Genomic DNA, 57,671 nt, shown 5'->3' on the forward strand with positions numbered 1-57,671 from the left:
TGGGCCGCACGCGCAGCGAGAAGGGGACTTACTTCCTCACGCCAGATGACCTGGCCGATCCGGCGCCCGCCTACGCGCACCTGAAGCACCTGCCCGACTGCCTGGCGATCCTGCTGCCCCAGTATCCGGGACACGAAGCCGAGGACGTCGACCGCCTGCACGCGCAGGCCGCATGGATGGCGACCACCTTCCCGGGGCGTGCCTGGCTGGGCCTCCCGCTGCTGCACCGCGCTTTCGACGAGGCGCACCGCATGACGGTGGAAGAGGTGGGCTGGCAGCATGGCCTGCCGATCACGGCGCTCGGCCACGTGGTGATGCACGTGCGCTCGCGCAAGCCCCTGCAGGACACGCTCACCGCCACCCGCCTGAAAAAGCCGGTGGCCGAATGCGGCTACGGCCTGGCGCAGAACGCCGAGCAGCACCTGCGCTCGCGCCTGCGCCTGTCGAACATCTATTCGCGCGAGGCGCTGGACGAGACGGTGCGCATCGCGCGCCTGTGCACCTTCTCGCTAGAGGAGCTGCGCTACGAATATCCCGACGAAGTGGTCCCGCCCGGCCACGACGCCAGCAGCTTCCTGCGCGAAGAAACCTACATCGGCGCACACCGGCGCTTCCGCGACGGCATCCCGGCCAAGGTGCAGGCCCAGATCGAGCACGAGCTCACCTTGATTGCCGAGATGCGCTACGAGCACTACTTCCTGACCGTCTACGACATCGTGCGCTTCGCGCGCTCGCAGCACATCCTCTGCCAGGGGCGCGGCTCGGCCGCCAACTCGGCGGTGTGCTACTGCCTCGGCATCACCGAGGTCGACCCGGCCCGCGCCAGCCTGCTGTTCGAGCGCTTCATCTCGAAGGAGCGCAACGAGCCGCCCGACATCGACGTCGACTTCGAGCACCAGCGCCGCGAAGAAGTCATCCAGTACATCTACAAGAAATACGGGCGCGACCGGGCCGCGCTGGCGGCGGTGGTGATCAGCTACCGCCCAAAAAGCGCGCTGCGCGACAGCGGACGCGCGCTCGGCATCGACCTGGCCATCGTCGAGAAGGTGGCCAAGACCCACCACTGGTTCGACGGCCGCGCCGATTTGCTGGCGCGCCTGGCCGAAGCCGGCCTGGACCCCGAGTCGCGCCTGGCGCAGCAATGGGCCCTGCTTGCCGACAAGCTGCTGAACTTCCCGCGCCACCTGTCGCAGCACCCGGGCGGCTTCATCATCGCGCGTGGCAAGCTCTCGCGCCTGGTGCCGATCGAGAACGCGACCATGCTCGATCGCAGCGTGATCCAATGGGACAAGAACGACCTGGAGGAGCTCGGCCTGATGAAGGTCGACGTGCTGGCCCTGGGCATGCTGTCGATGCTGCGGCGCGGGCTGGAACTGGTCGGCCAGCGCCACGGCAATTTGTTCGAGATGCAGGACATTCCGGCCGACGACGTCGCCACCTACGACATGATCTGCGCGGCCGACACCGTGGGCGTATTCCAGATCGAATCGCGCGCGCAAATGAGCATGCTGCCGCGCATGCGCCCGCGCCGCTTCTACGACCTGGTGATCGAAGTGGCGGTGGTGCGTCCCGGCCCGATCCAGGGCGGCATGGTCCATCCCTACCTGCGGCGGCGCCAGGGTTTCGAGAAGGTGGTCTACCCGAGCCCCGAGATGAAGGTGGCGCTCGAGCGCACGCTGGGTGTGCCGATCTTCCAGGAGCAGGTGATGCAGGTGGCGATCCTGGGTGCCGGCTTCACGCCGGGCGAAGCCGACCAGCTGCGCCGTGCAATGGCGGCCTGGAAGCGCAAGGGCGGGCTCGAACAGTATTACGAGCGCATCGTGCACGGCATGCTGGAACGCGGCTACACGATCGAATTCGCCGAGGCGATCTTCAGCCAGATCCAGGGCTTTGGCGAATACGGCTTCCCCGAATCGCACGCGGCCAGTTTCGCGCTGCTGGCCTATGCCAGCTCCTGGCTCAAATGCCACGAGCCGGCGGCTTTTCTGTGCGCGCTGCTCAACAGCCAGCCGATGGGTTTCTACAGCCCTTCGCAACTGGTGCAGGACGCACGCCGCCACGGCATCGAAGTGCGCCCTGGCGACGTCGCCATCAGCGGCTGGGATTCAGTACTGGAAGAGTTCGATCCCGTGGACCGTTCGCGCCAGCCGGCGGTACGCCTCGGGCTCGGCTTGCTGCGCGGCTTGAAACAGGAAGTGGCCGCTCGCATCGAGGACGCACGCGCGATCCGGCCGTTCGAGAGCGTAGCCGACCTGGCGCGCCGCGCGAACCTCGACCGGGGCGACCTGCAGGTGCTGGCCGGCGCCAACGCGCTGCAATCGCTGGCCGGGCACCGGCGCGAAGCCTTGTGGCAGGCCGTGGGCGCGGTGCCCGACAAGGATTTGCTGCGCCCGACCACACCGCTCGAAGAAGCGCCGGTGCTGGCCGCGCCATCCGAAGCCGACGACATCGTCGGCGACTACCGCGCCCAGGGCCTGACCCTGGGCCGCCACCCGCTGGCGCTGCTGCGCGAACAGCTGCTGGCCAAGCGCTTCCTGCCGGCCTGCGTCTTGCATGACTTCCAGGACGGCCAGCTGGCGCGCGCCTGCGGCCTGGTCACGGTGCGCCAGCGCCCCGGCACGGCCAAGGGCGTGCTGTTCATGACGCTGGAAGACGAAACCGGGAACATCAACGTCATCATCTGGCCGACCCTGGTGGAACAGCAGCGGCGCGAGGTGCTGGGTGCGCCGCTGCTGGGGGTGTACGGGATCTGGCAAAAGCAGGGCGAGGTGCGCCACCTGGTGGCCAAGCGGCTGGTGGACATGTCGCATCTGCTGGGGAAGCTGAGGTCGCAGAGCCGGGATTTTTGCTGACGTGCACCAGGCCTGCCCGGCATGGGCGAGAATATGACGATGAAAGCGAGCGCAAATTCTAGAGCACCCGGCGTCTGGGTCGTCATGGGCGTAAGCGCCTGCGGCAAGAGCGAAGTCGGCATGCGGCTGGCGCAGGCCTTGGGCGCGCGCTTCATCGAAGGCGACCGCTTCCACCCGCCGGAGAACGTGGCGAAGATGTCGACCGGCGTGCCGCTGACCGATGCGGACCGGCAGGGATGGCTCCAGGCGCTGCGTGCGGAGATCGAACGCGCATGGGACGCGGGCGAGCGGGTGGTGCTGGCATGCTCCGCGCTGAAGCGCGCCTACCGCGACGTCCTGCGCGGCGACCGTGGTGTTGTCCGTTTCGTCCACCTGCACGGCGGGCGCGGCCTGATCGAGCAGCGGATGGCCGCACGAGCCGGCCACTTCATGCCGCTGTCGCTGCTCGACAGCCAGTTGCGCGACCTGGAACCGTTGCAGCGAGACGAGGGCGGCATGACGCTCGACGTGCGGGATCCGCCCTTAAGGCTGGTAGAGCAGGCAATCGCCGGCATGAAGAGTCAATACTTGTAGGAACCAACCTGTCGCCGCATGCGCTGCGTTCGTCGTCGCAAACGCCCGATTCGCGGCCTATACTGGACATACGTAGTCCATTTTCCGGGAGACGGCCATGAAAGCGATTTACCCCCTGCTTGCGGCGCTGGGCGCTGCGCTCCTGCTGGCCGCCGGGGACGCCATCGCGCAACCGGTCAACGTGGCCGACGGCATCCTGGTCAACGGCGCGGGGATGACGATCTATACCTACGACAAGGATGTTGCCGGCTCCGGCAAGAGCAGCTGCAATGACCGGTGCGCGAAGATGTGGCCGCCAGTGCCCTTGAGCGTCGAGCGGATCGAATCGCCGTACTCGATCGTCACGCGGGAAGACGGCAACAAGCAGCTGGCCTACAAGGGCAAACCGCTGTACCTGTTCGCAAAGGATGCCAAGCCGGGCGAGCGCAAGGGCGACAAGATGAAGGGTGTCTGGCACGTCGTGGCCAACTGAAGACATGGGCAAGAAAGCGCCCGCGCTGGAAGCGGGCGTCCTTTCACGCCAGGCCCAGCCCATACCCCCAATGCGAGAGGTCGGCGGGGCGCAGGTAGGCTATCGTTCCCTTTGTCGGTGGCTGGTCCCCAGGGGGCCGGGCTACCGTACAGCGGTATTGTGCACCGGCCACAACCGTATTCAGGGACGGAACCAGCCATGTTCAATTCACTTCACAAGACGTACGCCGCGAAGGCCGCCCAGCTAGCCCTACTGTCGGCCATTGGTTTGCCGCACACGGTGAGCGCGGCGCAGGATGCCGGCCTTCCCAGGGCGGCCCTGGCGGCAGGGACAGCGGCACAAGGCAAGCACATCGAACGCGGCCGCTATCTCGTGCGTATCGGTGGCTGCAACGATTGCCACACAGCAGGCTATGCCATGAGCGCCGGACAGGTCCCTGAAAAAGCCTGGCTCACTGGCGACCAGCTGGGCTGGCGCGGCCCCTGGGGCACGACCTACCCATCCAACCTGCGCCTGTATATGCAGGCAATGAGCGAGAGCGACTGGATCAGGATGGCGCGGACGATGAAGACGCGGCCTCCAATGCCGTGGTTTACCCTGCGCGACATGCACACGGATGACCTGCGCGCGATCTACCGCTACATCCGCCACCTGGGGCCGGCCGGGAAACCGGCGCCGGCCTTCGTTCCCCCGGGCCGCATGCCCGAAGGGCCGGCCATCCAGTTCCCGGCGCCGCCAGGGTAATCACGTCGATGGCTCGGCCACCGGCGCCGGGCCGGCCTCCTGTGCCGGCTGCGGCTCCTGCCCGGCAAACTCCGCATAGATCCAGTCATCCCCCGAACGCACCACGCCTTCGGGCGCCACCGGCGCGCGCTCCGGGACCTTCGCCAAAGCGACGCGCATGTAATCGATCCAGACCGGCAGCGCCAGTGTCGAGCCGAACTCGCGGCTGCCCAGCGAGCGCGGCTCGTCGTAGCCCATCCAGGCGACGGCGACCACGTTGCCGCCATAGCCGGCAAACCAGCCGTCGATGGCATTGCTGGTGGTGCCGGTCTTGCCCGCGAGGTCGCTCCGTTGTAGCTGGCGCGAGGCTTGCGCGCCGGTGCCGACACGCGCCACGTCGCGCAGCATGCTGTCGGCCAGGAAGGCGTTGCGGGCGTCCAGCACGCGCGCGCTCTCCTGGCGTGGCCGCAGCCGCGGGGCCTCGAACAGGAGCTTGCCGTCGCGGTCCTGGATCGAGGTGATGAGCAGTGGCTCGACCCGATAGCCGCCGTTCGCGATCACCGCATAGGCGCCGGCCAGCTGCAGCGGCGTTACCGCCCCCGTGCCGAGGGCCAGGGTCAGGTTGCTTGGATGGCGCGCCATGTCGAAGCCGAAGCGGGCCAGGTGGCTGCGCGTATCAATCATGTCGAGCGAGCGCAGCATGCGCACAGTGGCCACGTTGCGCGAATGCGTGAGCGCATGGCGTACCGTGATCATCCCCTGGTACAGGCCATCGTCGTTGCGCGGCGACCAGTTGGCATAGGCCTTGTCGCTTGACAGGTCGAGCGGTTCGTCGAGGATGGCCGTGCCCGGGAAGAAGCCCTGTTCCAGCCCGGCCGAATAGACGAAGGGCTTGATGCTGGACCCCGGCTGGCGCCAGGCCTGCGTGACGTGGTTGAGCTTTTGCAGCTGGTAGTCGAAGCCGCCGACCAGCGCGCGGTAGGCGCCCGTCTGCGCGTCGAGGGCGACGAAGGCCGAGGCGACCTGCGGCACCTGGCTGATCGACCACGCTCCCTTGCCGGCGCTGCTGATGCGCACGATGGCGCCCGGCGCCAGGCGCAGGGGCGTTTTCGCGCTGGCGGACAGGGCAGGGGCGGCGAACGCCAGGCCCGCGCCCGTGATCTCGATGGTATTGCCGTCGCGGGTGGCCACGCGCACGCGCTTGGGCGAGGCTGCCAGCACCACGGCCGGCACGAAGCCCGCGATCGCGGGACGGCCTTGCAGGGCCGTGGCGATGGCTTCCTCGCGGCCTTCGGTTCCCGCGGGGAGCGCAACCCGCGCTTCAGGGCCGCGATACCCGTGCCGCCTGTCGTAAGCGATGGCATTGCGCCGCACGGCGTCATAGGCCGCGCTTTGTTCCGCCGCGATGATGGTCGTCGTGACGCTGTAGCCGTGCTCATAGGCCGCCTGGCCGAAGCGGCCGAACGCGGCCTGGCGCGCCAGTTCCGCGACGTACTCCGCCCCCGCACCCGGGCCGCCGCCGTCCTGCCGCACGCGCAGCGGTTCGGCCAGGGCATGCCGGTACTGCGCCTCGGTGATCTTCTTCAGCTCGAACATGCGCCGCAGCACCGTATGCTGGCGCTGCTGCGCGCGCTCCGGGTTGGCGACCGGGTTGTGGCGCGAAGGGTTCTGCGGCAGCCCGGCCAGCATCGCGGTCTCGGCCAGCGTCAAGGCGTCGAGAGGCTTGCCGAAGTAAGTGCGCGCCGCGCTGGAAAAGCCGTAGGAACGCTGGCCCAGGTAGATCTGGTTCATGTAGACCTCGAGGATCTGGTCCTTGCTGAGCGCCTGCTCGATCTTGTAGGCGAGGGCGGCTTCGGTCAGCTTGCGCGGCAGGGTCTTGTCGCGCGACAGGAAGAAGTTGCGCGCCACCTGCATGGTGATGGTCGAGCCGCCCTGGCGGTAGCCCCCGCCCAGGCTGGCCAGGTTCGCCTTGGCGGCGCCGAGCGCGCGGATCCAGTCGATGCCGCCGTGCTCGTAGAAGCGCGCGTCCTCGATCGCCAGCACGGCCGCCTTCATCAGCGGCGGGATGTTCGCGATCGGGACGAAGTCGCGCCGCTCGGCGCCGAATTCCCCGATCAGCACCCTGTCGGCCGAGTACACCCGGAGCGGGATCTTGGGCCGGTAGTCCGTTACCGCGCCGATGTCCGGTACTTCGTCCAGGATGCCGGCAGAGGCAGGCGCGCCGGCAGCGGGCAGCAGCAGGGCAAGCAGGGCGAGGCGATGGAGGAAGCGGGGAGGGCTGAATGTGGTCATGTTGGCACGGTCGAGTCAATCGGGAGTGCGCGGCAGTTGCAACGCGCTGCGAATAGTACTGCCGTATCAAGGCGCGCGCATCCGCAACAGGAAAGGTAGCGCGAGCTGGCTTGCCGGGGCCCGGGTGGCGGTACCCGGCACCTGCCGCAGGATAGGCGCGAAGCGATTGTCGTAGGGCGGCCGGCTTTGCCGGCCGCGCGGTCAAATCGCATGAACGAAGACACACCGTGGTTCCGTGGCGTCCGTTGAACGCGCGGGCGGGAGGGCCCGCCCACGTTTTGACAGCAAAACGCCCGGATGACACCGGGCGTTATGTGGGTGAAAGTCCCGCCGCGAGCTGACCACAGTGAGCGAAGCAAAGCGCAACTGCATGAGGGCGACCGAGTGTGGAGAGGAAGCGTGGAGCGAAACTGCGAGCCGATGAACAAGAATCGGATACAAGGCGCTGCCGAGCAGGACGTGTCAGGCATATTCTTTGAGAAAACGTTGAATGGCCGAGACCCGAAGGGTGGGCAAGTTCCTTGCGCACCCTTCGATGTTGCTCTGTACGAACTATACAAGCCCGAACTCGGCATGGTGACCAGGAGTATTTGCGCCGTTTAAGGTATAATTTCTATTTCCCGCGTGTGCCGTTCGGCACCTTCAGCACAATGACCAAATTTGTATTCGTCACTGGCGGCGTCGTGTCTTCCCTGGGCAAAGGGATTGCGGCCGCTTCCCTTGCCGCGATCCTCGAATCGCGCGGCCTCAAAGTCACCATGCTCAAGCTCGATCCGTATATCAACGTGGATCCTGGCACCATGAGTCCAACCCAGCACGGCGAAGTCTTCGTCACCGACGACGGCGCCGAGACCGACCTGGACCTGGGCCACTACGAGCGCTTCATCAGCACCCGCATGAAGAAGGTGAACAACTTCACCACCGGCCAGATCTATGAATCCGTGATCCGCAAGGAACGCCGTGGCGAATACCTCGGCAAGACCGTGCAGGTGATCCCGCACATCACCAACGAGATCCAGGACTACATCCGCCGCGGCGCCGAAGGCGTGGACGTGGCGCTGGTCGAAATCGGCGGCACCGTCGGCGACATCGAGTCGCTGCCTTTCCTCGAAGCCGCGCGCCAGCTGTCGCTGCGCTCGGGCCGCAAGGGCGCCGCCTTCGTCCACCTGACCCTGGTTCCGTGGATCGCCTCGGCCGGCGAGCTCAAGACCAAGCCTACGCAGCACTCGGTGCAGAAACTGCGCGAGATCGGCATTTCGCCGAATGCGCTGCTGTGCCGCGCCGACCGCCGCATTCCGGACGACGAGCGCGCCAAGATCTCGCTGTTCGCCAACGTCGAAGAGCAGGCCGTGATCTCGGTCTGGGACGTGGACACCATCTACAAGGTGCCCCAGGTGCTGCACGACCAGGGCCTGGATGACATCATCCTCGAAGCCCTCGGCCTGGAAGCGCCGAAAGCCGACCTGTCGGTGTGGACCAAATTGATCCATACGCTCGAGAATCCGAAGCACGAAGTCACCATCGGCATGGTGGGCAAGTACGTCGACCTGATCGAATCGTACAAGTCGCTGACCGAGGCGCTGCGCCACGCCGGCATCCATACCGAAAGCCGCGTCAACATCGAATACCTCGATTCGGAAGAAATCGAGTCGAAGGGCTGCGACCACCTGGTCAAGTACGACGCCATCCTGGTCCCGGGCGGCTTCGGCAAGCGCGGTGTGGAAGGCAAGATCATGGCCGCGCGCTATGCCCGCGAAAACAAGATTCCTTACCTGGGCATCTGCCTGGGGATGCAGGTCGCGCTGATCGAATACGCGCGCCACATGGCCGGCTTCCCGAATGCGAACTCCACTGAATTCGACCAGGACACCGACCAGCCGGTCGTCGCCCTGATCAACGAGTGGCAGAACCACGACGGCAAGGTCGAGCGCCGCGACGAGAACTCCGACCTGGGCGGCACCATGCGCCTGGGCGCGCAGACCTGCGCGGTGAACCCGGGCACGCTGGCCGCCGAAATCTACGGCAATGTCGTGACCGAGCGCCACCGCCACCGCTACGAAGGCAACAACTACTACCTGCCGAAGGTGGAAGCTGCGGGCCTGATCGTGTCGGCGCGCACCCCGAACGAAGACCTGCTCGAGATCATGGAACTGCCGCGCAGCGGCGACAACGCGCACCCGTGGTACATGGGCGTGCAATTCCACCCCGAGTTCAAGTCGACCCCCCGTAACGGCCATCCGCTGTTCACGTCCTTCATCCGCGCCGCGCTGGCGCACCAGGCGGCAAACACCAACGTCGCCGCGAATGTTCAAACCAGTGCGCCTGCACTGCAAGGAGACGCAGCATGAAACTCGCCGGATTCGACGTCGGCCTCGACAAGCCAATCTTCCTGATCGCCGGTACCTGCGTGATCGAATCGCGCCAGATGGCGATGGACACCGCCGGCACGCTCAAGGAAATCACGAGCGCACTGGGCATCCCCTTCATTTACAAATCGTCCTTCGACAAGGCCAACCGCTCGTCCGGTAAATCCTTCCGCGGCCCGGGCATGGAAAAAGGCCTGGAGATCCTGGCCGACGTGCGCCGCGAGATCGGCGTGCCCGTGCTGACCGACGTGCACACCATCGAGGAAATCCCGGTGGTGGCCAGCGTCGTCGACGTGCTGCAGACCCCGGCCTTCCTGTGCCGCCAGACTGATTTCATCAACGCCTGCGCGCGTTCGGGCAAACCAGTGAACATCAAGAAGGGCCAGTTCCTGGCCCCGGGCGACATGAAGAACGTCATCGACAAGGCACGCGCCGCCGCGCGCGAAGCGGGCCTGCCGGAAGATAATTTCATGGCCTGCGAGCGCGGCGTCTCGTTCGGTTACAACAACCTGGTCTCGGACATGCGGAGCCTGGCCATCATGCGCGAATCGAACTGTCCGATCGTGTTCGATGCGACCCACTCGGTGCAGCTGCCGGGCGGCCAGGGCACCTCGTCGGGCGGCCAGCGCGAGCACATCCCGGTGCTGTCGCGCGCGGCGGTTGCCTCGGGCATCGCCGGCCTGTTCATGGAAACCCATCCGGATCCGGCCAACGCCATGTCGGACGGCCCGAATGCGGTGCCGCTGGCACGCATGAAGGAACTGCTGACGACGCTGGTCGAGATCGACCGCATCGTCAAGAAGGCCGGCTTCCTCGAAGCGGACTTCAAGTAACCGATTCAATCACGCGTCCAGTGGCAAGGCGCGCGCCGCAGTGTGACCTGCCTACCGAATTCTTACCCTTCCGGAGACTGTAAAACATGAGTGCTATCGTTGATATTATCGGCCGCGAAATCATTGACTCGCGCGGCAATCCGACCGTGGAATGCGACGTCCTGCTGGAATCGGGCGTGATGGGCCGTGCCGCCGTGCCTTCGGGCGCCTCGACCGGTTCGCGCGAAGCCATCGAGCTGCGCGACGGCGACCCGAAGCGCTACTTCGGCAAGGGCGTGCTGCAGGCCTGCGAGAATATCAACACCGAGATCTCCGAAGCGATCATGGGCCTGGACGCCAATGAACAGGCCTTCCTGGACCGCACCCTGATCGATCTCGACGGCACCGAAAACAAGAGCCGCCTGGGCGCCAACGCCATGCTGGCCGTCTCGATGGCGGTGGCCAAGGCTGCTGCCGAAGAAGCCGGCCTGCCGCTGTACCGCTATTTCGGCGGTTCAGGCGCGATGCAGATGCCGGTGCCGATGATGAACGTCATCAACGGCGGCGCGCACGCGGACAACAACCTGGATATCCAGGAATTCATGATCATCCCGGTCGGCGCGCCAAGCTTCAAGGAAGCGATCCGCTGGGGCGCCGAGGTGTTCCACACCCTGAAAAAAATCCTGCACTCCAAGGGCTTGAGCACCGCAGTCGGCGACGAAGGCGGTTTCGCGCCGTCGGTGGCCAACCATGAAGAAGCGATCAAGCTGATCATGCAGGCGATCGAGCAGGCAGGCTACGAAGCCGGTTCGCAGATCGCGCTGGGCCTGGATTGCGCGGCCAGCGAATTCTACAAGGACGGCAAGTACGTGCTGGAGGGCGAAGGCCTGTCGCTCACCGCGACCGACTTCACCAACATGCTGGCCACCTGGTGCGACAAGTATCCTATTATCTCGATCGAAGACGCGATGCATGAGGGCGACTGGGAAGGCTGGGCGATCCTGACTGCGGCACTGGGCAAGCGCGTGCAGCTGGTGGGCGACGACCTGTTCGTCACCAACACCAAGATCCTGAAAGAGGGCATCCAGAAGGGCATCGCCAACTCGATCCTCATCAAGATCAACCAGATCGGCACCCTGACCGAGACCTTCGCCGCCATCGAGATGGCCAAGCGCGCCGGCTACACCGCCGTGATCTCTCACCGCTCGGGCGAAACCGAAGACTCGACCATCGCCGACATCGCGGTGGGCCTGAACGCCCTGCAGATCAAGACCGGCTCGATGTCGCGTTCGGACCGCATGGCCAAGTACAACCAGCTGCTGCGCATCGAGGAAGACCTGGGCGACGTCGCCAGCTACCCGGGCCGCGACGCGTTCTACAACCTGAAGTAAGCAAACGGCCGGGCCGCTTGCACGCGGCCCGGCCTTTTTTACGTCCATGCGACTCATCACCATTGCGCTTGCCGCCCTGCTGCTGCTGATCCAGTACCCCTTGTGGCTGGGGAAGGGCGGCTGGCTGTCGGTTGCCGACATGCGCGGCCAGGTCGAGGCGACCAGGCTCAAGACCGACCAGCTCAAGGCGCGCAACGCCAAGCTCGATTCGGAAGTACGCGACCTGCGCGAAGGCCTGGGCGCGGTCGAGGAGCGTGCCCGTTACGACCTGGGCATGATCAAGCAGAATGAAATCTTCGTGCAGGTGCTGCGCAAGGACGGGCAGCCGGCGGTCTCGATGACCGTGCCGCCGCCGCCACCTACGCCAAAAGACAAGACGAAGCGCTGAGCGCGCCTCGAGAGGAATTGCGCATGACCGAACCAATCAACCCGTCCGAACTCGACTCGCTCGACGCCATCGCCGACTGCCTGGCAGAGGCTTTCGAGGATGGCGAGGGCAGCGTGATCGCTGCCGCCATGCAGGCCGTGGCACTCGCGCCCGGCCTGGGCGAACTGGCTGCCGCCGTGGGCATGTCGCGCGAGGCGCTGCAGGCTGCGCTCGCGGCCGAAGAGTTCAACCTCGACCTGACCCTCGAGATCATGAAGGTGGTCGATTTACATATGTCCGGCGGGCGCGCCTGAGGCGGCCCGGCCTGATTCAACACCAGCGCCCCCGGACTCCCGGGGGCTTCCAGCTGAGTCTTCAGCTGCTCTCCTCTTCTTCCCGTTCAATCCGACGACGCGTCGCCCTGCATCGCGCCCGCACCCTGCTCGAGGAAGGAGCGCAGCATCCATGCATTCTTCTCGTGCACTTCCATGCGGGTGGTGAGCATGTCGGCGGTCGGGAAGTCGTCGATCTCGTCGGCGACCTTCACGCCGGCGCGCAGCGTGCGGGTGATGATCTCATTGCCGTCGACCAGCTGGCGGATCATTTCCTTGGCCGACAGCACTTCCGGCTCTTCGGTGATGTTCGACAGATCGGCATAGCGCTTGTAGGTCGCCGGTGCGAAATGGCCCAGGGCGCGGATGCGCTCGGCGATGTCGTCCAGCGCATTCCACTGCTCGGTGTACTGTTCCTCGAACATCACGTGCAGGGACGAGAACATCGGGCCGGTCACGTTCCAGTGAAAATTGTGCGTCTTCAGGTAGAGCATGTAGGCGTCCGCGAGGACGGTCGACAGCGAATCGACGATCTTGGCGCGGTCTTCGGTATTGATGCCTGTATCCATATGCATGACTAAATCTCCCAGTGGTAAAAGGCGACAGTGCCGTAACGATTACGCAACGCTGTCAAAGATGCATCAGCTTAGCACCCGCCGGAATTTCGTGCGGCACGCTGCTACGGTTCAACTCCGGGGCGTGGAAATATGCGCATCTCTACGGCTGGCTTGTCTCTACAATCACGTGATCATTTACATAAAGGATCTGGATGACACGTCTCATCGTGATGGCTGCGCTACTGGCCAGCTTGCCCGCGTCCGGACAGGAGGCGCAGCCGGCCGGTGTGCTGGTGACGGTGCGCCAGGCCGCGCCGGATGCGCTGGAAGTGAGCTACGCACTGCCCGCCGCCTGCAGCAGCCTGCCTTTCGAGAAGAACGGCCGGGATGCCGGGAAGATCCGCGCGCGCTGGCAGGCGCAGGGCGATTGCGGCGTGGCCGGGGGCAACACCTTGCAGCGCAGCGGCAGCTGCCGCGCGCTGCGCTTCCGGGTGCCGGCGACCACCGACAAGGTCAGCGGCTATCCCGGTTCCTTCCCGGTTGGCCGGGCGATCTATGCCCACATGTCCAACTATGCGGTGGGCACGCAGTGTGGTCCTGTGCGCTACCGCTACGCCTCGACCGGCAGCATCCGCACGGCCCGGACCCAGTTCGAGGGCGAGGCGCCCGGCGATGCCGATGCGCCGGCCCTGCTATTCCCGACTCGCCAGGCTTTCGACGGCGAGGATGCCGATTATTTCGATCCGGCCTTGAGTGCGGCGGCGGTGGCCCAGATCCGCGGCGTGGCCGCCGGCACCGCGGCTTACCTGCAGGCGGCGATGCCGAAAACCGCGTTCCGGCGCCCGATTCTGGCTGCGAGCCTGGCGCGCGAGCCGGGCGGGCCGAACATCGGCGGCAGCGCCGGCGAGGTCTTGCAGCTCACGCTGTTCAACTGGCCGGACGCGCCCGCACCGCAATACCAGCGCCAGATGAACAAGCTGGTGGCGCACGAGATGAGCCACCGTTTCCAGCTGCGCGACGCGGTCGACGTGTATCCCGACGCGCGCCTGATCCACGAAGGCGGCGCCGAATTCCTGCGCTGGTCGGTGTCGCTGCGCCAGGGCTGGCTCACGCCGCGGCAGGCCGCGGACGAGCTCGACGACGCGCTGGCCTCCTGCATGCTTGGTACGGGAGGGCGCCGCTGGCGCGCGGTGCCGCAGCAGGAGATCGCCACCGAGCGCTTGGAATACAGTTGCGGCTTGCCGGCTTACGCGTACGCGCTGGCGGCGCGCCAGGGCAAGGGATCGCCCTATGCGCGGATCGAGGCGTTCTACGGCCGCCTTGGCAGCGGCGGCAGGCCGGACTTCGCGCAGGCGCTGGAATGCGGCGCGCTTGCCTGTACCCCGCGCGTGCTGCCGGCCATCCTCGATGGGCAGGGCCCGATGCGCGAAGCCTGGGTCGCGGCGCTGATTGCTACCGGCCTGGCCACGCCGCGCGCGCCCAGCCAGTCGCAGACCGATGCCATGGTGCTGCAGGCACTGACCGAGTTGATCAAGGAGGATTGCGGCGGCCAGCGCAGCATGACGCCTACCCCGAACAGCGTGCTGGTCGACAGCCTGGCGAGCTGCCTGCGCCTGCGCGCCGACGTCGAGGTGCTGCGGGTGGAGGGGCTGCCGGTGTTTGGCGGTGCGCAGGCGCTGCCGGCCATGGTGCATGCCTGCCGCAGCCGGCAGGCGGTGACGCTGGGGCTGGGCAATGGGGCGACGCTGGACCTGGCTTGCCGTACGCCTTACCAGGTTACGGAGCGCATGGTTGCGGCCGATATCGGCAAGATCATGGAAGCGCTGGCGCGCGGGGAATAGGGAAACTGGCGCCGGGGCGGCTGGCCGCGCCCGGCGTGATCGGCAGGCTTATGCCGACGGCTGTTGCTTGCGGCGCGATGCGGCGAGGCCCGCCAGTCCGGCGCCCAGCAGCAACAGCGAAGCCGGCTCAGGCACGTCGGCGGCAGGCACGCCCACTTGCGATACCTGCGACAGGGTGCCGTCGGTCGCGCTCATGGTCAGGCGCCATGCGCCGAAGTTCTCGGTGCCGACGTAGGTATCGAAAGGACGGTTGCGCTCGAAGCCCTGCAAGGCTTCGTTTTCGAAATAGGTGCCCTGGCCAATGGTGACCATGTAGGTGCCGGCCTGGCTGAAGGTCCAGCGCTGCGCCGCGTCGAGGCGGTTGGTCGAGCCATCGCCGAAGGTGCTGCTGGAATCGTCCGCGTAGAACAGGTTCTTGCCGGCGGCATCGAATACCATCAAATAGCTGTCGAAGGCGGTGATCAAGCCATCGCCGTTCAGGTCCTTGTCCGATTCCCACGCCAGCGAATCGAAGAATACCTGGGTGCCCGCGGTGACGCTGAACATGATGCGCGAAATCTTGAGGTCGTCGGCCATGCCGTCGCCATCGCCATCGAAATTGGAAATCTGCCCGTTGATGACGGCCGCACCAGCGACCGACGAGGCGGCCATGCCAGCCGCTAAAAACAGTCCTGCAAGAATCTTGCGCATTTCAGCCTTAGAATGGTTCAAATAATCGATTTGAAGCAAGAACCATGCCCAAACTTAAATGTTGAAAGCAATCAATGACTTATGGAAAATTTTTACCGGTAGAATTTCTCTGTGTAAAGAAGCTCGACAGATCACCTCACCGTCCCGCAGCGGAAATTGTCCACGAAGCGTGTTCAAAGCACTTCGAATGGGGCCAATTCGCTACGGAACGTGTTTGATCTTCGCAGCCGCAGCTAGTTGATGCTGCCGCTCGGCGGCAACATGGTTTCAACAGGAATGTTGCTGGCGAACAGTTGGGCGCAGTCCACTTTGTCGAAGGAGTAGTGCTTGCCGCAGAAATCGCAGTTGATGCCCAGTTCGCCCAGGTCGGCGATCGCGGCGTCCACTTCCGGCTGGCCCAGCATCTTGAGCATGTTGCCGACCTTCTCGCGGGTGCAGCTGCAGTGGAACTGCGGGTGCTGCGGCTCGAAGACGCGGATGGTCTCTTCCCAGAACAGGCGCTTGAGCAGGATTTCGATGCCGGTGCTGAGCAGCTCTTCGCGTTTCAGGGTCTGGCCCAGCATGACGGCACGGTTCCAGGTTTCCAGGTCTTCGGCTTCGGAGGCCTGCTTTTGCTGGTCGTCCTTGCCGCTGTGGCGCGGCAGCTTTTGCAGCAGCAGGCCGCGCGAGACCTTGTCGTCGGCCGCCAGCCACAGGCGCGTGTCCAGCTGTTCGGAACGCAGCATGTAGTTTTCGATGACGGTCGCCATGTCCTCCCCGTCGAGCGGCACCACGCCCTGGTAGGGCTGCTGGCCCGGCATCTTGTCGACCGGGTCGAGCGTCATCACGAAGCGGCCCTTGCCATTGACATTGAACATCGAGGCCAGGGTGGCGTCGTCCGCAATCTCGGCGTCCGGCGCCAGTTTGGCGGTGGCGCGGATGCGCAGCTCGGCGTCGCATTCGACCACGAGCAGGCGCACCGGCCCATCGCCGTGGATCTGCATCACGATCGCGCCATTGAACTTGAGGTTGGCCGAGAGCAGGGCGCTGGCCGCCACCATCTCGCCCAGCACCGTGCGCACGGCCTTCGGGTAGGCGTGGCGGGCCTGCACCTCGCGCCAGGTGTCGGAAATCTCGATCAGCTCGCCGCGGACGGCAGCGTTATCGAAGATGAATTTTTGCAGGGTGTCGCGAGGGTCAGTCATAGCGTCAGTCGTCATTCTCTTATCCGATTTTCTTGAGCTGCGCCTTGAACAGCTGGCCGCGCGCCACATAGCTCGCGGCGCTGGCCTGCAGGCGCAGCAGGTCTTCTTCCGTCAGGGTGCGTACCACCTTGGCTGGGGAGCCGAGGATCAGCGAGTGGTCGGGAAATTCCTTCCCCTCGGTGACCAGGGCGCCGGCGCCGACCAGGCAGCCCTTGCCGATCCGGGCGCCATTGAGGATCACGGCCTGGATGCCGATCAGCGAACCGTCGCCGACCGTGCAGCCATGCAGCATGGCCTGGTGGCCAACCGTCACGTTCTTGCCCAGGGTAAGCGGGAAGCCCATGTCGGTATGCATCACCGTGCCTTCCTGCACGTTGCTGTTTTCGCCGATGGTGATGCGTTCGTTGTCGCCGCGCAGCGTTGCGCCGTACCACACCGAGGCATTGGCCTCGAGCGTGACCTTGCCGATCAGGGTAGCCGAATCCGCCACGAAGGCCGATGCGTCGATCTCGGGCGCAATCTCGCCCAGCTGGTAAATCGCCATGGATGTGCTCGCGGAGGGTTGAAATGCCGCTATTGTAAACCTTGCGCCCGCCATCGTCCGGTCGAGGGCAAATGGGGCCGGGCAACACGAAATCAAGCGTGGCGGTATAATGCGAACGGTCGTACTTTTTTGCCGCACTTACCGTTTCGAGGTCCCATGCAACCCTCCCGTTCCGAATTCCTCACCGTGCGCGGCCTGCGCACCCATGTCCGCCACTGGGGCCGCGAAGGTGCACCCAAGATCTTCATGCAGCACGGCTGGATGGACGTCGCCGCCTCGTTCCAGTTCGTGGTCGATTGCCTGAAAGGGGACTGGCAAGTGATCGCTTTCGACTGGCGCGGTTTCGGGCTGAGCGAGCGCTCGCACGCCGATACCTACTGGTTCCCCGACTACCTGGCCGATCTGGAGGCGGTGCTCGACCACTATGCGCCGGATCAAGCGATCAACCTGGTCGGCCACAGCATGGGCGGGAACGTCGCCAGCCTGTACGCGGGCGTGCGTCCGCAGCGCATCGCCCGGCTGGTCAACCTGGAGGGCTTCGGCCTGCCCGAGACGCGCCCTTCCCAGGCGCCGGGACGCTTCGCCAAATGGCTCGACGAACTGCGCGAGAAACCGGACATGCGCGGCTATCCCAGCCTGGAAGCGGTCGCGGCCCGGCTGCGGAAGACCAATCCGCGCCTGGCCGTTGAGCGCGCGGCTTTCCTGGCCGGGCACTGGTCGGCGCTCGACCTTGATGGCCAATGGCGCATCCTGGGTGACCCGGCGCACAAGATGACCGGCCCGCTGCTCTACCACGCCGACGAAGTGCTGGCTTGCTGGACCCAGATCACCGCGCCCGTGCTGTGGGTCGAGGCGGAAGACACCGACATGTGGCGGTGGATGGGGCCGAAGGACCAGGCGCGTGCGGAGGTCGACCGCCGCCGCCGCCACCTCAAGCAGGTCACGGCGCGGATGGTGCCGGGGGCGGGGCATATGCTGCACCATGACCAGCCGGAGCTGCTGGCGGGGATGATCGAGGCGTTTTTGACTGGGGATGAGGTTCCGGGCTGATCGTGCAAATGAGGTTCCGCCTTCGCGGGAACGACGGTTTAAGACCAACACAATAAACACGTCATTCTTGCGCAGGCGGGAATCCAATTCCGTTGCCTACCACGAACGTTGTAAGCACCCCTCAGCACCATATCGATAATTGCTCTGCGGAAACCACTGTGCTACAGTCGCTTTCCAAACGGCCACCCGTCGCCGTCGAGACCGACCCACAGGACACACATGCAAGTTCGAGCCGCCCTCGCGCTCACCGGCGCCCTGCTACTGGCGGGCTGCGCCATGCCTTACAGCCCGGCCCCGGTAGCCACCAATTTCAAGAGCACCCAGCAGGCCAAGCTGCAGGCAGCCGGGCACTGGGGCGTGATCGCGCGCCACATGGCCGGCCAGCTTGCGCCTTCGCTCAAGGCCAACGTGCGCCGTCCGCTCTACGTGTCGTCCCAGCAGTCGTCCGCATTCGCGCAGGGCGTCAGCGCGCATCTGGTCACGGCCCTGGTCAATGACGGCTATATGGTGGTGAAGGTGCCGGATGCGAACACGCTGCGGATCGAGCTCGATACCCAGGTGGTGGCTTTCTCGCCCGACCGCCCGCAGTACAAGTTTGCCGGCGAGCGCACCGCGCTGGTGGCGAGCATGTGGGTGCTGACAGGGATCGACCACACCATCGAATGGCTGGCCACGGCCGCCATCGCCGGCCAGGACGCGTATTCGTGGTTTCGCTCCCAGTTCGCCACGGGCGCCACGCCCAGGACCGAAATCATCGTCAACCTGTCGCTGGCCGACGACCACCGCTACTATGCGCGCTCTACCAACGTGTACTACACCACGGACACCGACCGCGCCCTGTACGACGCCGCCCACCAGCCATCGAAGACCTTCACGGTCCGCAACCAGTAAAGGTCCAGCATGCGAATCACGCTACTCCGCGCGGCCGCCCTGGCCACCGCACTGCTGCTGGGCGGCTGCGCCAGCCAGCCGCAGGAAAACACCAATTACACTTCGGTCTCGGCCAATGCGTTCGTCGCCGCCAACTACCGCGCGGCCGACGCGCTGGCGCTGCAACTGCGCGGCAAGCTGTTGGAAGACAGGCCGCTGATCATGGCGACCGTGGTCAACATCGATTCGCTGGAGCAGACCTCGATGCTGGGACGCCTGGTGTCGGAACAGCTGTCCACGCGCCTGGCGCAGGGCGGCATGAAGATGCTGGAGATGAAGCTGCGCAACAGCGTCTATCTCAAGCGCGGACAGGGCGAACTGATGCTCACGCGCGAGATCGGCGATGTGGCCCATACCCACAACGCCCAGGCCGTCGTGGTCGGGTCGTATGCGGAGACGCGCGACGCCATCTTCATCAACGTCAAGGTGATCCAGCCGACCACCAACCTGGTGCTGGCCGGCCATGACTACGTGCTGGCGAAAGAAGCGACCGTCAGGTCGATGTTGCAGTCTTACTAAAGCACGGCCGGCCGTTGGCGCGTACAATCATCGCCTCCACCGCCATTGCGTCCGCCGTGCCATGAAAGTCGACCTTCACTGCCATTCCAATGTCTCCGACGGCGTGCTCGCACCGGCCGCGGTGGCTGCGTACGCCCGCAAGAGTGGCGTCGACATGTGGGCCCTGACCGACCATGACGAAGTGGGCGGCATCAAGGCCGCGCGCGCTGCCGCCGGCGAACTCGGGATGCGTTTCGTGGCCGGCGTCGAGATCTCGGTCACCTGGGCCAACGAAACGGTGCACATCGTCGGCCTGCAGATCGACGAGGACAACCCTGCGCTGCTCGCAGGATTGGCGGCCACCCGCAACGGCCGCGAAGCACGCGCTCGCGAAATCGCCGCCCAGTTAGAAGCGGCCGGCATCCCCGGCGCTTATGAGGGCGCACGCAATTACGTCGGCAACCCGGACCTGATCTCGCGCACCCACTTCGCGCGCTACCTGGTCGAAATCGGCATCTGCGGCTCCACCCCGGAAGTCTTCCGTAAATATCTCACAGAGGACAAGCCGGGCTATGTGCCGCACCGCTGGGCCACGCTGGGGCAGGCGGTCGGCTGGATCCGCGGCGCCGGTGGCGTGCCCGTGATCGCCCATCCGGGCCGGTATAAATTCAGCGCGACCGCCGAAGGCGCGCTGTTCGACGAATTCCGCCAGCTCGGCGGCGCCGCCATCGAGGTGGTCACCGGCAGCCACACGCCCGACCAGTACGGGACCTATGCCGAGATGGCGCGGCGCTACGGCTTCCTGGCTTCGCGCGGGACCGATTTCCATGCGCCGGGCGAGGCGCGCGTGGAGTTTGCGGAATTGCCGCCGCTGCCGGCGGGGCTGACGCCGGTGTGGCGCGATTGGGTGTAACCGGTTTTTCGTAGGGTGGGCGGCTCCGCCGTCCGCGCGTTCAACAAACGTCAGATCAATCACCGCATCTGTTCACACGTGATTGAACGCGTCGGCAAGGTCATCAATACCGCGGCGGAGCCACCGATACAACTGCCGAGCCCTTGAATTTCCCACCCCACAGCCCAATCTTGGCAGCCTGATATCGTCAAGCTGTCCGGAGACCGTCCATGAAACGCATTGTGTTGTTCCTCGCTACCAACCTGGCCGTCGTGCTGGTGATGTCGCTCGTGCTGAACCTGCTTGGGGTGGGGCGCGCAGTCACGGGGCAGGGGATCGACGTCGGCTCGCTGGCCGTGTTCTCGCTGGTGGTCGGCTTCACTGGTTCGTTCATTTCACTCCTGCTGAGCAAGCCGATGGCCAAGTGGTCCACCGGCGCGCGCGTCATCGAGCAGCCCGCCAACAGCACCGAGCAGTGGCTGGTCGCTACCGTGCGCAGGCTGTCCGAACGCGCCGGCATCGGCATGCCGGAAGTGGCCGTGTACGATGGCGAGCCGAACGCCTTCGCAACCGGCGCCTTCAAGAATTCCGCGCTGGTGGCGGTGTCCACCGGCCTGCTGGCCAACATGAACCAGGACGAGGTCGAGGCCGTGCTGGGCCACGAGGTCGCCCACATCGCCAATGGCGACATGGTCACGCTGACCCTGATCCAGGGCGTGGTCAATACCTTCGTGGTGTTCCTGGCGCGCGTGGTCGGCTTCTTTGTGGACAAGGTCTTGCTCCGCAACGAAGGCCGCGGCCCGGGCATCGGCTACATGGTCACCGTGTTCGTGTGCGAGATCGTGTTCGGCATCGTCGCCTCGATCATCGTGGCCTGGTTCTCGCGCAAGCGCGAATTCCGCGCCGATGCCGGCTCGGCAAAGCTGATCGGCACCCCGGTGCCGATGCAGCACGCGCTGGCCCGCCTTGGCGGCCTGGAGCCCGGCGCGCTGCCCTCGTCGATGGCCGCTTCGGGCATCTCCGGCAGCGGCGGCGGCTGGGGCGCGCTGTTCTCGACCCACCCGCCGATGGAAGAGCGCATCGCCGCGCTCCAGGCCCTGCGCCAGGCACCCACCCGATAAGAAGGCTCGACGATGGCCCAATACTTCCAGATCCACCCCGAGAACCCGCAGATGCGCCTGATCAAGCAGGCCGCGCAGATCATCAGCGGCGGCGGCATCGTCGCCGTGCCCACCGACTCGGCCTATGCGCTGGTCTGCCGCCTCGACGACAAGGGCGCGGTCGAGAAGCTGCGCCGCATCCGCGGGGTCGACGACAAGCACCACCTGACCCTGCTGGTGCACGACCTGTCGGCGCTGGCCCACTTCGCGCGCGTCGACAACACGCAGTACCGCCTGCTCAAGGCCATCATGCCGGGCCCGTACACGGTGATCCTCGAGGCGACGCGCGAAGTGCCGCGCCGCCTGTCGCACCCCTCGCGCAAGACCATCGGCCTGCGCGTGCCGGAGAACCCGATCATGCTGGCGCTGCTCGAAGAAATCGGCGAGCCGCTGATCGGCACCACCCTGCAGCTGCCGGGCGACGACCACATGCTGTCCGACCCCGACGAGGTGCGCGAGCGCCTCGACAAGCTGATCGAGCTGGTGATCGACGGCGGCGCCGGCACGCTGCAGGCAACCACCGTCATCGACCTGACCGGCGACGCGCCGGTCCTGCTGCGCGAGGGCAGGGGCGATCCGGCTGCCTTTGGTTTGTAATTCCACGCGCGGGACGCAGTTCGTCGGCCTGCGCCTTCAGCCTGCCCTAACTGCCGGCCCTCCCGCCTCTGATAGAATCCCCCCATGGATGAACTGATTCGTAACATTGCTGTCTACGCGCTGCCCGTTCTTTTTGCGATTACCCTGCACGAAGCCGCCCACGCCTATGTCGCCCGCTATTTCGGCGACAACACCGCCTATGCCGCCGGGCGCATGACCTTGAATCCCCTGGTGCACGTCGATCTCTTCGGCACCATCATCATTCCCATCGCGCTCTACCTGACCACCGGTTTCGTGTTCGGCTACGCCAAGCCGGTGCCGGTCGAATTCGGCAATCTGCGCAATCCGAAGCGCGACATGGCCTGGGTCGCGCTGGCCGGACCGGGCGCCAACTTCATCATGGCGCTGCTGTGGCTGATCTTCGCGGTGCTGCTGGTCGCCCTGGGCGTGGGCGAGGAATTCCCGCACAAGGTGGCGCAGGCCGGTCTGATCGCCAACCTGCTGATGTTCGCCTTTAATTTGCTGCCGATCCCGCCCCTCGACGGCGGCCGCGTGCTGACCAGCATGCTGCCCAATAATCTGGCCTACAAGTTCGCGCGCATCGAGCCCTATGGCTTCTTCATCGTGCTGGGGCTGCTGTTCTTCAACCTGCTGTCCTTCTGGGTGGGTCCGGTGATGATGCTGGGCCGCGTGCTGCTGCAACTGATCGCCTCGCCGCTGACCCTGCTGCTGACGTGAACCCGATGCCGAAGTTGCCCGATTCGCTGCCGGTGTCGCCCTGGGTCGCGCGCTTCGCCCCCCTGGTGCAAGACGGCGAAGTGCTCGACCTGGCCTGCGGCGCCGGGCGCCATACCCGCCTGTTCGCCGCACGCGGCCTGCAGGTGGTAGCGCTGGACCGCAATGCCGAGCACCTGGCCGCGCTCGCGGGTGACAAGATCACCACGCTCCAGCACGACCTCGAAATCGACGGCGCCACCTGGCCCTTCGGAGCAGGCCGCTTCGCCGCGATCGTCGTCACCAACTACCTGCACCGGCCGCTGTTCCCGCAGCTGGTGCGCAGCCTGCGCCCGGACGGCATCCTGATGTACGAGACCTTCGCGCAGGGGAACGAAGTATTCGGCAAGCCCTCGAACCCGGATTTCCTGCTCGCGCCCGGCGAACTGCTGGCGCTGGCAGCCAACGGCGGCCTGCAGGTGCTGGCTTTTGAGGACGGCCACGTCGAGCGTCCGCATCCGGCCCAGGTACAGCGCCTGTGCGCGGCGGGTCCGGCCTTCGCCAAAACCGAAGCAGGGCTCGACCATAATCTGGCCGTGAAATGAACCATACCGGCGGGCGATCCGCTACAATCAGACTTTTATTTACTTAGTGGCACGGTCAACGCATATGATTAAGGGAAGCATCGTAGCAATCGTCACCCCGATGTTCGAGGACGGCAGTCTTGACCGCGATTCGCTGCGCAAGCTGCTCGACTGGCATATCGCGGAAGGCACCGATGGCATCGTCATCGTGGGCACCACGGGCGAGTCGGCCACCGTGTCCCCGGAAGAGCACGGCGAACTGATCAAGCTGGCGGTGGAACACGTCGCCGGCCGCATCCCCGTCATCGCCGGCGCGGGCGCCAATTCCACGGTCGAAGCCATCGCACTGACGCGCCACGCGAAAGAAGTCGGCGCCGACGCGACCCTGCAGGTTGTCCCTTACTACAACCGTCCGACCCAGGAAGGCATGTACCGCCACTTCAAGGCCATCGCCGAAGCGGTGGATCTGCCGGTCATCCTGTACAACGTGCCGGGCCGCACCGTGGCCGACATGAGCAACGAGACCGTCGCGCGCCTCGCGGCGATCGACAACATCATCGGCATCAAGGACGCGACCGGCAACGTCGGCCGCGGCATCGAGCTGCTGCGCATGGTCGACAAATCCTTCGCCGTGTACTCGGGCGATGACCCGACCGCGATGGCCCTGATGTTCTGCGGCGCCGCCGGCAATATCTCCGTCACCGCCAACGTCGCCCCGCGCGCGATGCACGAACTGTGCGCCGCCGCCATGGCCGGCGACATCGCGCGCGCCGTCGAGATCAACAACCGCATGCTCGACCTGCACGCCAAGCTGTTCGCCGAGCCGAACCCGGTGCCGGTCAAGTGGGCGCTCGCCGAGATGGGCAAGATCCCGTCCGGCCTGCGCCTGCCTCTGGCGCCGCTGTCCGGCCCGTTCCACGATACCGTGCGCACCGCACTGGCCCAGGCGGGCCTTCTCCAGTCCTGATCCCGCAAGGGTTCCGGTTCCCAGCAACTGACATCGAACGACATGACTATTCGCACCAATAAGAACTTGAACCCGGCGCAACTGGTTTCCGCGCCTGCCGCCGTCCGCGTGCTGACGCTTTCCGCGTTGGCCCTGAGCCTGGCAGCCTGCACCACCGTCTTCGAATCGGACAAGGTCGACTACCGCGGCGCCAAGAAGGCAGCCGCGCTGGAAGTGCCGCCTGATCTCACCGCCCTGCAGCGCGACAACCGCTACGCCGTCCCCGACGGCAAGGGCGTCGCCACCGCATCCGGCTTCCAGCAACAGCAGCGCGGCGCCGTCGCCACGCAAGGCGTGACCCCGGTCGCGGGCTCGATGGACGCGATCGGCCCGGTCTCGACCGACGCCGTCAGCATCCAGCGCAACGGCGGCCAGCGCTGGCTGGTGGTGAAGCAGACCCCGGAACAACTCTGGCCGCAACTGCGCCAGTTCTGGGAAAACCAGGGCTTCGCCATCGAGACCGAGTCGGCAACGACCGGCACCATGGAGACCAACTGGGTCGAGAACCGCTCGAAGATCCCGCAGGACTTCATCCGCAACACGCTGGGCAAGGTGTTTGATCGCGCCTATTCGACCGGCGAGCGCGACAAGTTCCGCACCCGCCTCGAGCGCCTTCCGGACGGCTCGACCGAGATCTATGTCAGCCACCGCGGCGCCGAAGAAGTGCTGGGCGGCCCCCAGAAGGAGACCACCGTCTGGACCACCCGTCCGAACGACCCGGGTCTGGAATCCCAATTCCTGGGCCGCCTGGTGGCCCAGTTGACCGGCGTGAAGGAAACCAAGGCCGCCGAAAGCATGGTCGCCAACGCACCGGTGGCCGCCCAGCACGCCAAACTGGTCGCCAACGCCGTCCAGCTCGACGAAGGCTTCGACCGCGCCTGGCGCCGTGTCGGCCTGGCGCTCGACCGCGTCGGCTTCACCGTGGAAGACCGCGACCGCGTGCAGGGCGTGTACTTCGTGCGCTACGTCGATCCGGACGCCGCCAACAAGGAAGGCTTCTTCAAGAAGCTGTTCACCTTCGGCAGCGCGGAAGAAAAAGCCAAAGAAGCCCAGCGCTACCGCGTGCTGGTCAAGGGCGAGCAGGGCGCGTCGACCAGCGAAGTGACCGTGCAGACCAATGACGGCAAGGCTGATACCGGTGCGACCGGCGCCAAGATCCTGAAGCTGCTGACGGATGAGCTGAAGTAATCAGCTTGCCGTTGGAACGGGAAACCGGCCTGAGGGCCGGTTTTTTTACGTCTGCGGCTTGTCCGCACATTGGGTCCCGACCTGCGCCGGGACGACGGTCTTGAGGGTAATGGATGAGGAAAGCATGTTCTCTGCGCTACCCTTGAAACCGTCGTACGCGCCACGGGCGCCTACGGCTTTCCGCGAAGGCGGGAACCCAAGTTCGCTCCGCAGCCGCAAAAATCGTGTTGAACACCCGGCCGTAAAAACCACCAGACGTAAAAAAACCGGCCCGAAGGCCGGTTCTTCTTAACCAGATAAATCTGATTACTTGGTTGCAGCGTCAGCAGCTTGCGAAGCGGCGGTCGAAGCGGCAGCAGCAGCGTCGGCAGCGGTCGAAGCAGCAGCCGAAGCAGCAGCAGCAGCGTCAGCAGCAGGAGCAGCGACGGTTGCGTCGGTAGCAGCTGGAGCGACGACGGTGGTGTCGGTGGTGGTTGCAGCAGGCGCTTCAACAGCAGCTGGAGCGACTGGAGCAGCTTCTTCTTTCTTGCTGCAAGCAGCCAGAGCAACAGCCATCAGAGAAACGATCAGCAGGGATTTTTTCATGATTTTCCTTAATATTTCAAAAGTAAGTACTACTTGTTTGAATAATAATTACCGGTAATTATTGCTCAGCGGAATTCTCGTGCTTTCATAGAAAGCAAGACTGCCAGATTGGCAACGGAACCTTCCTGACCTGATATTATAGCCAAATTTACTGAATCGCAATAGCGAACTCATGCTCTAGCGAAAGTAATTTGCGCTCTAATAAGCTTCATATTGTTACAAGTTGCAACCGGCAGGCCCAGCGACCACTAATAACCATCTTATAACGCTTACAGTCCGGTTTTGGTTGACTGCAAACTGACCCTGGATTCGTCCCAGATTGCATCAAACCGATGGCGCGGCAAGTCGACCGCTCCCAGGGCGTCGAAAGCAGCCTCGCCACGCATGTGGTCGCTATGAAAACGCCGCACGACATGCAGGTCGTCCGCGATGCAGAACGAATCGGTCAGGTGATGCAAGCCTTTCGGCGTGACCCGGCATTCCACGCGGTGGCTGAAGTCACGCAGCAGGCGCAGCAGACGCGGAGAGTGGCGCTCGATGTAGGCGGGCGAGTGCATGGCCAGGCGCAGAACGCCGCCGCGCCCGAAAAACGCCCGCAGCTGCGCCTCGACTTCGCTCGCGCCCAAGGAAAAGACCTCGAAATCCGGATCGAACAGGTCCAGGCGCGTGCGCGCAGCCGCCAGGCAGGCACGGAACTGCGCCTCGAACTCGCCGCGGGTATCGAAACGCAGCGACCGTGCTTCCTGCATGGCTCCTCCGTGGGTTCTATTAGCCGAGCTCGACCCAGCCGTCCTGGTACCAGGTGTACAGCGCTTCGAGCACGTCGTCGGTCGCGCCTTCGAGCTGGGCGCCGGCCAGGCGGCGCTCGTTCGCCAGCACGTCCAGCACTGCCTTGTCGGCCCGGCCAACGGCAAACGATTCGCCATTGATGAAGACGTTCTTGCCGCGGTAGAGCATCAGGGTCTTGTTTGAGAGCCTCAGTCCCTTTTTTGCCGCCTGCTCCATGAAGCGGCCGACCACCAGCGGCTTGGGCGGGGCGGTGAAGAACACGTTGTGCTTCGGCTCGGACAGGTATTCGCCCAGGAAGATCGCGACGTCCTCTTCGTCCCAGCGCACCTTGTTCAGTTCTTCGGTAATGGTGGCGAGCATCTCGCGCGGGATCTCGGCCGGGTTCTTGGCCGGCTGCAGGTCCGGATCGGCATAACGGCCGGGCAGGTCGATCGAGTCGGCCATGAACTGCAGGAAGGCTTCGCCGATTTCCTGGTAGCCCGGCGAGCGGAAACCGATCGAATAGGTCATGCATTCGCCTTCGGCGACACCATCGTGGGCGTAGTGCGGCGGCAGGTAGAGCATGTCGCCCGGCTCCAGCACGTATTCTTCGTCGGCCTCGAAATTGGCGAGGATCTTCAGCGGCAGGCCCTCGACCAGGTCCAGGTCCTGCTGCGCGCTGATGCGCCAGCGCCGCTTGCCGTGCGCCTGCAGCAGGAAGACGTCATAGGAATCGAAGTGCGGACCGACGCCGGCGCCATCGGTGGCATAGCTGATCATCAGGTCGTCGAGGCGCGCGTCAGGAATGAAGCGGAACTGGCGCAGTAATTCTTCGGCGCGTTCGTCGTAGAGGTTGGCGCCCTGGACCAGCATGGTCCATTCGCGCTCGGTGCGCGCCGGCAGCGCGGTGAGGGGACCGTGCTGCATGTTCCACTGGCCGTCGCGCTGCGTGACCAGGCGCGATTCGACGTAATTCTCGCGCGCCAGTTCGGCCAGTTTCTCGAATTTAAGCAGTGGCTTGAAGCCGGGCATGGCCTGGCGGATCAGCAGGGGCTTCTTGTGCCAGTAATCGCGCAGGAACTGAGCGGGAGTAATATTCCCTAGGAGCTGTAATTTTTTCATGCGCCATTATAACCAGCCAGAACGAGGCTACGCCCGGGCAAGGGTTATAATCCGGACCTTACAATGAAAGGAATCGCGATGAAGATTGCCAAGAATACGGTCGTGACGGTCAACTACAAGCTGTCGGACGCCCAGAACAACCTGATCGAAGAAGGCTCCCAGCCGATGGTCTACCTGCATGGCGGCTACGAGAACACGCTGCCGAAGATCGAAGAAGAACTCGACGGCAAGGAAGCGGGCTATTCGTCGACGATCCAGGTCGAGCCGGACGACGCTTTTGGCGACTACGACCCTGCCCTGGTGAAGGTCGAAGACCGCAAGCGCCTGCCTGAGCCGCTCGAAGTCGGCATGCAGTTCGAAGGCGTGGCCGATGGCGCGGAAGAAGAGCCGACCATCTTCACCGTGACCGACATCGCCGACGACAAGGTCGTCCTCGACGGCAACCACCCGCTGGCCGGCATGGCCCTGCGTTTCGAGCTGAACGTGGTCGAAGTGCGCGCCGCATCGGACGAAGAAATCGCCCACGGCCACGTGCATGGCGCGCATGGCCATCATCATGAAGAGATGGACGACAGCGACGAAGGCGATCATTTCCGTAGCCAGCCGCTGCAGTAATTTCCGGGTACGCGCCTGCGGCGCTTTGTGACGCTGCGGGTTTGCACAAAAATTGAAGGGGACAATGCCAGTGGCATTGTTCCCGCCTTCGCCGGAACGCCGTATCCGGGGCTAGTGGCCCCAGGACCGTCGTTCCGGCGCAGGCGGGAACCCAATTTTTCAGAGCAGCCAAGATCGCTGATCAGCGAAGCGCTTCACCAAGGCTGAACACATTCTTGCCCTCATCCGCCACCCGCAGCTCCACCGCATGCGCACCGACGGACAAATGCCCCACATTGCCGCGCCATTCGATCGCCGGCTTCGCATCCTTGGGCAGCCCGGCGCTGTCGATCACCAGCACCTGTCCCTTGAACTTCGCCGCGTGCATCTGCACCTGGCGCCGCGTGTCGGCAAAGCCATCGTGCCCTGACGGCGCGCGCTGCAGCAGGGCGCGCAGGCCGTTGGCCGGCTGCAGCAGCGGCAGCATATTCCCCTCCGAGAACAGCACCACCGCATTGACCTTGTTCTGCCTGGCGATCGCGAACAGGCGGTTCAGCCAGAAGCGGTTGGCCACCGCCCGGTCTTCGTATTCGCTGTTGCGGCCCGCCGCCGGCAGGTAATGGTTGTTCGCTGCCGGCAGGTTGATGGTGGCATACAGCACCTTGTCGACCTGCCAGTGCGCATTCTCGGCATAGCTGCGAAAGCGCGGGCTGCTCGACAGGCGCGTGAGCGGCAGTTTTTCCTTGCCGAGCGATTCCGGCTCGCCGTAGAACAGTTCGCGCAAGCGGTTCAGGCGTTCGATGGCATTGGTGCGGCCAGCCGAATTGCGGCAGCCGGTCCAGTCGCTGCCGGTGAGCGAGACGATGACAGGCCGGCTGGCGTGGTCGAACCAGTCGCGGCGCTTCTGCAGCACGCGGTCGCCGCAGCCCTCTTGCGCACCCTTGATGCCGGTGACGACCAGGAAGGCCAGGTCTTCGTTCTTCGCATCCGTCAGCACGTCCTTCAGCGCGGCTTCGCCGCCGTCGGCCGCGCGGTGCCCGACCACGACGAAATGGTGCGCCTGCTCGTCCTTTTCCTTCTCTTTCTTCTTGTCGCGGGTACCAGCCGACATGGCCGGCGCCGTCGCCAGCGCGGCCGCGAGCAGGACGGCGAAGAGGAGGGGACGGCGCGCCGGCATCAGGCGGCCAGCCGTTTCAGCTCATAGAGCCGTTCGAGCGCTTCGCGCGGCGTGAGCGCGTCCGGGTCGATCGCGGCCAGGGCCTTCTGTAGCTCGTCGTCCGGCGCCGCATGCGCGGCAGGCAGGTCTTCCGGCTCGTGCGGCGCTTTGCTGCCGATGGCGAACAGGTCGAGCTGCGGCGTCGCGTCGAGCGCCTGCGATTCGAGGCGCGCCAGGTGCTTGCGCGCGGCCTTGATCACCGCCGGCGGAACCCCTGCCAGCTGCGCCACCTGCAGGCCGTAGCTTTGCGAGGCCGGGCCGTCCTGCACCGCGTGCAGGAACACGATATTGTCCTTGTGCTCGACCGCCGACAGGTGCACGTTGACCGCGCTCGGATGGGTTTCTGGCAGCTGGGTCAGCTCGAAATAGTGGGTCGCGAACAGCGTAAAGCTGCGGCTGCTGTCGATCAGGTGGCGCGCGATCGCCCAGGCCAGCGCCAGGCCGTCAAAGGTCGAGGTGCCGCGACCGACTTCGTCCATCAGCACCAGCGACTGCTCGGTGGCGCCGTTGAGGATCGCGGCCGACTCGGTCATCTCGACCATGAAGGTCGAGCGTCCATTGGCCAAGTCGTCGCTGGCGCCGATGCGGGTGAAGATGCGATCGATCGGGCCGATCGTGGCACTCGTGGCCGGCACATAGCTGCCGACATAGGCGAGCAGCGTGATCAGGGCCACCTGGCGCATGAAGGTCGATTTACCGCCCATGTTCGGGCCGGTGATCAGGAGCAGGCGACGGTCGTTCGACAAGCGGCAATCGTTGGCAATGAAGCGCTCGATCTGGTTTTCCACCACCGGATGGCGGCCTTCGACGATGGTAAGGCAAGGCTCGTCGACCAACTGCGGCGCGCACCAGTTGTTGCGCACCGCGTGAGACGTCAGCGCCACCAGGGTATCGAGCTGCGCCAGGCCATTGGCGATCGACTGCAGGCAGCCGATGAAGGGCGCGAGGTCCGCCAAGAGCTGGTCGTACAGCATCTTCTCGCGCGCCAGCGCGCGGTCTTGCGCCGACAGCGCTTTGTCTTCAAAAGCCTTGAGTTCCGGCGTGATGTAGCGCTCGGCGTTCTTCAGGGTCTGGCGGCGGCGGTAGTCGTCCGGCACCTTGTCGGTCTGGCCGTTGGTGACTTCGATATAGAAGCCGTGCACGCGGTTGTATTCGACGCGCAGGTTGCTGATGCCGGTGCGGGCGCGCTCGCGCGTTTCCAGGTCGACCAGGAACTGGCCGGCGTTCTCGGACAGCGCGCGCAGCTCGTCGAGTTCGGCATCGAAGCCGCGCGCGAACACGCCGCCGTCACGCACCATCGTGCTCGGCTCTTCCATCACCGCGCGCGCCAGCAAATCGAGGCAGGCTTCCGGCGTGGCCAGCAAATCGTGGACCTCGCGCAGCAGGCAGGTATCGCCCGGAATGAAGCAGCGCGCCACCTGCTCGCGCAGGGCCGGCAGTTGTTTCAGGCCGTCGCGCAGGCAGGACAGGTCGCGCGGACGCGCCGACAGCAGGGCGATGCGCGTGGTGATGCGTTCGATGTCCGGCACCTTGGCCAGCGTGCTCGAGAGCGAACCAGTAGCGTCGGCCTGGGCCAGCGCCTCGATCGCCTCATGGCGCGAGCGCGCCACCCGCTGATTGCGCTTGGCATGGTGCAGCCAGTGGCGCAGCAGGCGTGAGCCCATCGCGGTGCGGCAGCCGTCCAGCAGCGAGAACAGGGTCGGCGCTTCCTGGCCGCGGATGGTCTCGGTCAGTTCCAGGTTGCGGCGCGTGGCCGCGTCCAGGCCGATGTATTCGTTTTCGAGTTCGCAGGCCAGGCTGTTCACGTGCTGCAGGCCGCGCCCCTGCGTCGACTGCGCATAGCGCAGCAGCGCGCCGGCCGCACCAAAGGCCGCGCCCAGGCCGTCGGCGCCAAAGCCGGTGAGGGTGGCGACGCCGAGCTGGTCGAGCAGCGACTGGTGACCCTTTAGTACATCGAAATGCCATTCGGGCATGCGCTGGGTATGCGCGACCGGCTCGGATTCGAACAGGTCGGCGCAGTCCGCGCGCAGGATCTCGGCCGGCGCGATGCGTTCGAGTTCGTGCGCGAGACGCGCTTCGACCGCACGCGCCTCGCCCGAGAATTCCATCAGGCGCAGGTTGCCGCTGGCAAGCGACAGCCAGGCCATGCCGACCGTGACCGTCTTGCGCTGGCTGTGCATGCACAGTGCCAGCAGCGGGCGGTCGGCTTTTTCGGGCAGCAGATCGCTGTCGGTCAGGGTGCCCGGGGTGACCACCCGCACCACCTTGCGTTCGACCGGTCCTTTGGCTAACGCCGGGTCGCCGATCTGCTCGCAGATCGCGCAGGATTCGCCCAGCTTGACCAGCTTGGCGAGGTAGCCATCGAGCGAGTGGAAGGGCACGCCCGCCATCTTGATCGGACTGCCGTTCATGGAACCGCGCGCCGTGAGCGTGATGCCGAGGACGCGCGAGGCCTTCTCGGCGTCTTCGAGGAACAGCTCGTAGAAATCCCCCATGCGGTAGAACACCAGCATAGTCGGGTAATCGGCTTTGATGCGCATGTACTGCTGCATCATCGGTGTGAGCTTTTCCGCGGTGCTGTTCTTGAGGGCGGCGGCGTTGATTTCAGCTGGAACGGTGGTCATTTCTTCGATGGTCGTGCGGCAGGGCGGGGTGGAAAGCCAGAACCTGTCATTTTACCGCGATCGGCCCGTCGCTTGCTGCAAAAGGGACAAGTCGGCCGGGCCCTGGTCTGGTTTGTTGTACTGCTGTGCCGGCTGGGACATCCAGCGTGTCGAAAAACTTTACATCCACCGGTTTTGTGGGTGTGTCGTTTCTTTTAACCGATTGAAATCAAAGGATGTTCTATTGCTGGTGCGAAACTTGCTTGTACTTGAGGAAAATTAGGGAAGACCATGAAAGCATTTTGCACAAAACTGATGGGATCTGCAGCCCTCGCGCTCGCTGCGGGCTGGGCCAGCGCAGGCGTCATCGCTGTCGACACCGATTACCGCGCCTTCGATGCCTCGTCCGGCTATGTCGGTTTCGATGTCACGACGCACGGTCTGGTCAAGGACCTGGATGTCGTCATCGCCTTCTCCAAGTGCGACAACCCCTACCTGAGCACGAACGGGCAAGCCTGCCTGAGCGATAACAAGCCCTTCGAGAACGAAATCGTCATCCGCCTCGTCGGCCCGGATGGCCGCGTTGTCCGCCTGGTCAATGAAAACACCTACGACCAGGGCGACACCGGCGGCATCGGCCGCGTCACGGTGACCTTCGACGATGAGGGCGCTGCCCTCGGCCGGCGCGTGGCGGCGGGATCCTTCCGCCCGGTCGAGTCGCTTTCCTTGTTCGACGGGATGGACATGTTCGGCCAGTGGCAGCTGTATTTCGAGGATACCAAGCGCTACGATCCGTTCGAGGTGTATTCCTCGCGCCTGCTGTTTACCGAGAAGCTGGCCTCGCCGGGTACGGACCTGCCGGAGCCGGCCAGCCTGCTGATCTTCGGCGCCGGCCTGCTCGGGCTGGGGGCGGCACGCCGCCTGCGCAAGCAGGCTTGATCGTGTCGCTGGCATCACGCCAGCGTGCAACGTCCCGTCACCGCCGGCATGCTGCCGCCTTCGACCACGAAATCGCCTGATTCCATTTCCGCCCGCAGTGCGACGGTCATTCCCAGCGCAACGGGTGCGCGGAAGCGGCAGGCGATCGACATGGCATGGCGTCCCGATTGCTTTTCCAGGGCGGCGCAGCTTGCGGCAAGCGTGTGCATCCCGTGGATGATCGGCGCGCGCATGCCCATCAGGCGTGCGCTCCAGCCATACAGGTGAATCGGGTTCCAGTCGCCGGACAGGCGCGCATAGCGGCGGCCTGCTGCGGCGTCGAGCGTCCATTGCGTCACGATCGCGCCAAGCGATGCCGCCGCTTCCTGCGCCGGCTTACCGTCGCGCCGTGTTCCGCGCTTGATTAAATAGGTGCTGGTGCAGGAGAACACCAAGGCGTCGTTCGCACTGCCGACGGTCTCCAGCACGCAGCGCAGGGCGCCGCTACTGGACGGCGGTAGCAGGCGCAGCGTGGTACGCACCAGCAGCGCTTGCCCCGGTTCGCCCCGGCCATGCTCGGTAAGCGCATTCTCCATATGCACCATGCCCGCGATCCGGAATGGAAAGCGCGGATCCAGCATCGTCGCCAGGTGCGCGCGCTGCGCGACCAGGTACCACCAGGTGACGGGGACATGCCCCTCCATGAAACCGAAGGCCGTGCGGTAGCGGTCGATGTCCTGAACAGGAAGCCGGTCGAGCCGATACTCGGTGACGAGTTCCGGCATCACCGCGTCTGGACGCGACTGCGGGCGCTTGAACAGCGCCCGCAGCAGGGTAGGCAAGCCCATCGCCGGCAGGGCCGGCGCTGTAGAAGACATCAGCCTTCGGCCACCCGGCGCGCGATATGCGCCAGCGCTTCGTCGACCTGGTCGATCAGGATCAGGCACAGGTCGCCCGGTTCCAGGCGCGACAAGGCGCGGTCGATAGCCACGAATTCGCCGTTGATTTCCTCGACGTGGGTGGTGCGCGTGGCGCCGTCCAGACCCTGGCGCAGCAAGGCGAGCACTTCGCCGTCGGCGCGGCCACGCTGGCACTGGTCCTGGTAGAGCAGCACGTCGTCGAAAGCGCGGCCGAGGATTTCGGTCTGCTGGGTGATGTCCTGGTCGCGGCGATCGCCCGCGCCGCTGATCACCACCGAGCGACGTTTCGCCGGCATCGCTTCGACCGCGTTGACCAGGGCCGCGATCGCGTCCGGGTTGTGGCCGTAGTCGGCGATGAGGGTCGCGCTGCGGTAGTCGAACACGTTGAAGCGGCCCGGCGCATTGTCGCTTTCGCCGACAAAGGTGCGCAGGCCGGCGCGGATCGCGTCCCACGAGATGCCCACGGCCCAGGCGGCAGCCACCGAGGCCATCACGTTCTCGACCTGGAAGCCGACCGCGCCGCCGCGGGTGATCGGCACGTCGGCGAGCGGCACGCGGTGCTCGACCTTGCCCTGCGCCGCGACCAGCTGGCCGTCTTCGACGAAGACGACGCGGCGGCCCTGGGCGCGGTGCATCGACATCAAGGGGTTATTCACGTCGAGCGCGAAGAAGGTGACGTCGCCATGGGTGTTCTCGGCCATCGCGGCCACCACCGGGTCGGCGGCGTTGAGCACGGCCATGCCGCCTACCGCCACGTTCTGGACGATCACGCGCTTGAGTACCGCGAGGTCCTCCAGGGTGGTGATGTAGTTCAGCCCGAGGTGGTCGCCCGCGCCGATATTGGTGACGACCGCGACCTGGCAGCGGTCGAACGCCAGGCCTTCGCGCAGCAGGCCGCCGCGCGCCGTTTCGAACACGGCGGCGTCGACGTCCGGGTGCAGCAGCACGTTGCGCGCGCTGCGCGGGCCGGAGCAGTCGCCGCTGTCGATGCGGCGGCCTTCGATGTAGACGCCATCGGTATTCGTCATGCCGGTACGCAGACCCGATGCGGTGAGCAGGTGGGCGATCAGGCGCACGGTCGTGGTCTTGCCGTTGGTGCCGGTCACGGCAACCACCGGGATGCGGCCGTCGTCGCCATCCGCGAACAGGGTCGAGACGATGGCTTCGCCGATCGGGCGGCTCTTGCCGAACGAAGGCGACAGGTGCATGCGCAGGCCCGGCGCGGCGTTGACCTCGACGATGCCGCCGTTTTGTTGTTCGATCGGCTTCAATACGCTGTCGCACACCAGGTCGACGCCGCAGATGTCCAGGCCCACCATGTGGGCGGCCGCGATGCAGCGCTCGGCGACTTCCGGGTGCACGTCGTCGGTGACGTCGGTGGCGGTGCCGCCGGTCGACAGGTTGGCGTTATTGCGCAGCACGACGCGCTGGCCCTGGGCCGGCTTGGAATCGGCGTCCATGCCGCGCGCGGCGAGTGTGGCCAGGGCGATGTCGTCGAAGCGGATCTTGGTCAGCGAAGTCGAATGGCCTTCGCCGCGGCGCGGGTCGCGGTTGACCTGCTCGACCAGCTCGCGCACGGTATGCACGCCGTCGCCGACCACGAAGGGCGGATCGCGGCGGGCGGCGGCCACCAGCTTGTCGCCGATCACCAGGAGGCGGTAGTCGTAGCCCGGCAGGTAGCGCTCGACCAGGATGTCGTCGCGAAATTCCGACGCGGTGTGGAAACCGGCCGTGAGTTGTTCCTTGGTAGTGACGTTGACCGTCACGCCCTTGCCCTGGTTGCCATCCTTCGGCTTGATCACAACCGGCAGGCCGATTTCCTGAGCCGCGGCCCAGGCATCGTCCGGGTCGCTCACGCTGCGGCCTTGCGGCACCGGCACGCCGGCGGCGTCCAGCAGCTTCTTGGTCAGTTCCTTGTCCTGCGCGATGGTCTCGGCAATGGCTCCGGTGGCGTCGATCTCGGCGGCCTGGATGCGGCGCTGGCGGCTGCCCCAGCCGAACATGACCAGGCTGCCCTCGGTCAGGCGGCGGAACGGGATGTTGCGGGCCACTGCGGCCTGCACGATCGCACCGGTGGATGGCCCGAGGCGCACGTCTTCGTCGACATCGCGCAGGCGCGCCAGGGCGGCGGCGAGGTCGAATTCGGTGTCGTTGCGCGCAGCGTCGCACAGCTGCTGGGCCAGTTCGATGGCCAGGCGGCCGACGTCTTCCTCGCTGTATTCGACCACCACCTGGTAGATGCCCGGTTCCAGGGTGGCGGTGCTGCGGCTGAAGGTGACCGGGCAGCCGGCTTCGGCCTGCAGCGACAGGGTAACCCGCTCGAGCACCTGGGCCATCGATACGGTGTCGTCGTGGCCGGTCGGCTGCAGGTAACCCACCTGCGGGAAGCGCGCGCGCAGGCGGGCTTCGAAGCCGCTCAAGGTGCCGATCGATTCTTCATCCGGGGTGCAGGCGACGATCGCCTCCACCGAGGTGTGGTGGCTCCAGAGGTTGGGGCCACGCAGGGCCCGTACGCGAGATACTTCCATAAACCGTCAGTCCTTTCGCGGCGCCGCATGCCTTGGGGCGGTGCGGACGCCAGGGCCCGGCGCGGCGGCCGGGCCATTCTTGTATTAGTGATGCGTTTTTTTAGGGGTGGCGTCGAAGGCGCGCAGGCCGCCGCAGATCAGGTCCGGCGGCACGCCCAGCGCCCATGCCGCGGCCACTGCCGCCAGTACGCTGTCCGGATGCTTGACCGTCGCCGGCGGGATCTTCGACAGGTCCAGCAGCGCGGTTTCTTCGTCAAAACCTTCGGCCAGGATGATGCGGTTGTCGCGCACGAACACCACGCGTTCGCCTTCGGCGCGGTGGCTTGCCACGACCTGGTTTTCTTCGTCGAGCGCATAGAAGATCACGCGGCCGTCGGACAGTTCGGCCAGCGCCGCCACGGCTTCATTCGCGGCATTGAGCACGGCCGTGCCTTCCGGCAGGATGACGTCGACCTGGCTGCGGATGACGTTGTACAGCGCATCCTGGTCGCGGATGTAGAACTCGTCGAGACCTGCCAGGCCCTCCATGTCGGTCACGATGCCCACCGTGCAGCGGTCGTAGGGCAGGCCCTCCGACAGGATCGAGCGCGCATTCGATTCGAACACGGCGGTCTGCACGCTGCGGTTGATCAGGATGCGCTGGCCGGCGTCGAAGCCGGTCGCGTCTTTCGCGGAGACCTTGCGCGCGTCCAGGTACAGGCCTTCGCCGTTGGCCACGCCCACGTGTTTGCCCGTGATGTGCACCAGGCAGCCCACCAGGCGCGCGATCAGGCTGGTGCCGAGCGTGCCGGTGACGCCGACCACGGGGATGCGGCCGCTCTCGGTTTCCGGGAACAGGTGGTCGACGATCGCCTTGCCGACGTTGCGCGGCTCGCCGCTGGCCGGCTTGATGTGGGCCAGCAGGCCCGGGCTCGAATTGACTTCGATGATGGCGCCGCGCGTCTCTTCCAGCGGGCGCGTGATGTCGCTGGTCACCAGGTCGATGCCGGCGATGTCCAGGCCAACGATGCGCGCGGCCAGGGCCGCGGCATGCGCGACCGACGGGTGCATCTGGTCGGTGACGTCGTCGGCGACGTTGCCGTTCACCTGGATCAGCACTTTCTGGCCGGCCTGCGGCACGGAATCGGGCGTGAGGCCCTGGCGCTTCAGGTCGAGCAGGATTTCGTTGTCCTGCGGGGTGACGCGGCCGAGCGGGTGCTCTTCGCTGTCGCCGCGGCGCGGGTCGGTGTTGATCTGGCTGTCGCACAGTTCGGTGACCGACTGCGTGCCGTCGCCCGTCACCCACAGCGATTCGCCCTTGGCGGCAGCGACCACCTTGCGGCCCACCACCAGCAGGCGGTGTTCGTTACCGGGGATGAAACGCTCGACCAGCACCGCCGTGCTGTCGCCGGCTTCCGAGGCGATCGCGTAGGCGGTGGCGACTTCGGCCCCGGTCATGAGGTTCAGGGTCACGCCGCGCCCATGGTTGCCGTCGACCGGCTTGACCACGACCGGCAGGCCGATGTCCTGCGCTTCTTCCCATGCCTGTTCGGCGCTGCGTACCAGGGCGCCTTCCGGCACCGGAACGCCGCACGAGGCCAGCAGGGTCTTGGTCAGGTCCTTGTCGCTGGCGATGCCTTCGCCGATGGCGCTGGTGCGGTCGGTCTCGGCGGTCCAGATGCGGCGCTGCGCGGCGCCATGGCCGAGCTGCACCAGGTTGCCTTCGGTGAGGCGGATCGACGGGACGCCGCGGCCGGTGGCGCCATCGACGATGTGCGCGGTGGACGGGCCGAGGCAGTAGCGGTCGACCAGGCCGGTCAGGTGCTGGACCGTGGCGGCCATGTCGAAGGGCGTGTCGTTGATGGCGGCCATGATCAAGGCGTGGCCTGCGTCCAGCGCGGCGCGGCCGACGATGGGGTCGCGGGTGCGGAAGGCCATCTTGTAGATGCCATGCTCGCCGGTCGAGCGGGTCTTGCCGAAGCCGGTCTTCATGCCGGCCAGGTTCTGCAGTTCGAGCACGATGTGCTCGAGGATGTGGCCGGCCCAGGTGCCTTCGTGCAGGCGCTCGACGAAGCCGCCGTGGTGGCCGACGCCGCAATGGTGGGCCATCAGGCCCGGCAGCCAGGCGAGCAGGCGGTCGGTGAAGCCGGGCAGGGTGTGCGAGGGGTAGTCTTCGAGTTCGCCGATGTCGAGCCAGGCTTCGATGACCGGGCGGTAGGTCCAGATGTTCGGACCGCGCAGGTGGTTCACGCGGAGGAACTTGATGTCGTTCTTCTTGTTCATGAAAAAATGTCTTTGCCGGCCGCCGCTGCTCGCATGTCGCGCGCCTTTACCTATGTTTGCCTGCCTGTCGCTACGGTACCGAAAGCCGGCGTTCCGCAGCGCGCATCATGTATACTTGCCGGCCCGAAGCTTACCGTGCCGCAACGTTTTCTGCCAAGCTTCGTTCCTGTCATCCAAAGGATACGCAGAAACGTTATATCCGTTTGTGGAGCATTTCACGCAAACGGAAGCGCCGGCAGACCTGTGCGCTGTCAAGGCGGCCCTGCTGCACATCCCACCAGAACCCATTGCCTGATGTCGGGCGCATTACATGACAACTCAACAACTTGCTATTCCGTCGTCCCCGGCGGTCACCGCCGGCGTGTTGCCTGATCACTGGCAAAATGACGTTACGAAACAGCTTGCACCAGGGGAAAACGTTTTAAACAGTGTCGAGGTTGACCTCGATTCGAAATTACGTTTCACGAAAGGCCTGGTGGTGGTCACCAACCGCCGCCTGCTGGCGCGCGCGCCGGGCGAGAGCGGCTGGCGCGACTGGGGCTGGCGCCCGGGCCTGGCCTTGCGCCACCACGACCACGCCGGGGTCGGCCACCTGGAGCTGGTCGATCTTGATGGTTTGCTGGCGTCCTGGCGCTTTACGCTGGGGCAGAACCTGCACGCGGTCCGGGTGGCCGACGCTTTCGCCGACCAGCTGAAAAGCCACCTCTCCGGCATGCCGGTGTGCGCGCCCGACCAGCATGCCTGCCCGAGCTGCAAGGCGCCGCTCGAGGCCGACGACGCCGAATGCGCCGTGTGTGCCAAGGTGCTGCACACGCCGCCGTCCACCTGGACCCTGTTCCGCCTGTGGCGCTTCGCCCGGCCTTACAAGGGCCAGCTGCTGGTCGGCTTCCTGCTGATGCTCGGTTCGACGGCGGCGCACATGATCCCGCCGTATCTCACCAAGCCGCTGATGGACAATGTCCTGATCCCGTACCAGAACGGGCAGAGTATCGACGTGTCGCTCGTCTATCTCTATATGGGGGGACTGTTCGGCGCGTCCATGCTGGCCTGGGCGCTGGGCTGGGGCAAGACCTATGTGCTGGCGCTGGCCTCCGAGCGCATCAGCGCCGACCTGCGCTCGACCACCTACGAACACCTGCTGCGGCTGTCCCTCGAATTCTTTGGCGGTAAACGCACCGGCGACCTGATGTCGCGCATCGGCAGCGGGTCCGACCGGATCAGTGTCTTCCTGTCGCTGCACCTGCTCGACTTCTTGTCGGATGTCCTCCTGATCATCATGACGGGCGTGATCCTGTTCAGCATGAACCCCTGGCTGGCACTGGTCACCCTGGTGCCGCTGCCCTTCATCGCCTGGATGATCCACGTGGTGCGCGACCGGCTACGCACCGGCTTCGAGAAGATCGACCGGGTCTGGGGCGAAGTCACCAACGTGCTGGCCGATACCATCCCCGGCATCCGCGTGGTCAAGGCCTTTGCCCAGGAAAAGCGCGAAGCCATGCGCTTTCGCGAAGCCAACCGCCACAACCTGGTCGTGAACGACAAGTTGAACAAGGTATGGTCGCTGTTCTCGCCGACGGTCTCGCTGCTGACCGAACTGGGTCTCCTGGTAATCTGGTGTTTCGGCATCTGGCAGGTCTCGCAGGGCGACATCACGGTCGGCACGCTGTCGGCCTTCATCGCCTACAGCGGCCGCTTCTACGTGAAGCTGGACTCCATGAGCCGTATCGTGTCGGTGACGCAGAAATCGGCGTCGGCGGCCAAGCGCATCTTCGACATCCTCGACCACGTCTCGAGCGTGCCGGACCCGGTCAACCCGGTCACGGTGCCTAAAGTGTCGGGCAACATCGAGCTGCGCGAAGTCGGTTTCCGCTACGGTAACCGCGCCGTCAACCGTGGCATCTCGCTGAAGATCAAGGCCGGCGAGATGGTCGGCCTGGTCGGGCATTCGGGTTCGGGCAAGAGCACGCTGGTGAACCTGATCTGCCGTTTCTACGACGTGGCCGAAGGCGCGATTTTGCTGGACGGCGTCGACATCCGCAGCTTTGCGGTGGCAGACTACCGCCGCCACATCGGCCTGGTGCTGCAGGAGCCTTTCCTGTTCTTCGGGACGATCGCCGAGAACATCGCCTACGGCAAGCCGGGCGCCACACGCGAAGAAATCATCGCGTCGGCGCGCGCGGCCCACGCCCACGAGTTCATCCTGCGCCTGCCGCAGGGCTACGACTCGATGGTGGGCGAGCGCGGCCAGGGCCTGTCCGGCGGCGAGCGCCAGCGCATCTCGATCGCGCGCGCGCTGCTGATCGACCCGCCGATCCTGATCCTGGACGAAGCGACGTCCTCGGTGGACTCGGAAACCGAAAAGGAAATCCAGAAGGCGCTCGACAACCTGGTGAAAGGGCGCACTACCATCGCCATCGCCCACCGCCTGTCCACGCTGCACCGCGCCGACCGCCTGGTGGTGCTGGACCGCGGCGTGGTGGTGGAAGAGGGCAACCACGATGACCTGATGGCGCGCGAAGGCGCCTACCACCGACTCTACGAAGCGCAGGCGCGCAACGTGGACCAGGATCCAGACGACAAGGACGACTGATGACGATTACTTTCCAACTGCGCCGGGACAGCTTCGGCAAGCTGGTGCTCACCACCGCTGAAGGCGAAGAGCACGTCGGCGTCATCCCGGTGCGCGCCTTCCCGATCCAGGCGCCGACCCGCGGCATCTCACTGGTGCGCGACGGCGGCAAGGAAGCGGCCTGGATCGACGACCTGGATGAATTGCCGGAACAGATGCGCAGCCTGGTGCAGGAAGAAATCGAGGGCCGCGAATTCATCCCCGAAATCTTGCACATCAAGGACGTCTCGAGCTTCGCCACGCCCTGCACGTGGTATGTGAACACCGACCGCGGCGACACCGAGTTCGTGCTCAAGGTCGACGAGGATATCCGCCGCGTCGGCGAAGCCTCGCTGCTGGTATCCGACAGCCACGGCATCAACTTCCTGGTGCGCGACATGTTCCATATCGACAAGCACACGCGCAAGATCCTGGACCGCTTCCTGTAGCCGCTCACGGCGGCGCAAGTGTTCGCGTTCCCACAGACGCGCCGCCCGATCGCCGCTAAAGTCGCCCCATCGGCCCACCGGCCAGGGGAAACCTCATGGATTCAATCAATCGCAACCAGCCAGAACGCAACCGCCGCGACCTGAATGGCGTCGATGCCGTCGAATGCCTCAAGGGCATCGTCGACGACGCAAAATCCTGCTTCTTTACCACCCAGGGCGGGATCGGTCCGAGCCGCGGCATGCGTCCGATGAGCGTGCGCGAGATCGACGACGCCGGCCAGTTGTGGTTCCTGAGCGCGAGCGACAGCCACAAGAACGCCGAAATCGCCGCCAACCCGGCAGTAAAACTCTACTTCCAGAAATGCTCGCATTCCGGCTTCGTCGAAGTTGACGGCTATGCCGAGGTGCTGACCGACCGTGCGCGCATCAAGCAACTGTGGAATTTCATGCTCAAGACCTGGTTCACCGAAGGCGAGGACGATCCGCGCATCACCGCGATTCGCGTGATTCCGCGCCAGGGCTACTACTGGGACAACAAGCACGGCGGTGCGGTGGCGGGCGCCAAGATCGTGGTCGGCGCGGTGCTCGGCAAGACGCTGGACGATTCGATCGAAGGCACGCTGAGCTTCTGACCGGCGCGGCTCGCCCCATGCACCCGTCGCCGGCTCACTTCGTGGTCGTCACCATCGGCTCGGCCGGCGACCTGTTCCCCTTCATGCGCCTGGCCCTGGCCTTGCTCGAGGCCGGGCAGCGCGTCACCCTGCTGGGGCCTGTGCAGCACGCGCCCTATGTGGAAGGCGCCGGCCTGACCTTCCACGGCCTGCCGGCAGACGAAGCGGTGCTCGACCATCCCGACCTGTGGCACCCTACGCGCGGCCTGGCTGTCGTCTGGCGCGCGACGCGTCCGGCCATGGCGCAGCTGCCGGGCTTCGTCGCCGGGCTGCCGCCTGGCGATCGCATAGTGCTGCTGGTCCATCCGCTGGCCCTGCCCGAGGCAGACCTGTGCCGCGCGCGCCGGCCCGGCCTGAAAGTGGCGGCAGCCTACCTGGCGCCCTCGAACCTGCCGACCGTACACGATCCGCTCATGCTCGGCCCCTGGCCGGTGCCGCGCTGGGTGCCGCTGGGCGCGCGCCGCTGGCTGTGGCGCCGCATCGGCAATGCGCTCATCAACCCGGTGGCGCTGCCCGACGTGAACGCGGCGCGCAGCCGGCATGGCCTGGCGAAGGTAGAGGACCTGATCGACCACATCGTGGCGGTGCCCGACCTGTCGCTCACCCTGTTCCCCGAATGGTTCGCCCCGACCCAGCCGGATTGGCCGCAGCCTTTGGCACGCGGCGACTTTCCCCTGTACGACCCGACACCGGACGCGCAACTGGCGCCCGAGATCGCACGCTTCATTAAAGAGGGCACGCCGCCGGTGGTGTTCACGCCGGGTACCGGCAACCGTCAGGCCGCACATTACTTCCGCTGCGCACTGGATGCTTGCGCAAGCCTGGGGCTGCGCGCGATCTTCCTGACGCCGCACCGCGAACAGCTGCCGGCCCACCTGCCGTCGCAAGTCGCGTGGCAGAACTATGTGCCGCTGCGCGTGCTGCTGCCGCACGTCGCCGCGCTGGTGCACCACGGCGGCATCGGCACCATGGCCGAAGCCCTTCGGGCCGGCACGCCGCAACTGGTCGTGCCGCTGGCGCACGACCAGTTCGATAACGCGGCGCGTGCGGAAAGGCTCGGGGTCGGCGCCAGCCTGCGCGCCGCGCGCCTGAATCCGGCGCGGCTTAGGGCGGCGCTGCGCCGGGTGACCAGGCAGGACGTGGCCATGCGCGCCAGGCAGGCCAGCGCCCGGTTTCGCGGGCAGGATGGCATCGCTGCGGTGCGCGACCGCCTGCTGGCCCTCGCTGCCGGGCCATAGCGCTACTGTTCGTGAGCGCACCGTCAGCGCGGCAAGTGGGGGCGACAATGGCCCATCGACCATGGGGACGGGAATGGCATGCGCAAACAAGACAAAGCGACGCCGGCCGCCGGCGACGGCCAGATCGGCTACGTCCGGGTGCGCGGCGCGAGAGAACACAACCTGAAGAACGTCGACGTCGACATTCCGCGCGGCGCGCTGGTGGTGTTCACCGGCGTGTCCGGCTCCGGTAAATCCTCGCTGGCCTTCGGCACGCTGTATGCGGAAGCCCAGCGGCGCTACCTGGAATCGGTCTCGCCCTATGCGCGCCGGCTGTTCCACCAGATGCCGGTGCCGGAAGTCGACGAGATCGAAGGCCTGCCGCCGGCCGTCGCCCTGCAGCAGCAGCGCGGCTCGCCCACCGCGCGCTCCTCGGTCGGCAGCGTCAGCACCCTGTCGAATTCCCTGCGCATGCTGTACTCGCGCGCCGGCGACTATCCGCCGGGGCAGGAGCTGCTGTATGCCGAGTCGTTCTCGCCGAATACGCCGGAAGGCGCCTGCACCCGGTGCTCGGGCCTGGGCCGCGTCTACGAAGTCACCGAACAGTCGCTGGTGCCGGACGACTCGCTCACCATCCGCGAGCGTGCGGTGGCGGCCTGGCCGCCCGCCTGGCATGGCCAGAACCTGCGCGACATCCTGGTGACGATGGGTTATGACGTCGATACTCCGTGGCGCGACCTGCCGAAAAAGGACCGCGACTGGATCCTGTTCACCGACGAGACGCCCTCGGTGCCGGTCTACGCCGGCCTCACACCCAAGGAAACCCGTGCGGCATTGAGGCGCAAGGAGACGCCCAGCTACCAAGGCACCTTTACAGGCGCGCGCCGCTACGTGCTGCAGACCTTCGCCAATACCGAGAGCGCGTCCATGAAAAAGCGCGTCGCGCGCTACATGGTCAGTACCGAATGCCCGCTGTGCCGCGGCAAGCGGCTGCGGCAGGAAGCGCTGTCGGTCACCTTTGCCGGCATGGACATCACCGAGTTGTCGCGCACGCCCCTGGCGCGGCTGAGTGAACTCATGAAGCCGTATGCGGCGGGAGAAGCCCTGAAGAACAAGCGCCGCGCCAAGGAGCATCCCGAGCAGATGATCGTCACCCAGCGCATCGCCCAGGACCTGTGCGCGCGCCTGGAGGTGCTGCTCGACCTGGGCCTGGGCTACCTGGCGCTGGAGCGCAGCACGCCGACCCTGTCGCCGGGCGAGCTGCAGCGCCTGCGCCTGGCCACGCAGGTGCGCTCGAACCTGTTCGGCGTGGTGTACGTGCTGGACGAGCCCTCGGCCGGCCTGCACCCGGCCGACACCGAGGCGCTGCTCGATGCGCTGGCCCAGTTGAAGAGCGCCGGCAACTCGCTGTTCGTGGTCGAACATGCGCTGGACGTGATCCGCCAGGCCGACTGGATCGTCGACGTCGGCCCGGCCGCGGGCGAGAAGGGCGGCCAGGTACTGTATAGCGGCGCACCGGCCGGCCTGAAACAGGTGGCCGCCTCGCAGACGCGCAGCTACCTGTTTGACGAATTGCCGCTGGCGCCGCGCACCCCGCGCGAGCCCACCGGCTGGCTGCGGCTGGAAGGCGTCACACGCAACAACCTCAATCAGCTCGATGCCGCGTTCCCACTGGGGGTGCTCAGCGCGGTGACTGGCGTTTCCGGCTCGGGCAAATCGAGCCTGGTCAGCCAGGTGCTGGTCGAGCTGGTGGCGCAGGCACTTGGCCATCCTGCCCCCGACCAGGATGCGGGCGAGGGCGAGGACCCCGGGCTGGAGCAAGAGGGGGCGCTGCCGCTGGAGGGCCGCATCGTGGCCGGCATGGAGGGCGTCAAGCGCATGGTGCGGGTCGACCAGAAGCCCATCGGCCGCACCCCGCGCTCGAACCTGGCCACCTATACCGGCCTGTTCGACGGCGTGCGCAAGCTGTTCGCGGCCACGCCGGATGCGAAGAAGCGCCGCTACGACGCCGGGCGCTTCTCGTTCAACGTGGCCAAGGGCCGCTGCGAGCACTGCGCCGGCGAAGGCTTCGTGATGGTCGAACTGCTGTTCCTGCCGAGCGTATATGCGCCATGCCCGACCTGCGAAGGGGCGCGCTACAACGCCAAGACGCTGGAAGTGACCTACCGCGGCCGCAACATCGCCCAGGTACTGGGCATGACGGTAGGCGAGGCGATCGACTTCTTCGAAGGCGAACCGCTGGTCGGGCGCGCGCTCGAAGTGCTGCGCGAAGTCGGGCTGGACTACCTGCGCCTGGGCCAGCCGGCCACCGAGCTGTCCGGCGGCGAGGCGCAGCGCATCAAGCTGGCTTCGGAGCTGCAGCGGGCCGGCCGTGGCAACACCTTGTACGTACTGGACGAGCCGACCACCGGCCTGCACCCGCACGACGCCGACCGCCTGGTGGTGCAGCTCAACCGCCTGGTCGACGCGGGCAATACGGTCATCGTGGTCGAGCACACGATGCGGGTGGTGGCGGGCTGCGACTGGGTGATCGACGTGGGGCCGGGGGCGGGCGACATGGGCGGCACCGTGGTTTGCGCCGGGCCGCCGGCCGGAGTGGCAGCCTGCAAGGCGAGCCGGACGGCGCCGTATCTTGCGACCCACCTGGCGGCGCGGCACAAAGGAAAGCAGGCCCCGCAGGTGCTCGGGAGATAATTTTCATATTGACAATATCTGTATCAGATTAACATTCAATTGTGCGAATGGAATTTCGTTGATGCATTACACTCAGGATATTTTTCTCCTAACATTTCCTACGCATGCCCGGCTCACCCATCGACAATTCCCGGTTCCGCCGCATCCTGACCCGCAACGTCGCCTTGCCGCTGGCAATGAGCGTCGTGACGGCGGTTGTGTTCGTAGGCATCATCGCCTACCTGATCAACGTCCTGAACTGGGTCGAGCACTCCGAGCGCGTGATCGGCAATGCCCAGGAGGTCAGCAAGCTGTCCGCCGAGATGGAGACGGGCTTGCGCGGCTACCTGATCGCCGACGACGAGGCCTTCCTGTCCCCCTACATGCTGGCGCGCCGCCGCATGCAGGACGGCTTGCAGGACCTGGCACGGCTGGTGTCGGACAACCCGGCGCAGACCGACCGGATGCGCCGCATCCAGTCGGTACAGACCCAGTGGGAGCAGTTCGCCACGGAGATGATCGCGCTGCGGCGCGAGGACGGCGATTTCGTCGGCCCGGTGCGCGCCGGTCGTGGCAAGAGCCTCACCGACGACGTGCGCAAGACCTTCGAGCAGTTCCTGGATGTCGAACGGCGCCTGCTGCAGGAGCGTACCGAGCAGGCGCGCCGCGTCACGACCTGGTCGGTGGTCAGTTTCCTGCTGCTGAGCCTCCTGGTCGGTATCGGCCTGGCCCTGTTCGGCCGGCGCCAGCTGGTGAGCCTGTCGACCTCTTACCAGGAGACGATCGAGCACGAGGCCAAGCACAATGCACGATTGCGCCACCAGGACTGGCTGCGCTCGGGCCAGACCGAGCTGGCTGCGCTGAGCACCGGTATCCATACGCTCGAACCGCTGGCCGATGCGGTATTGCGGCATGTGACCCGCTACCTGGAAGGCGTGGTGGCAGCCATGTATTCCCATGGCGAGGACGGCGTGCTGCGCCGGATCGGCGCCTATGGCTTCGCCTACGATGCGGCCGACGATGCGCAGGTGCTCATGCCGCGCGACTCGCTGGCCGGCCGCGCCGTGCTGGAAAACCGCGTCCTGGTGTTGAAAGACCTGCCGGCCGGTTATATCAAGGTTGCCTCGAGCCTGGGCGAGGCGCCGCCGCGCGAACTCCTGATCGCGCCGGTCCACAACCACGGCAAGATCAAGGGCGTGATCGAAATCGGTTTCCTGCGTCCGGTGACAGATCGCGACCGCGAATTCATGGACCTGATCGCACCGTCGGTCGGCGCGTCGATCGCAGCGGTGCTGTACCGCCTGCGCCTGCAGCATGCGCTGGAAGAAACCCAGACCCTGAACGAGGAACTGCAGGTGCAGCAGGAAGAGCTGCGCACCGCCAACGAGGAACTCGAGGAGCAGTCGCGCGCGCTGGAAGAATCGCATTCCGCGCTGGAAAACCAGCAGTCGGAACTGCGCGCCACCAACGACCAGCTGGCCGAGCAGGCGCTCAATCTGGACATGAAAAACGCTTCCTTGAGCAGCGCCCAGGAACAGCTGCGCGAGCGCGCGCTGGAACTGGAGCGCGCCAGCCGTTACAAGTCCGAGTTCCTCGCCAATATGTCGCACGAGCTGCGCACGCCGCTCAACAGCTCGCTGATCCTGGCCAAGCTCCTGTCCGACAACGTGCCGGGCAACCTGAACGAGGAGCAGGTGCGCTTCGCCCAGACCATCTACTCGGCCGGCAACGACCTGCTGCACCTGATTAACGACATTCTCGACATCTCGAAGGTCGAAGCCGGCAAGCTCGAACTGGTGCCGGAGAACGTGCCGCTGCGCCGCATGGTCGAAGGCATGGCCCGCACCTTCGAACCGCTGGCACGCCAGAAGGCGCTCGACTTCTCGGTGACGGTCGAGGCCAGCGTGCCGGCCACCATTGTCACCGACCGCCAGCGCATCGAGCAGATCCTCAAGAACCTGATGTCGAACGCGGTGAAGTTTACCGATGCCGGCGCCGTCAGCATGCTTGTCTCGGTCACGCCCGAAGGCTGGGTGCAGTTTGCCGTGCGCGATTCGGGCATCGGTATCCCGCAGGAACAGCAGGGCAAGATCTTCGACGCATTCCACCAGGCCGACGGCACCACCAGCCGCCGCTTCGGCGGCACCGGCCTGGGGCTGTCGATCTCGCGCGACCTGACCAACCTGCTCGGCGGCAGCCTCACGGTGGCGAGCACGCCCGGCGAGGGCAGCCTGTTTACCCTGAGCCTGCCGCGCGACGGCACGGTAGCGGCCAGCCCGCCGCCGCCGCTGGTGCAGGCGCAGGTGTTCCAGCCGGCCCAGCCAGCCCAGCAGGTCAAGCCGGTCAAGCCGGTCAAGCAGGTCAAGCCGGTGGCCGCCCAGCCTGTCCCGACGGCCGATGCCGTGCCAGCGGCAAGCTTCGCGGACGACCGCGAACAGCCGGCCGAGGGCATGCGCACCGTGCTGGTGGTCGAGGACGATCCCGAGTTCGCCCGCATCCTGTTCGACCTGGCGCACGAACTCGATTACCGCTGCCTGGTGGCGCTCACCGCCGGCGAAGGCCTGGCGCTGGCCACTGCCCGGAAGCCGGACGCCGTGCTGCTCGACGTGCGCCTGCCGGACGGCTCGGGCCTGTCGGTGCTGCAGCAACTCAAGGACAACCCGGCCACCCGCCACATCCCGGTACACGTTGTATCGAGCATCGAGAACGGCGGCGAAGCCCTGCACCTGGGCGCGATCGGCTATGCGCTCAAGCCTACCTCGCGCGAGCAGCTGGAAGAGGTGTTCCGCAAGCTGCAGGAAAAGTCGTCGCAGAAGATCAAGCACGTGCTGCTGGTCGAGGACGACGAGCGCCAGCGCGACAGCGTGGTGAAACTCATTGCGGACGCCGACGTCGAGATCAATGCGGTCGGCACCGGCGGCGAAGCCCTGGCCCTGCTGCACAGCCAGGTCTACGACTGCATGATCATCGACCTGAAGCTGCCCGACATGCAGGGCAGGGAGCTGCTCGAGCGCATGTCGCATGAAGAACTGTGCTCCTTCCCGCCGGTGATCGTCTACACCGGCCGCAACCTGACACGCGACGAAGAGGCCGAGCTGCTCAAGTATTCGCGCTCGATCATCATCAAGGGCGCGCGCTCGCCCGAGCGCCTGCTCGACGAAGTCACGCTGTTCCTGCACAAGGTCGAAAGCGAGCTGTCGTCCGAGCGCCAGAGCATGCTGAAGACCGTGCGCGGACGCGACCGCGTGTTCGAAGACCGCACCATCCTGCTGGTGGACGACGACGTGCGCAACGTGTTTGCCCTCACCAGCGCGCTCGAGTCGCGCGGCGCGAAGGTCGAAATCGGCCGCAACGGCTTCGAAGCGATCGTCAAGCTCGACGAAGTCCCTGGCATCGACCTGGTACTGATGGACGTGATGATGCCCGGGATGGACGGGCTGGAAGCGACGCGCCGCATCCGCGCGGACGGGCGTTTCGACCGCCTGCCGATCATCGCGATCACTGCCAAGGCCATGAAGGACGACCAGGAGCAATGCCTGGCCGCGGGGGCCAACGATTACCTGGCCAAGCCGATCGACCTGAGCCGCCTGTATTCGCTGCTGCGGGTATGGATGCCGGCGCTGGAGCGGATTTGAGCATGCCCGACCACCTGCCGTCGGTGCCGTCGGTGCCGCCGGACGATTTCGACATCGAGCTGAAGATGCTGGTCGAAGCGGTCTACCTGAAGTACAACTACGACTTCCGGGACTACACCGGCGCCTCGCAGAAACGCCGCGTGCTGGTGGCGATGCGCGAGATGGAATGTGCAACCGTGTCCGCCCTGCAGGCGAAGGTGATGCATGAACCGAGCGGTTTTGCCCAGTTGCTGCAATACCTGACGATTCCCGTGACCGAGATGTTCCGCGACCCGGAATACTGGAACGCCATCCGTGAGCAGGTCGTGCCTTTCCTGAAGACCTACCCGTCGCTCAAGCTCTGGGTGGCCGGCTGCAGCACCGGCGAAGAGGTGTATTCACTGGCTATCCTGCTGCAGGAAGAAAGCCTGCTCGATCGCGCCATCATCTACGCTACCGACATCAATCCGGAGTCGCTCGAGGCGGCGCGGCGCGGGGTGTTCGCACTCGAGCGCATGCGCCTGTACACCGAGAACTACCAGAAGGCCGGTGGCAAGGAGGCCTTCTCGGATTACTACACGGCGGCCTACGACGGCGCCATGTTCAACCGCGCCTTGATCGAGAACGTGACCTTCGCCGACCACAGCCTGGCCACCGACAGCGTGTTCTCGGAAACCCATTTCGTCAGCTGCCGCAACGTGCTGATTTACTTCAACCGCCGCCTGCAGGACCGCGTGCTCGGGCTGTTCCACGAATCGCTGTGCTACCGCGGCTTCCTGGGCCTGGGCAGCAAGGAGAGCATCGATTTTTCGGCTTATGCCGACCGTTTCGACGTGCTGGCCAAGCGCGAGCGCCTGTTCCGCAAGGGGGTGTTGTGACCGTCTCCGCACAGGTGAGGGAAGCGCTGGCCGGGCGCCGCATCGAACTGGTGGTGATCGGCGGCTCGGCCGGCGGCGTCGATGCGCTGGTCGGGCTGCTGCCGGCGCTGTCCGAGCGCTTTCGTTCGGCCGTGGTGTGCATCCTGCACGTGCCGGCCGACCGCGAGAGCCGGCTGGCCGAGCTGTTCGACCGGCGCGCCGGCCTGCCGGCGCGCGAGGCGCGCGATAAGGAATCGGTCGAACCCGGCGTCATTTTTTTTGCCGGTTCAGGCTATCATCTGTCGGTGGAACGCGACCGGACCTTTTCCTTGAGCTGTGAACCCCCGGTGCAGTTCGCGCGCCCGGCGATCGACCTCTTGATGGAATCCGCCGCCGACGCCTATGGCCCGGCGCTGGCAGGCATCCTGCTCACCGGCGCCAACCACGATGGCGCCGAGGGCATGCGCCGGATCCGCGAGCGCGGCGGCCTGACGGTAGTGCAGGACCCGGGCGAGGCCCAGGCCAGCGCCATGCCGGTCGAGGCCATCCGGCGCTGTGCGCCTCATCTCGTGCTGCCCCTGTCCGGTATCCGGGCATTGCTTCCCCTGTTGGAGACCCAATGAGCGTCCATGACCCTAGCAAACTCCTGATCGTCGACGACCTGCCGGAAAACCTGCGCGCCCTCGACGCCTTGATCCGCGGCGAAGAGCGCCTCGTGTTCCAGGCCTCGTCCGGCGAGGCGGCGCTGGCGCTGATGCTCGAGCACGAGTTCGCGCTGGCCATCCTCGACGTGCAGATGCCGGACATGGACGGCTTCGAGCTGGCCGAACTGATGCGCTCGACCTCGCGCACCCGCGACATCCCGATCGTGTTCGTCTCGGCCGCCGGGCGCGAACTCAATTACGCCTTCAAGGGCTACGAGACCGGCGCGGTGGACTTTTTGTACAAGCCGCTCGACCCGGATGCCGTGCGCAGCAAAGTGAACGTGTTCGTCACGCTCGACCAGCAGCGCCGCCAGATGCAGCGCCAGATGGCCGCGCTCGAGCGCAGCCGCCAGGAGCAGGAAACCCTGCTGCGCGAACTGAACCAGACCCAGGAAGAGCTGCAGCGCTCGCTGCGCATGCGCGACGAATTCATGTCGCTGGTCGCGCACGAGCTGCGCACGCCGCTCAACACCTTGTTCCTGGAAGCGCAGATGCGCAGCCTGCAGCTCAAGCGCGGCACGCTGGCCACCATCGGGGCCGAGCAGTTCGACGCCATGATCAAGCGCGACGAGCGCCAGATCAAGGCCATGATCCGCCTGATCGACGACATGCTCGACGTCTCGCGCATGCGCAGCGGCCAGCTCTCGATCCGCCCCAGCCAGGTCGAGCTCATGAACCTGCTGGAGCGCATTGTCAGCGACCTGTCGCTGCAGGCCGCGGCCACCGGCAGCACGCTGTCGCTGCGCGAGCATCATCCGGTGCAGGGCTGCTGGGACGAATTCCGCATCGAGCAGGTGGTGGTGAACCTGCTGACCAATGCCATGCGCTATGGCGGCGGCGGGCCGGTCGAGGTCAGCGTGCGGTGCAGCGGCGACATGGTACGCATCGACGTGCGCGACGAGGGCAAGGGCATCTCCCCCGGCGACCTGGATCGCATCTTCGAGCCGTACGAACGCGGCGCGCGCAATGGCGAGCCGAAGGGGCTGGGCCTGGGGCTGTACATCTCGCGCCAGCTGGCGATGTCGCATGGCGGCGAGCTGCGGGTCAACAGCAAGCCGGGCGAGGGATCGACGTTTACGCTGGTGCTGCCTTGCTGCGAGCAGACGGTGGCGGCTACCGCGAACGCGTGAAGGGCCGTATCCCGGACGCTGGCGGCGAGCGCGAACGCATGAGAGGCCCACGCGTTCAACCAGCTGACGATTCGCCGCAACGTCGGCTCACCCGTGATGTGAACGCGTGGGCAGAATCTGCCCACCGTACGAGCCGGCTAATCCCTTATCGAAGCGCTGGTTGCACCCTGCTGTCAATTCGTCCACACTGCACGCCTATGCCGGTTCCCCGGCATTATTCGTTTGTCATGACATACGTTAAGCTTGTTTGATAGTTAAAATCTATAACAAGCATCGAATCAATCAATTTCACAAAAGACGAGCACGGCAGTACACTTGCGTCTATCAACTTTCAACCCCAAACAGGAGATTACATGTCCCTCATCAATACCCAGATCAAGCCATTCAAGGCAACCGCTTTCGCCAACGGCAAGTTCGTCGATCTGACCGAAGAAAACTTCAAGGGCACCTGGTCGGTTGTCATGTTCTACCCGGCTGACTTCACCTTCGTTTGCCCGACCGAACTGGAAGACCTGGCTGCATTCCAGCCTGAATTCGCCAGGATGGGCGTGAACGTGTACGGCGTGTCGACCGACAGCCACTTCGCGCACAAGGCATGGTTCGACACCTCGGAAGCCATCAAGAAGGTCAACTATCCGCTGATCGGCGACCCGACCGGCACCCTGTCGCGCAATTTCGAAGTCATGATCGAAGAAGAAGGCATGGCACTGCGCGGTACCTTCGTGATCAATCCTGAAGGCCAGATCAAGATCATGGAAGTGCACGACAACGGCATCGGCCGCGACGCATCGGAACTGATGCGCAAAGTGAAGGCTGCCCAGTACGTCGCCTCGCACCCAGGCGAAGTCTGCCCGGCCAAGTGGACCGAAGGCGCCGAGACCCTGACCCCGTCGCTGGACCTGGTCGGCAAGATCTAATCAAGTAGTCGAGTAGTACCCTGCCGGGCCGCCGCGGCGGCCCGCTTGTTTTCCAACGTCCTATTCACTGCCATTCAAGGAAAAACACCATGCTCGACGCAACCCTCAAGAAGCAGTTGCAAGCCTATCTGGAAAAAGTGGTGCAGCCGATTGAGCTCGTTGCATCGCTGGATGATTCGCCGAAAGCGCGCGAAATGGATGAACTGCTCCGCGAAATCGCCGCGTTGAGCGACAAGATTATCGTTCGACAGAGTGACGATGCGAACGAGCGCAAGCCGTCCTTCGCCATCAACCGCGTCGGCACCGACATCGGCGTGCGTTTCGCCGGTATCCCGCTCGGCCACGAATTTTCGTCGCTGGTGCTGGCGCTGCTGCAGGTCGGCGGCCACCCGATCAAGCTGGACGCCGCCGTCATCGAGCAGATCAGGAACCTGGAAGGCGACTACGTCTTCGAGACCTTCATCTCGCTGTCCTGCCATAACTGCCCGGAAGTCGTGCAGGCGCTGAATTCGATGGCGGTGATCAACCCGCGCATCAAGGTCGTCGCCATCGATGGCGGCGTGTTCAAGAGCGAAGTCGAAGCGCGCCAGATCATGGCGGTACCGATGATGTTCCTGAACGGCCAGCACTTTGGCCAGGGCCGCACCAGCGTGGAAGAGATCCTGGCCAAGATCGACACCAATGCCGGCGCCCGCAAGGCGCAAGAGCTGAACAGGAAAGACCCGTTCGACGTGCTGATCGTCGGCGGCGGTCCTGCCGGCGCGGCCGCGGCGATCTATGCCGCCCGCAAGGGCATCCGCACCGGCGTGCTGTCCGACCGTTTCGGCGGCCAGGTGCTGGACACCCTCGCCATCGAGAACTTCGTCTCGATGAAGGAAACCGACGGCCCGAAATTCGCCGTCGCCCTGGAAGAGCACGTCAAGCACTACGAAGTCGACATCATGAATACCCAGCGCGCCACCAGGCTGGTCGAGGGCAAGCTGATCGAAGTGCATACCGAAAGCGGCGCCGTGCTGCAGTCGAAGTCCGTGATCATCGCCACCGGCGCCCGCTGGCGCGAAATTAACGTGCCGGGCGAAAAGGAATACCGCAACCATGGCGTGGCGTATTGCCCGCACTGCGACGGCCCGCTGTTCAAGGGCAAGCGCGTGGCCGTGATCGGCGGCGGCAATTCGGGTGTGGAAGCGGCGATCGACCTGGCCGGCATCGTCAAGGAAGTCACCCTGATCGAGTTCGGCGCCGAACTGCGCGCCGATGCCGTCCTGCAGCGCAAGCTCTATTCGCTAAAGAACGTTACCGTGATCAAGTCGGCTCAGACCACTGAAGTGCATGGCGACGGCAAGATCGTCAACGGCCTGTCCTACAAGGACCGCGACAGCGGCGACGTACACCGGATCGACCTGGAAGGCGTCTTCGTGCAGATCGGCCTGGTGCCGAATGCCGAATGGCTCAAGGGCACGATGGAGCTGTCGGCGCACGGCGAGATCGAAGTGGACGTGCGCGGCATGACCTCGATCCCGGGCGTGTTCGCGGCGGGGGACGTCACCACGGTGCCGTTCAAGCAGATCGTGATCGCGGTGGGCGAGGGCGCCAAGGCCTCGCTGGCGGCTTTTGATTATCTGATGCGCCAGCCGGTGGAAGAAGAAGTGCAGGAAGCGAAAGCTGCCTGATGGGAGGGCGGGCCGCATGGCCCGCTTTCCAGTAAGGACAAAACGCCATCCTCGTTGCCAGGGATGGCGTTTTTTATTGCTACGGTCGGTGCGGCAGGTCGCGCCGCACGGGATCGATCAGTGGAAAGCCACCATCATCGCGCCAGTCAGCGCTTCGGTTTCAAGCAGCAACCAGGTTGCTACGCTGGCCAGCGCCAGGTGGACGGCGGTCCACGTCATGGGATTGTGGCGTGACATGATGTTCTCCTGATCGGCTAGATGCGTTATTGATGGTGTCATCTTACGACCCCGACCCGGCAGTGACTATCGGTAAAAACTCCGTGGATCTGTAGGAATTGATGCTGTGACATTCTTGCCACGTCGAAAAGTTGAGCTCCTACGGGAGAGTTAGGCTGTGTCCTATAGTGTGCGCCATGTGCCGGCCCTACAGTTGGTGTCACCATGACACGACACGAACCCACTCTCCTGCACCGCGGCCTGCTGGCCGTGCGCCGCAACACCATCCGCCGCCTGCTGCGTTCGACCTTCGGGATCGAGCAGCTGCGCGAAGGCCAGAAACTCATCATCGACAGTGTCCTCGACGGAAAGGACACGCTGGCCATCATGCCTACCGGCGGCGGCAAGTCGCTGTGCTACCAGATCCCCGCCAAGATGCTGGAGGGGATGACCATCGTCGTGTCGCCCCTGATTTCGCTGATGAAGGACCAGCTCGAGAAGCTGGAAGAGCTCGGCATCCGCTCGGTGCAGGTCAACAGCACCCTGAATGCGGAAGAAGAAGCCGCGGCGCTCGAGGCGATTGCCACCGAAGCCTGCGAGATCGTGTTCTGCACGCCCGAACGCCTGGTCTCGCCCGACTTCATCGACGTACTCAAGGCCGTCACGCTGGCCATCGTCGTAATCGACGAAGCCCACTGCATTTCCCAATGGGGGCATGATTTCCGCCCGGCCTATATCGGCCTGGGCGCCGCCATCGACGCCCTCGGCAAGCCGCCGGTGCTGGCCCTGACGGCCACCGCCACCGACGAGGTGATTGCCGACATCGGCAAGCAGCTGGGCCGCAAGATGAACGTCATCAACACCGGCATCTACCGGCCGAATTTGCACTACAGCGTGGTACAGGTCACCAATCCGCAGGAAAAACTGAGCCAGGCGCTCAGGCTGGTGCAGGAAACGCCGGGCATCGGCATCGTCTACGCTGCCACCGTCAAGGTGGCCGAGGAAATGCTGGCCGTGCTGGAAGAAGCCGGCGAATCGGTCACGATCTACCACGGCAAGCTCCCTGCCGCCCAGCGCAAGCTGAACCAGGACATGTTCATGAACGGCGAGCGCCGCGTCATGGTCGCCACCAATGCCTTCGGCATGGGGATCGACAAGAGCGATACCCGCTTCGTGATCCACCTGCAGATTCCGGCCAACCTCGAATCCTATTACCAGGAATCGGGCCGCGCCGGCCGCGATGGTCTGGACGCGCAGTGCACCTTGCTGTTCCTGCAGGACGACAAGCGCATCCAGCAATTTTTCCTCATCAAGCATTACCCATCCGCAGCCGAATTGCAGACCGTGTTCATCGTGGTAGGCGAGCTGGCGCAGGAAGGCCCGGTCACCGGCGCGCGCCTGGAAAGCGCGCTGGAAGAGGCGGGGGAAGCCAAGCTCACGGTCTGCCTCAAGCTGCTCAAGGACGGCAAGCTGCTGCGCCAGAACCGCAAGCTCGAATTTTTGCCTTCCAGCAAGGAGCCGAAGCCCGGCATTTTCGAGGAGCTGGCCGAGGTCTATGTGCAGAAATCCGATCGGGACCGCGAGGCGCTCGACCAGATGGTAGGCTATGCCGTGAGTGGCTTTTGCCGCTGGAAACTGCTATTGGATTATTTCGGCGACGAGGTCGAGGGCTTCGAGAAGTGCTGCAAGTGCGACAACTGCCTGAACCCGCCGGCGCAGGCACTGGACGACATCGAGATCCGCGACGACGAGTTCGACCGCGAACCGGCGCCCGAACCGAGCGGCCCGCAGTACGAAGTCGGCGGGCGCGCCAT

Annotated in this window: 47 protein-coding genes (2 of these 47 only partly in view); 34 read left to right on the top strand and 13 right to left on the bottom strand. The window is 65.4% G+C overall.

Features of this window, described 5'->3' with window-relative positions; translation table 11 throughout:
- The 4 genes from AC56K1_RS12230 to AC56K1_RS12245 all read left to right on the top strand — a co-directional run.
- A protein-coding gene (locus tag AC56K1_RS12230; RefSeq protein WP_497158248.1) for an error-prone DNA polymerase crosses the window boundary here: on the top strand, positions 1 to 2,852 show its 3' portion. The gene continues 331 nt to the left of window position 1, outside the view; the window shows 2,852 of its 3,183 coding nt (coding positions 332-3,183); its start codon lies beyond the left edge, outside the window; its stop codon occupies positions 2,850 to 2,852.
- A gap of 39 nt (positions 2,853 to 2,891) precedes the next feature.
- Complete coding sequence (locus AC56K1_RS12235) at positions 2,892 to 3,425, top strand: gluconokinase (RefSeq protein ID WP_497158112.1); 534 nt, start codon at positions 2,892 to 2,894, stop codon at positions 3,423 to 3,425.
- A 97-nt stretch (positions 3,426 to 3,522) separates the two neighbouring features.
- Positions 3,523 to 3,897, top strand: coding sequence for a COG4315 family predicted lipoprotein (locus tag AC56K1_RS12240; protein ID WP_497158113.1), 375 nt, complete (start codon positions 3,523 to 3,525; stop codon positions 3,895 to 3,897).
- A gap of 198 nt (positions 3,898 to 4,095) precedes the next feature.
- A complete protein-coding gene (locus AC56K1_RS12245) occupies positions 4,096 to 4,641 on the top strand; it encodes a cytochrome C (RefSeq protein WP_497158114.1) in 546 nt (181 codons plus the stop codon).
- On the opposite strand, the gene AC56K1_RS12250 is transcribed toward AC56K1_RS12245, so the two are convergent.
- The gene (locus AC56K1_RS12250) at positions 4,642 to 6,912 is read right to left on the bottom strand and encodes a penicillin-binding protein 1A (RefSeq protein WP_497158115.1); all 2,271 of its coding nucleotides are present in this window, start codon (positions 6,910 to 6,912) and stop codon (positions 4,642 to 4,644) included.
- Positions 6,913 to 7,562: 650 nt separating this feature from the next.
- Between AC56K1_RS12250 and pyrG the strand changes: the two genes are divergently transcribed.
- From pyrG to AC56K1_RS12275, 5 genes are all read left to right on the top strand, one after another.
- Positions 7,563 to 9,260, top strand: a complete 1,698-nt coding sequence (gene pyrG / locus AC56K1_RS12255) for a CTP synthase (protein ID WP_497158116.1) — start codon at positions 7,563 to 7,565, stop codon at positions 9,258 to 9,260.
- The gene (gene kdsA / locus AC56K1_RS12260) at positions 9,257 to 10,111 is read left to right on the top strand and encodes a 3-deoxy-8-phosphooctulonate synthase (RefSeq protein ID WP_497158117.1); all 855 of its coding nucleotides are present in this window, start codon (positions 9,257 to 9,259) and stop codon (positions 10,109 to 10,111) included. The genes pyrG and kdsA overlap by 4 nt, the downstream gene beginning before the upstream one ends.
- Before the next feature lie 86 nt (positions 10,112 to 10,197).
- Entirely contained in the window at positions 10,198 to 11,481 is a 1,284-nt protein-coding gene (eno, locus tag AC56K1_RS12265; RefSeq protein ID WP_497158118.1) for a phosphopyruvate hydratase, read from the top strand.
- A gap of 46 nt (positions 11,482 to 11,527) precedes the next feature.
- Positions 11,528 to 11,869, top strand: a complete 342-nt coding sequence (ftsB, locus tag AC56K1_RS12270; RefSeq protein WP_497158119.1) for a cell division protein FtsB — start codon at positions 11,528 to 11,530, stop codon at positions 11,867 to 11,869.
- A 23-nt stretch (positions 11,870 to 11,892) separates the two neighbouring features.
- Positions 11,893 to 12,162, top strand: coding sequence for a helix-turn-helix domain-containing protein (locus AC56K1_RS12275; protein WP_497158120.1), 270 nt, complete (start codon positions 11,893 to 11,895; stop codon positions 12,160 to 12,162).
- Between the two features lie 86 nt (positions 12,163 to 12,248).
- Here AC56K1_RS12275 and AC56K1_RS12280 read toward each other — a convergent pair whose 3' ends face one another.
- A complete protein-coding gene (locus AC56K1_RS12280; RefSeq protein WP_497158121.1) occupies positions 12,249 to 12,755 on the bottom strand; it encodes a Dps family protein in 507 nt (168 codons plus the stop codon).
- A gap of 194 nt (positions 12,756 to 12,949) precedes the next feature.
- Here AC56K1_RS12280 and AC56K1_RS12285 point away from each other — a divergent pair, with 194 nt between their 5' ends.
- A complete protein-coding gene (locus AC56K1_RS12285; protein WP_497158122.1) occupies positions 12,950 to 14,578 on the top strand; it encodes a hypothetical protein in 1,629 nt (542 codons plus the stop codon).
- A 48-nt stretch (positions 14,579 to 14,626) separates the two neighbouring features.
- Here the strand turns inward: AC56K1_RS12285 and AC56K1_RS12290 are convergent, their stop codons facing one another.
- From AC56K1_RS12290 to AC56K1_RS12300, 3 genes are all read right to left on the bottom strand, one after another.
- Entirely contained in the window at positions 14,627 to 15,268 is a 642-nt protein-coding gene (locus tag AC56K1_RS12290) for a DVUA0089 family protein (protein ID WP_497158123.1), read from the bottom strand.
- A gap of 233 nt (positions 15,269 to 15,501) precedes the next feature.
- A complete protein-coding gene (hslO, locus tag AC56K1_RS12295) occupies positions 15,502 to 16,452 on the bottom strand; it encodes an Hsp33 family molecular chaperone HslO (protein ID WP_497158124.1) in 951 nt (316 codons plus the stop codon).
- Positions 16,453 to 16,471: 19 nt separating this feature from the next.
- Entirely contained in the window at positions 16,472 to 16,996 is a 525-nt protein-coding gene (locus tag AC56K1_RS12300) for a gamma carbonic anhydrase family protein (RefSeq protein ID WP_497158125.1), read from the bottom strand.
- A gap of 156 nt (positions 16,997 to 17,152) precedes the next feature.
- Between AC56K1_RS12300 and AC56K1_RS12305 the strand changes: the two genes are divergently transcribed.
- The 10 genes from AC56K1_RS12305 to bamC all read left to right on the top strand — a co-directional run bounded on the left by AC56K1_RS12305 (position 17,153) and on the right by bamC (position 25,615).
- On the top strand, positions 17,153 to 18,046 hold the full coding sequence (locus tag AC56K1_RS12305) for an alpha/beta fold hydrolase (protein WP_497158126.1): 894 nt from the start codon (positions 17,153 to 17,155) through the stop codon (positions 18,044 to 18,046).
- A 219-nt stretch (positions 18,047 to 18,265) separates the two neighbouring features.
- Complete coding sequence (locus AC56K1_RS12310) at positions 18,266 to 18,937, top strand: hypothetical protein (RefSeq protein WP_497158127.1); 672 nt, start codon at positions 18,266 to 18,268, stop codon at positions 18,935 to 18,937.
- Between the two features lie 9 nt (positions 18,938 to 18,946).
- Positions 18,947 to 19,495, top strand: a complete 549-nt coding sequence (locus AC56K1_RS12315; RefSeq protein WP_497158128.1) for a FlgO family outer membrane protein — start codon at positions 18,947 to 18,949, stop codon at positions 19,493 to 19,495.
- A gap of 61 nt (positions 19,496 to 19,556) precedes the next feature.
- Positions 19,557 to 20,387: a 3',5'-nucleoside bisphosphate phosphatase gene (locus AC56K1_RS12320; protein WP_497158129.1), complete on the top strand. Its 831-nt coding sequence runs from the start codon at positions 19,557 to 19,559 to the stop codon at positions 20,385 to 20,387.
- A 209-nt stretch (positions 20,388 to 20,596) separates the two neighbouring features.
- Positions 20,597 to 21,487, top strand: coding sequence for a protease HtpX (gene htpX / locus AC56K1_RS12325; protein WP_497158130.1), 891 nt, complete (start codon positions 20,597 to 20,599; stop codon positions 21,485 to 21,487).
- A 12-nt stretch (positions 21,488 to 21,499) separates the two neighbouring features.
- Complete coding sequence (locus AC56K1_RS12330; protein WP_497158131.1) at positions 21,500 to 22,123, top strand: L-threonylcarbamoyladenylate synthase; 624 nt, start codon at positions 21,500 to 21,502, stop codon at positions 22,121 to 22,123.
- A gap of 84 nt (positions 22,124 to 22,207) precedes the next feature.
- Entirely contained in the window at positions 22,208 to 22,861 is a 654-nt protein-coding gene (locus tag AC56K1_RS12335) for a site-2 protease family protein (protein ID WP_497158132.1), read from the top strand.
- Between the two features lie 5 nt (positions 22,862 to 22,866).
- Positions 22,867 to 23,442 carry a class I SAM-dependent methyltransferase gene (locus AC56K1_RS12340; protein ID WP_497158133.1) on the top strand — a complete coding sequence of 192 codons (576 nt, stop codon included), beginning with the start codon at positions 22,867 to 22,869 and terminating at the stop codon, positions 23,440 to 23,442.
- Between the two features lie 64 nt (positions 23,443 to 23,506).
- A complete protein-coding gene (gene dapA, locus AC56K1_RS12345; RefSeq protein ID WP_497158134.1) occupies positions 23,507 to 24,388 on the top strand; it encodes a 4-hydroxy-tetrahydrodipicolinate synthase in 882 nt (293 codons plus the stop codon).
- A gap of 42 nt (positions 24,389 to 24,430) precedes the next feature.
- Positions 24,431 to 25,615 carry an NlpB/DapX family lipoprotein gene (bamC, locus tag AC56K1_RS12350; protein WP_497158135.1) on the top strand — a complete coding sequence of 395 codons (1,185 nt, stop codon included), beginning with the start codon at positions 24,431 to 24,433 and terminating at the stop codon, positions 25,613 to 25,615.
- A gap of 306 nt (positions 25,616 to 25,921) precedes the next feature.
- On the opposite strand, the gene AC56K1_RS12355 is transcribed toward bamC, so the two are convergent.
- The 3 genes from AC56K1_RS12355 to AC56K1_RS12365 form a co-directional block, all read right to left on the bottom strand.
- The gene (locus tag AC56K1_RS12355) at positions 25,922 to 26,200 is read right to left on the bottom strand and encodes a hypothetical protein (RefSeq protein WP_497158136.1); all 279 of its coding nucleotides are present in this window, start codon (positions 26,198 to 26,200) and stop codon (positions 25,922 to 25,924) included.
- A 269-nt stretch (positions 26,201 to 26,469) separates the two neighbouring features.
- Positions 26,470 to 26,949, bottom strand: a complete 480-nt coding sequence (locus tag AC56K1_RS12360; RefSeq protein WP_497158137.1) for a DUF7931 domain-containing protein — start codon at positions 26,947 to 26,949, stop codon at positions 26,470 to 26,472.
- A gap of 19 nt (positions 26,950 to 26,968) precedes the next feature.
- Positions 26,969 to 28,090 (bottom strand): ribosomal protein uL16 3-hydroxylase, encoded by a 1,122-nt coding sequence (locus AC56K1_RS12365; protein WP_497158138.1) that lies wholly within the window; start codon positions 28,088 to 28,090, stop codon positions 26,969 to 26,971.
- A 78-nt stretch (positions 28,091 to 28,168) separates the two neighbouring features.
- Here AC56K1_RS12365 and AC56K1_RS12370 point away from each other — a divergent pair, with 78 nt between their 5' ends.
- Entirely contained in the window at positions 28,169 to 28,705 is a 537-nt protein-coding gene (locus tag AC56K1_RS12370; protein WP_497158139.1) for an FKBP-type peptidyl-prolyl cis-trans isomerase, read from the top strand.
- Between the two features lie 181 nt (positions 28,706 to 28,886).
- Here the strand turns inward: AC56K1_RS12370 and AC56K1_RS12375 are convergent, their stop codons facing one another.
- Together AC56K1_RS12375 and mutS are read right to left on the bottom strand one after the other, a co-directional pair.
- Positions 28,887 to 29,861 (bottom strand): hypothetical protein, encoded by a 975-nt coding sequence (locus AC56K1_RS12375; protein ID WP_497158140.1) that lies wholly within the window; start codon positions 29,859 to 29,861, stop codon positions 28,887 to 28,889.
- Positions 29,861 to 32,524: a DNA mismatch repair protein MutS gene (mutS, locus tag AC56K1_RS12380; protein ID WP_497158141.1), complete on the bottom strand. Its 2,664-nt coding sequence runs from the start codon at positions 32,522 to 32,524 to the stop codon at positions 29,861 to 29,863. The genes AC56K1_RS12375 and mutS overlap by 1 nt, the downstream gene beginning before the upstream one ends.
- A gap of 270 nt (positions 32,525 to 32,794) precedes the next feature.
- Between mutS and AC56K1_RS12385 the strand changes: the two genes are divergently transcribed.
- Positions 32,795 to 33,442: a PEP-CTERM sorting domain-containing protein gene (locus tag AC56K1_RS12385; protein WP_497158142.1), complete on the top strand. Its 648-nt coding sequence runs from the start codon at positions 32,795 to 32,797 to the stop codon at positions 33,440 to 33,442.
- 14 nt (positions 33,443 to 33,456) lie between these two features.
- Here AC56K1_RS12385 and AC56K1_RS12390 read toward each other — a convergent pair whose 3' ends face one another.
- From AC56K1_RS12390 to AC56K1_RS12400, 3 genes are all read right to left on the bottom strand, one after another.
- Positions 33,457 to 34,299, bottom strand: a complete 843-nt coding sequence (locus tag AC56K1_RS12390) for a MaoC family dehydratase (RefSeq protein ID WP_497158143.1) — start codon at positions 34,297 to 34,299, stop codon at positions 33,457 to 33,459.
- Complete coding sequence (gene cphA, locus AC56K1_RS12395; protein WP_497158144.1) at positions 34,299 to 36,869, bottom strand: cyanophycin synthetase; 2,571 nt, start codon at positions 36,867 to 36,869, stop codon at positions 34,299 to 34,301. Before cphA ends, AC56K1_RS12390 begins: the two co-directional genes overlap by 1 nt.
- Before the next feature lie 84 nt (positions 36,870 to 36,953).
- A complete protein-coding gene (locus AC56K1_RS12400) occupies positions 36,954 to 39,131 on the bottom strand; it encodes a cyanophycin synthetase (protein ID WP_497158145.1) in 2,178 nt (725 codons plus the stop codon).
- A 310-nt stretch (positions 39,132 to 39,441) separates the two neighbouring features.
- Here AC56K1_RS12400 and AC56K1_RS12405 point away from each other — a divergent pair, with 310 nt between their 5' ends.
- The 12 genes from AC56K1_RS12405 to AC56K1_RS12460 form a co-directional block, all read left to right on the top strand.
- Positions 39,442 to 41,721 carry a cyanophycin metabolism-associated ABC transporter gene (locus AC56K1_RS12405; RefSeq protein ID WP_497158146.1) on the top strand — a complete coding sequence of 760 codons (2,280 nt, stop codon included), beginning with the start codon at positions 39,442 to 39,444 and terminating at the stop codon, positions 41,719 to 41,721.
- Positions 41,721 to 42,188, top strand: coding sequence for a cyanophycin metabolism-associated DUF1854 family protein (locus AC56K1_RS12410; RefSeq protein WP_497158147.1), 468 nt, complete (start codon positions 41,721 to 41,723; stop codon positions 42,186 to 42,188). The genes AC56K1_RS12405 and AC56K1_RS12410 overlap by 1 nt, the downstream gene beginning before the upstream one ends.
- Before the next feature lie 95 nt (positions 42,189 to 42,283).
- Positions 42,284 to 42,820, top strand: coding sequence for a pyridoxamine 5'-phosphate oxidase family protein (locus AC56K1_RS12415; protein ID WP_497158148.1), 537 nt, complete (start codon positions 42,284 to 42,286; stop codon positions 42,818 to 42,820).
- A 17-nt stretch (positions 42,821 to 42,837) separates the two neighbouring features.
- Positions 42,838 to 44,097 (top strand): glycosyltransferase, encoded by a 1,260-nt coding sequence (locus AC56K1_RS12420; RefSeq protein ID WP_497158149.1) that lies wholly within the window; start codon positions 42,838 to 42,840, stop codon positions 44,095 to 44,097.
- 78 nt (positions 44,098 to 44,175) lie between these two features.
- A complete protein-coding gene (locus tag AC56K1_RS12425) occupies positions 44,176 to 46,770 on the top strand; it encodes an excinuclease ABC subunit UvrA (protein ID WP_497158150.1) in 2,595 nt (864 codons plus the stop codon).
- Positions 46,771 to 46,874: 104 nt separating this feature from the next.
- Entirely contained in the window at positions 46,875 to 50,384 is a 3,510-nt protein-coding gene (locus tag AC56K1_RS12430; protein ID WP_497158151.1) for a response regulator, read from the top strand.
- Positions 50,385 to 50,386: 2 nt separating this feature from the next.
- Complete coding sequence (locus tag AC56K1_RS12435) at positions 50,387 to 51,241, top strand: CheR family methyltransferase (protein WP_497158152.1); 855 nt, start codon at positions 50,387 to 50,389, stop codon at positions 51,239 to 51,241.
- Entirely contained in the window at positions 51,238 to 51,843 is a 606-nt protein-coding gene (locus AC56K1_RS12440) for a chemotaxis protein CheB (protein WP_497158153.1), read from the top strand. Before AC56K1_RS12435 ends, AC56K1_RS12440 begins: the two co-directional genes overlap by 4 nt.
- Positions 51,840 to 53,054 (top strand): hybrid sensor histidine kinase/response regulator, encoded by a 1,215-nt coding sequence (locus AC56K1_RS12445; RefSeq protein ID WP_497158154.1) that lies wholly within the window; start codon positions 51,840 to 51,842, stop codon positions 53,052 to 53,054. Before AC56K1_RS12440 ends, AC56K1_RS12445 begins: the two co-directional genes overlap by 4 nt.
- 353 nt (positions 53,055 to 53,407) lie before the next feature.
- On the top strand, positions 53,408 to 53,971 hold the full coding sequence (gene ahpC, locus AC56K1_RS12450; RefSeq protein ID WP_497158155.1) for an alkyl hydroperoxide reductase subunit C: 564 nt from the start codon (positions 53,408 to 53,410) through the stop codon (positions 53,969 to 53,971).
- An 89-nt stretch (positions 53,972 to 54,060) separates the two neighbouring features.
- Positions 54,061 to 55,641, top strand: a complete 1,581-nt coding sequence (ahpF, locus tag AC56K1_RS12455) for an alkyl hydroperoxide reductase subunit F (RefSeq protein WP_497158156.1) — start codon at positions 54,061 to 54,063, stop codon at positions 55,639 to 55,641.
- 441 nt (positions 55,642 to 56,082) lie between these two features.
- Positions 56,083 to 57,671, top strand: partial view of a RecQ family ATP-dependent DNA helicase gene (locus AC56K1_RS12460; protein ID WP_497158157.1) — the 5' portion only. 142 nt of this gene lie beyond the right edge of the window; only the first 1,589 of its 1,731 coding nucleotides appear in the window; it begins with the start codon at positions 56,083 to 56,085; the stop codon falls past the right edge of the window.

The sequence above is a fragment of the Telluria sp. ZB4P37 genome, from assembly GCF_059685855.1.

Coding starts and splice junctions, on each gene's coding strand:
- AC56K1_RS12235 (WP_497158112.1), top strand. CDS start 2,892: ATGAAAGCGAGCGCAAATTCTAGAGCACCCGGCGTCTGGGTCGTCATG.
- AC56K1_RS12240 (WP_497158113.1), top strand. CDS start 3,523: ATGAAAGCGATTTACCCCCTGCTTGCGGCGCTGGGCGCTGCGCTCCTG.
- AC56K1_RS12245 (WP_497158114.1), top strand. CDS start 4,096: ATGTTCAATTCACTTCACAAGACGTACGCCGCGAAGGCCGCCCAGCTA.
- AC56K1_RS12250 (WP_497158115.1), bottom strand. CDS start 6,912: ATGACCACATTCAGCCCTCCCCGCTTCCTCCATCGCCTCGCCCTGCTT.
- pyrG (WP_497158116.1), top strand. CDS start 7,563: ATGACCAAATTTGTATTCGTCACTGGCGGCGTCGTGTCTTCCCTGGGC.
- kdsA (WP_497158117.1), top strand. CDS start 9,257: ATGAAACTCGCCGGATTCGACGTCGGCCTCGACAAGCCAATCTTCCTG.
- eno (WP_497158118.1), top strand. CDS start 10,198: ATGAGTGCTATCGTTGATATTATCGGCCGCGAAATCATTGACTCGCGC.
- ftsB (WP_497158119.1), top strand. CDS start 11,528: ATGCGACTCATCACCATTGCGCTTGCCGCCCTGCTGCTGCTGATCCAG.
- AC56K1_RS12275 (WP_497158120.1), top strand. CDS start 11,893: ATGACCGAACCAATCAACCCGTCCGAACTCGACTCGCTCGACGCCATC.
- AC56K1_RS12280 (WP_497158121.1), bottom strand. CDS start 12,755: ATGCATATGGATACAGGCATCAATACCGAAGACCGCGCCAAGATCGTC.
- AC56K1_RS12285 (WP_497158122.1), top strand. CDS start 12,950: ATGACACGTCTCATCGTGATGGCTGCGCTACTGGCCAGCTTGCCCGCG.
- AC56K1_RS12290 (WP_497158123.1), bottom strand. CDS start 15,268: ATGCGCAAGATTCTTGCAGGACTGTTTTTAGCGGCTGGCATGGCCGCC.
- hslO (WP_497158124.1), bottom strand. CDS start 16,452: ATGACTGACCCTCGCGACACCCTGCAAAAATTCATCTTCGATAACGCT.
- AC56K1_RS12300 (WP_497158125.1), bottom strand. CDS start 16,996: ATGGCGATTTACCAGCTGGGCGAGATTGCGCCCGAGATCGACGCATCG.
- AC56K1_RS12305 (WP_497158126.1), top strand. CDS start 17,153: ATGCAACCCTCCCGTTCCGAATTCCTCACCGTGCGCGGCCTGCGCACC.
- AC56K1_RS12310 (WP_497158127.1), top strand. CDS start 18,266: ATGCAAGTTCGAGCCGCCCTCGCGCTCACCGGCGCCCTGCTACTGGCG.
- AC56K1_RS12315 (WP_497158128.1), top strand. CDS start 18,947: ATGCGAATCACGCTACTCCGCGCGGCCGCCCTGGCCACCGCACTGCTG.
- AC56K1_RS12320 (WP_497158129.1), top strand. CDS start 19,557: ATGAAAGTCGACCTTCACTGCCATTCCAATGTCTCCGACGGCGTGCTC.
- htpX (WP_497158130.1), top strand. CDS start 20,597: ATGAAACGCATTGTGTTGTTCCTCGCTACCAACCTGGCCGTCGTGCTG.
- AC56K1_RS12330 (WP_497158131.1), top strand. CDS start 21,500: ATGGCCCAATACTTCCAGATCCACCCCGAGAACCCGCAGATGCGCCTG.
- AC56K1_RS12335 (WP_497158132.1), top strand. CDS start 22,208: ATGGATGAACTGATTCGTAACATTGCTGTCTACGCGCTGCCCGTTCTT.
- AC56K1_RS12340 (WP_497158133.1), top strand. CDS start 22,867: ATGCCGAAGTTGCCCGATTCGCTGCCGGTGTCGCCCTGGGTCGCGCGC.
- dapA (WP_497158134.1), top strand. CDS start 23,507: ATGATTAAGGGAAGCATCGTAGCAATCGTCACCCCGATGTTCGAGGAC.
- bamC (WP_497158135.1), top strand. CDS start 24,431: ATGACTATTCGCACCAATAAGAACTTGAACCCGGCGCAACTGGTTTCC.
- AC56K1_RS12355 (WP_497158136.1), bottom strand. CDS start 26,200: ATGAAAAAATCCCTGCTGATCGTTTCTCTGATGGCTGTTGCTCTGGCT.
- AC56K1_RS12360 (WP_497158137.1), bottom strand. CDS start 26,949: ATGCAGGAAGCACGGTCGCTGCGTTTCGATACCCGCGGCGAGTTCGAG.
- AC56K1_RS12365 (WP_497158138.1), bottom strand. CDS start 28,090: ATGAAAAAATTACAGCTCCTAGGGAATATTACTCCCGCTCAGTTCCTG.
- AC56K1_RS12370 (WP_497158139.1), top strand. CDS start 28,169: ATGAAGATTGCCAAGAATACGGTCGTGACGGTCAACTACAAGCTGTCG.
- AC56K1_RS12375 (WP_497158140.1), bottom strand. CDS start 29,861: ATGCCGGCGCGCCGTCCCCTCCTCTTCGCCGTCCTGCTCGCGGCCGCG.
- mutS (WP_497158141.1), bottom strand. CDS start 32,524: ATGACCACCGTTCCAGCTGAAATCAACGCCGCCGCCCTCAAGAACAGC.
- AC56K1_RS12385 (WP_497158142.1), top strand. CDS start 32,795: ATGAAAGCATTTTGCACAAAACTGATGGGATCTGCAGCCCTCGCGCTC.
- AC56K1_RS12390 (WP_497158143.1), bottom strand. CDS start 34,299: ATGTCTTCTACAGCGCCGGCCCTGCCGGCGATGGGCTTGCCTACCCTG.
- cphA (WP_497158144.1), bottom strand. CDS start 36,869: ATGGAAGTATCTCGCGTACGGGCCCTGCGTGGCCCCAACCTCTGGAGC.
- AC56K1_RS12400 (WP_497158145.1), bottom strand. CDS start 39,131: ATGAACAAGAAGAACGACATCAAGTTCCTCCGCGTGAACCACCTGCGC.
- AC56K1_RS12405 (WP_497158146.1), top strand. CDS start 39,442: ATGACAACTCAACAACTTGCTATTCCGTCGTCCCCGGCGGTCACCGCC.
- AC56K1_RS12410 (WP_497158147.1), top strand. CDS start 41,721: ATGACGATTACTTTCCAACTGCGCCGGGACAGCTTCGGCAAGCTGGTG.
- AC56K1_RS12415 (WP_497158148.1), top strand. CDS start 42,284: ATGGATTCAATCAATCGCAACCAGCCAGAACGCAACCGCCGCGACCTG.
- AC56K1_RS12420 (WP_497158149.1), top strand. CDS start 42,838: ATGCACCCGTCGCCGGCTCACTTCGTGGTCGTCACCATCGGCTCGGCC.
- AC56K1_RS12425 (WP_497158150.1), top strand. CDS start 44,176: ATGCGCAAACAAGACAAAGCGACGCCGGCCGCCGGCGACGGCCAGATC.
- AC56K1_RS12430 (WP_497158151.1), top strand. CDS start 46,875: ATGCCCGGCTCACCCATCGACAATTCCCGGTTCCGCCGCATCCTGACC.
- AC56K1_RS12435 (WP_497158152.1), top strand. CDS start 50,387: ATGCCCGACCACCTGCCGTCGGTGCCGTCGGTGCCGCCGGACGATTTC.
- AC56K1_RS12445 (WP_497158154.1), top strand. CDS start 51,840: ATGAGCGTCCATGACCCTAGCAAACTCCTGATCGTCGACGACCTGCCG.
- ahpC (WP_497158155.1), top strand. CDS start 53,408: ATGTCCCTCATCAATACCCAGATCAAGCCATTCAAGGCAACCGCTTTC.
- ahpF (WP_497158156.1), top strand. CDS start 54,061: ATGCTCGACGCAACCCTCAAGAAGCAGTTGCAAGCCTATCTGGAAAAA.